The organism is Candidatus Dormiibacter sp., assembly GCF_050999135.1.
GTDB classification, from domain to species: Bacteria; Chloroflexota; Dormibacteria; order Dormibacterales; family Dormibacteraceae; genus Dormiibacter; species Dormiibacter spiritus.
The window spans coordinates 56507-102141 of record NZ_JBPCPN010000029.1 but is presented as its reverse complement, the minus strand read 5'-3'; the positions used below and the strand labels follow the sequence as shown (position 1 = coordinate 102141).

The following is a 45635-nucleotide window of genomic DNA, read 5'->3' as shown; positions in this document are numbered from 1 at the left end:
ATCTGCGATCCCGGCCGAACGGTCGAGCACGGTCATGGTCATCGTCATAACGAGGAAGTCTCCATCCCCGCCCTCGGGTCACTAATTGTCAGGGGGCGAGTGCCTCAACCCAGGTTGGCAGAGAGGGAGGACATCACGCTGTTTGCTCGCGAACCGAGCGTGCCCTCGTCTTTGACGATCTTCATATCCAACCCGCCGCGTCAAGGACGCCCATGGCGGTCGCTCGCGACTCGGCTACGCCGATCCTTGACACGGCGACCCGGACACGAGGGGCCGCCAGGACGAGGTCATGCCCTCAGTCCGTGTCCGTTCCCCGGTCCTTTGCCGCCGCTATCGAGAACAGGACCGTGTCGACCATCCGCGGATGGTCCTGAATAGGCTTCGTCGCGTACGCCGCCGACACCAGCGCGCTTGCTACGTCTGCCGCCGCCTTTCGTCGCGAAGCTCACCTCGGCACCACCAGGCACCCTAATGTGACTCAAGCGTTCCCCTGCTTCGCGGATAAGGCGCGCCATACGGCGCCGGAGGAGGAAAACCAACAAAACGGTCACTACGGGCCAAGCTCGAGAGCCCCACAAGGCTGGCCACAAGCTCCGTAGCGGTCACGGCCAAGATCGTAGGTCGCAGTTCGCCGCGTCGGGTGAGTACAGCCAAATATACAGCAACCACTACGACGACGACCGGACAAAACGGACTGCTGCCGGCTGGCGACCGGCGTAAATGACCGCGAAGAGCCGACGCACGCAATTCGGGAGGAAAGTGCGCGAAGCATCGGGCCGGGCTGGCTCCGCCGATGGACTGATGCGTGTTGGCCCGGAGGCCATGACGGCTGCGAGCCGCCGGCATAGAATCCGCAACTGTGACCCACGACAATGATGCGGTGCCCGCCGGATGGACGAGCGTGCCGGATGGGCTATGGGACGCGGCACAGGAGGCTGCTCTTCAGACGGTGGCGGATAGCCGCTCGGCCGAGTGGCTTGTCCGCTACTACAAGACATCGGGCGGATATGCCGGGTCCACATTTCTAGACGCATCTCCGGTCGTCTCACACGAATTCACTACCGCCGACCTGTTTGCCATCACACAACTCAGCGTCGCCGCACCAAAGCCGCGCGTCGCCCGACTGATCCTCGATGATGGACCGGCTCGCACCAAGCTCACCGACCTCTTGAAGGCTGTTCCCGACGACGTCGACCTGGCTGATGCTTGCAGTGACACGCTCGAGGCAATGTCCGCGCTCTACGAGCGAGTAAGGGCCACGCTGGGCCGGGATCCCTGGGTCACCGCGGGCAAGCTTTGCGCGCGAAAGCGATCGCGGCTGTTCCCGATCCGCGACCGCATGGTGTGCAGCCTTCTCGGCCTCACATCACTGCACAACTACGGGGTCGACTGGCAGATTTACCGACGGCTCATGAACGATGACGCACTTGTGAGCGAGCTCCACACCTGCCAGCAACGGGCCGTGCAGCAACCGGAAGTGAGGATGGATCCCTATCCGCTGAGATGGCTCGATGTCATCCTCTGGATGCGGGCGACCTCCGGCAGCTAGCAGCCGGACGGAGCCCATCGAAAGGCGCGGCAACACACCCGTGCATCAGCACGATGTTCTCCGCAGGTACTCGCGGCTCGATTGGTCGCGACGGGGGACCAAGCGGCGCCCGACTCGGTCAGCCAATGTCAGGTCGTCGTGCTCGACCGAGGTTCAACCATCAGCATCGAGATTTGAGGTTCCTGAAGGGCGACAGACTCCGCAGCGCCGACGCAGTCGGGGCTCAATGCGCTTAGGCACCGCCGTTCTGCACGTCGGCGAGAACCAGACGTGTGCGCCTCGGCACTCCCAAGCTGACGATGCGGGTTCGATTCCCGTCACCCGCTGCAGCGGGAACTCCCAGGGCCGGTCCAGCTGGCCGGTGCACCGGCGGCGTCCGGCGGATCGTAGCGGCGAGGGTAGGCTCGCCCCATGAGACGGGTCTTGATTGGCGCCGGATCGGTGTACATGCTGTTCGCTGTCATTGGGCGTTTCGTTGAAGCCATGGGTGCAGCGACCTGTCCGTGCGCACCGGACTGCTGGTGCAAGAAGCGAGGCCTGAGCACGTTTCGGTGGGTGGCGCCGTTCGGTCATCGGCTGTTGGTGCACACCGCGGATGACGTGCCGCCCTCGGCTGCGCCGTAGTCAGAAGACTGGCCTGGCGGGCTCCGGGTCGGCGGCGCCACTGCTGTTCCGCGTGATCGATCGGGGGTCAACGGCAAGCAGCCGACCGTTCAGTTCGCCGCGCGCTGGACAGCGCGCTTTGCATAGCCGAGCTGCATCTCCCAGCCTTCGATGCCTGCGGCGCGACCCGACCTACTCGTCCGGTTCGACGACGGCGACGATCGCTGCGGTAGCTCGCCGAAGGCGCGCGTCGGAAGTGATCAGAGTGGCGCCGAGTGACCTGGCCAGGGCGACATAGAGAGCGTCCCGGGTCGGGATCCGACCCATCAGCGCCCACGCGGGCAGCAGGAGGGGCCGCAGCGGCCAGCGCCTGGCCCCAAACGCGGCCAGCGCCCCCACTCGTTCGGCGGCACGAGTCAGCTGTCCGGCTCGCTCGAGGTGGGCCAACGCCGAGAGGACCTCGGCGTCGAGGTGGGCCGGCGCAGCGACCGCCGTGGCGGACGCGAGGGCACCGCGGTAGGGCTCGGCCGCTGGGAAGCCGCAGATCAGATCCACCACCGTGGCGGCGTCGATGACGGCGATGCTCAACGGCTGATGAGTCCGTCATCCTCGGCGCTGACCACGGCCACGAGTTCGGGCCCGGTCAGGCCGCCGGCGTGCGCCGGACCGAGGCCTCGCACGCGTCGCAGCCACTCGCCCATCGAGGGAACGTCCACGTGTTCGGTCAGCACTCCGCACAGGTAGGCCGCGCAGGCTCATATCGCTCGCGGCCGCGCGGCGAGCCAGCTCCGCGTGGACCTCGTCCGGAAGGTTTCTGATCAACAGATCCATGCGCCGATGAGATCACTGCGATAGTCCAATTGGCCGGGGCTCCCTCTTGTCGACCGCGACGACGCCACTCGCATGTAGACTGCATGCATGGTGGCGCTACAGATTCGCGATGTTCCCGACGATGTGCGACAGGCGCTGGCGGTGCGGGCGCGCGCCAAGGGGCAGTCGCTCCAGGCGTTTCTGTTGTCGCTGGTGGAAGACGAAGCGCGGCGCTCGGCGAACCTGGCTCGGTTGGATCTGTTCGCCGGGCGTGATGACGGTTCTCGACTGTCGGTAGCGCAGGCCACCGATGCGCTCGATCACGCCCGGGCCGAGCGAGCCGCCGAGTCAGGGAACCGGCCCGGGTCAGCCGACGGTGCCACTTGATCATCGTCGATGCGTCCGCGCTCACCAATGCGCTCACCGATGACGGTCCAGTCGGCCAGGGCAGTCGAGCCGAACTGGCTCGAGACCCACACTGGGCTGCGCCCGAGCATCTCATCGTCGAGACGTTCTCGGCCGTACGAGGCCTGCACCTGCGACGCACGATCATCGGACGGCGCGCTCAGGATGCCCTCGACGCTCTGGTCTCCTCGACCATCGAACTGCTGAGGACCGCTCCCTTGCTTCCCCGGATGTGGCAGCTCCGGGAGAGCGTCACCGGCTACGACGCCGCCTACGTTGCTGCCGCCGAAACCTACGATTGTCCCCTGCTCACCGCTGACGCTCGACTCACCCGCGTCGGCGGTCTTCGCTGTGAGATCCGCCTGGCCGTGCCGACCCCCTGAAACGTCCGGCCTGAGGTGCCCCGGCGGGGTGTCGGCGACCCGAAGGCAACGAGTTCTGCGTGGCGTGATCTTCGCGAACCGCCGCCGTGCTCAGTGTGCCGGGCGACGGTTGAACAGTCTCTTCGCCCAGAGGTAGGCGAGCAGCGCGATACACGCGCACCAGCCCACGGCGATCGCCGCGTTGCTGCCGATCGGAGCGCCGAGTAGCAGTCCGCGCAGCGTGTCAATGACTGGGGTGAAGGGCTGGTACGCGGCGAACCAGCGCAGCCCCGCCGGCATCGAGTCGGTCGGGACGAATCCACTGCCGAGGAACGGCAGGAGCACCAGGAACATCGGGAGATTGCTCGCGGTCTCGACGCTCTTGCTGATGAGGCCGAGAGCGACCGACAGCCAGGTGAGTGCGAGCGTGATGAGCGCGAGCACGCCGATCGCGGCGAACCATTCCATCGGTCCGGCCGTAGGCCGGAAGCCGATGCCGAGCGCGACACCGATGACGACCGCCAGGCTGAGCATGGTCTGGATCATGCTGGCGAGGACGTGGCCGGTCAGCACCGAAGCGCGGGTGATGGCCATCGTGCGGAATCGCGCGATGATGCCTGCGGTCATGTCCATCGCGACCGATATCGCCGTGCCCTGTGCTACGGCGGCTACCGTCATCAGGATGATCGCCGGAGCGACGTAGTTGACGTAATCGGCTCGGCCACCTGACACGGCGCCGAGCCCGGCGCCGAGAGTTCCCCCGAAGACGTAGACGAAGAGCAGCAGGAACACGATGGGAATCCCAACCAGCATCAGGGTCATGGACGGGTAGCGCACGATGTGTCGAAGGCTGCGCCGCAGCATCGTCGTCGAGTCGCTGACGGCGTCAGACATGCTGGTCATCGCGAGGTGTTCCTTTCCTGCTCGGCATTGTTGGCATTGCCAGTGAGCGCCAGAAAAACGTCATCAAGGTCGGGCAGGTGGACCGACAGTTCGTCGATCGCGATCGAATCGTCGTCCAGCCGGTCGAGCAGCTTGCGCAGCGACTGCACCCCGCCGTCGCTGGGAACCTGCAGGGTGAGGGCAGCGTCGTCACGGGAGGATCCGGCCAGGGTGCGCGCTGCCGAATCGAGCCCGGCTGCGTCGGCGAACCGAAGTCGGATGTGACCGCCCGGGATGCGACGCTTGAGCTCGGTAGCCGTGCCCATGGCCACCAGCCGCCCATGGTCGAGCACGGCGATCCGATCGGCGAGCTGGTCTGCCTCCTCGAGGTACTGCGTGGTCAGGAAGATCGTCACGCCGTCGCCGACGAGATCGCGGATGACCTGCCACATGGTGCGGCGGCTGCGCGGATCCAGACCGGCGGTCGGCTCGTCGAGGAAGATGATGCGCGGCCTGCCGACCAGGGTCATCGCGAGGTCGAGCCGGCGCCGTATACCGCCGGAGTAGGTCGAAGCCGGTTTCATGGCCGCCTCGACCAGGTCGAACCGCTCGATCAGGTCACAGATGCGCCGCCGTCCTTCGGCTCGGCCCAGGTGGTGCAGGTCGGCCATCAGGATCAGGTTCTCCTCGCCCGTGAGGAGGTCGTCCACCGCCGAGAACTGGCCCGTGACACCGATCGCGGCACGCACCGCGTCGGGTTCGGTAGCCAGGTCGTTGCCGGCAATGTGCATTTCGCCGGCGTCGGCCGTGATCAGGGTGGACAGGATCTGCACGATGGTGGTCTTGCCGGCGCCGTTGGGGCCGAGCAGCGAGAAGATCGTGCCTTCGGCAACTGTGAGGTCGATGCCGTCGAGTACCAGCTTGTCGCCGAACGACTTCCGCAGCCCCTTGACCGAAATCGCCGGCCGGGTGAGGGTGGTTGTTGTCATAACGCCTCCTTGTCGATGAGTCCATTCCCGGGATTCAGGGAACGGCGGATCACGATGTCGCCGTAGCCGGTGCGGGCGCTGACCTCCACCGCCTCGTCGGACGGCTCGGGGCTGTCGGCGGCCTCCATGTGGTTACGAACCCTCCCGAACTTCGTGTGCACGTCGAGGCGTGCGGCGGTACCGGCCCGGATGCCGATGTCGATCCGTCCGAAGCCGGACTTGAGCGAGGTGGAGCCACGCGCGACCTCGCCGATGCGGACGTCACCGTTGGCGGTGCTGGCGGTGACCTCGGCGTTCCCGAGGCCGACGGTGATGTCGCCATTGGCCGCGTTGACCCGGAGGTCGCCCGTGACTACGCCGACCCAGGTAGCGCCATTAGAGTTCTTGATCACAGCGGCGCCGTCGATCTCGCGCAGGCGTACCCGGCCGGCCCCGGTGCTGACTTCGGCGTCGCCCGCGACGCGGTCCACGACGATGGCGCCGCCACCGGTGTTCAGGTCGAGGGTGCCCGTGTGGTCGAGCTGGATGTCGCCGGCCCCGATCTTGACCCGGCACTCGCCGAGGCGGCCCGCGCAGCGCAATGTCGCCACCGCGGCGTCGCCCTGCAAGTGCGAGCCGGCGGGCAGGTCGATTGTCACGTCGATCGACCCGGCCTTGCCGAACAGGCCGAGAGCCCGCTGCTTCGGCGCCTTGACAAGCAGCCGGCCGGCCGTGTACTCGAGACGCGTCTGCTCTGCGGCCCGCACGTCCGGCTCATGGGACGCGTCGCTTGGCCGCACCTCCACGACTGTGTTGTCGCGGTCGCTCGCGGTGATGCGGACGTCACCGACGACAAGCTCGATCACGACGGAAATCGGCTCAGGGGTGTCGAAGGTCGGCATGGTGATTCCTCCCGATGTGATCAGCGGGGGCATCCCGCTCACGGGACGAGCAACTGGCCGTGCGGTGTCGTGTCCCACCTCAGCGCACCCAGCCCGTGTAGCGCTCACCGGAGCGGGCGGCGCGGCGTTCCAAGAGGCGGCCGGGAGCGTCGGACCCCAGCGCAGCCGCGGCCGCCCGTACCAGCCAGGCGTTGACCGAAAGCCCCGCCTGGCCGGCGGCGGCCTCGACCCGTCCCTTCAGATGTTCGTCCAGGCGGAGGTTGATCCGCGCCATCGCGCCCTCCTCGCCCTCCGCCGTGACGGGCGCGGCACCCAACGCGGCCAGGTCACTCCCCTCGAACGGGTGATCGGCGGGCGGCTGCGTCACAACGAAACTGGGCTCGCGGCCCCGCAGCCGGAGTTCCACCGAGCCGGGCGCGAGGTCGCGCGTGATCTCGTCCGCCGCGGTCGACAGCGCGTCCAGCAGGGTGAGCCGCACCGCCGACTCCAGGGGAGCTGTGAGTCGCTCGGCCAGTGCGCGAACGTCTTCCCCTCCGGCCTCGGCGGCCACGGCAAGCTCATGGCGGAGACTTTCGACGTACGGCGTGAGATCCATGACGCCATAATAGCACCACTATGGTGCCACCGCACGCCAACGTGGCCCCACGCGACGCCAGGGGTTCGTTTGCAGCAGCGCCCCTCCTTCCGGATACCATCACGCCGTGACACCGCCGGAGGTCGACTTCCCCAAGGGCGTTGCAGCACCCGCCACCCGGGCACTCACCGCTGCCGGATACACACAACTCAGAGACCTGGCGGGCGTGCCGGCCTCCCAGCTGAAACAGCTTCACGGAATGGGACCGAAAGCGTTGGCACTACTTCAGGAGGCTCTCCAAGAGCAGGGCATGTCCCTCGGCTGATGCCTTCAGGCATGCGAAAGAACTGGGCAGCGACCGTCGCGCGGATTCCCTAGTCGGTAAGTTACGGACCCTCCTGTGGGACAGCTCTTTCCGCGACTGCCCCCTCAGCCCAAAGCCCACGTAAACCCACGGCGGTCTGCCGCACTGCCAACCCTGATTGGGGCTTGGTCTTCACCAGACGGGGATGACTTTCTGCCGGCCTGAAACCAAACTGGTGTCCGTCGTGTATAGGTCTACGTGGCTCTGGAGCTGTCGATGAGCGGGTATGAGGGCGGCGGTCAGGCGCGGGCGGCCAACCAGGCTTTGGTCAGGTTGGCTCAGCACGGTGATTTGCCCGCGTTCGAAGAGGTGGTCCATCGCTTCCAGCGCCGGGTCTTCGGACTCGCCTACCAGTACCTCCAGGACCGGGACGAGGCGCAGGACTTGGCCCAGGAGATCTTTGTCCGCCTCTACCGTCAGCTTCAGCGCTATGACCCCAGCCGGCCCTTCGAGCCGTGGTTCTGGAAGCTGGCAGGCAACGTCGCTGCGAGCTACCTGAGGCGCCGTCCAGCGCCTGCCCAGGAGCTCGAGGACTCAGGGATGAGTTCAGCGGCGACGGACCAGCTCGACCTGCAGCTAGCCATCTCGGATCTCACCCCGGAGCTGCGGCTGCCACTGCTTCTCCACTACCAGGCCGACCTCCGGGTGGATGACGTCGCCGCCGCACTGGGCCTGAGCGCCGCCGCTGTCAAGTCAAGGCTCTATCGCGCTCGAGCGGTGCTCCGGGTGCTCTTGGCCGAGGACGGTCAGACATGACCTGCGCCGAGGTGCGCAGCCGACTGGAAGCGGTTGTGGATGGGGAGCTGGACGCTGCCCTGCTGGAAGTCCGGCAGCACCTGGCGATCTGCGGCGCCTGCAGGCGGCAGCACGAGGAGGCGGCTTCGCTGCCCAGCCGGATCCGGGCTTTGCCCACGCCGGCGCTGCCGGAGGACCTGCTGCCGCAGGTGCTGCGGCGGGTGGCGCCGCGGACTCGCCCGCTCGAGGATTGGGGAGTGCTGGCGAGCGAAGCGGTGCTGGGTCTGGTCGTCCTCTGGTACCTGTCAGGCCTGGATGGCCTGCTCGGGCTGGGTCAACGCACCCTGAGCGAGTTGGACGCAGCGCTCGGCTGGCAGCCGGGCCGGTCTCTCGGGAGCGGCAGCGGCGTGGACCTATTCCTGTTGCTTTTGGCCCTGGGCGTAGCGCTCCTCGCCGTCTGGCATCTGTCATTGCTCAGCCGCAACCTGCGTCGCTGGACTTAGTGGCACCCACCTTGCGCTGGTCGCTGGCGCTGGCGGTGCTGGTGGGAGCGGGCCTGGTGCTGGCCTGGGCTGATGCGACAGTGCTGAACTCGGTGTTTCCCCACCCTGGCTCTCCGCCCCGCGGTTTGCAGCCCCGGGCTGCGCTGCCCGTTTTGCCTGGCCTGCGGACCGGCGGAGGCCGCCTGGAGTTCCGGGGCCTCGGTTCCCCGGGAGGTGTCTTCAGCTTCGGCTGGTTTCTCGCCACCGGCGCCGTACTGCTGCTGCTGACGCTCGCCATGCTCGCCCTCGCCTCAAGCCGCGCCCGGCTGGCGGCTGAGCGCGTCAGCCCGCGCCTCGTCGTCCTACTCCTCGCGGCAGGGATCTCGGCCACGCTTTTGATCCTGGCCGCGACGGAGCTGCTTCGCGCCACTTTCTTGCTCCTGAATATCGTTCCCATCGTCTGGGCAGCCTTCGCCGTCGCAACGCTTTTCGGCTGTGCGGCCCTGGCCCTGGCCGCCGGTCGCTGGCTGCGCGGCCGGCTCGGCGGCGGCAACCCTTGGTTGGGGGTTGTGATGGCGATTCTGATAGGGCTCGATGCGGGCCTGGTTCCCTTTGCCGGCTGGCTGCTCCTGGTAGCGGTTGGGCTGACCGGACTGGGCTTGGCGGTTGTCACCCGGCTGGGTTCGGCGGGTGGTTGGAATTTGGAGGATCTCAATTGGTGATACAGACCCGCTCGCTCCCTCGCCGGCTCCAGGCTTGGCGGGGCCGCCGGCTGCTGGCGCTCGGGCTGGCGCTGGTCGCAGTTGCGCTGTTGGCTCTCATCGTCCATGACGTCATCGCCCCACCCGGCAGCAGCGGCGGGGGCACGCGCACGACGGTGATCCGCCGCGGCACCGTCAGCGCCGCCGTATCTGGGACCGGAACAGTGGTGCCGGTCCAGCAGCAGAATGTGGCATTCCGGGCGTCAGGCCAACTGACCGAGGTGGATGTCAAAGTGGGCGATCAGGTGCACACGGGTCAGGTGCTGGCACGCATCGACCAGACCACCTACCAGACCGCCCTGCAGCAAGCCCAGGCAAGCCTGGCTCAGGCCGAAGCGAACCTGAGCACCGCTCAGAACTCCAATGCGGTGACCCAGGCCCAGCATCAGCTCGCCGCCGCCCAGCAGGCATACAACGACGCGGTCAATCAGGTGGCGCTGCAGAACCAGCAGGACGCGAATGCAGTCACCAATGCCCAGAACCAGTTCAACAGCGACAACTGCGCCGGCCAGCCCCAGCCGGCAGGCTCCAAGTGCTACCAGGACCAGCAAGCGTTGAACCAGGCACAGAACAAGCAGGCCAGCGATCAGCTGTCCGGCCAGCATCAGATCAACCAGGCGCGCGCATCGGTGGTCTCCGCTCAGGACGCTGTCAACAGCGCCGCCAACAGCCGACCCAACACCATAGCGGCGGCCCAGGCCTCGGTTGACACCGCTCAGGCCGGCCTCCAAACGGCCCAGAACAATCTCAACAGCACGACTCTCACCTCACCCATCGACGGCGTCATCAGCGCCCTCAACGGGCAGGTCGGCGAGAGCGTCAGCGCGAGCGGCGGAGCCACCGCGCAGGCGCCGGGCAGCACCGCACCCCAACCGGCGGGCAGCGGCTCCAGTTCCAGTTCCTCAAGCACGGCTGGAGCGGCAGGCACAACCGGTGGCTCCGCCTCCAGCGGCTCGGCCTTCGCAGTCATCAACAACAGCAGCTCAATGCAGGTGGTGGCGCCGCTGGCGGAAGCGGATGCCGCCAAGGTCAAGCCCGACCAGACGGTCAGTCTGAGCTTCGACGCGCTGCCCGGGGTGACGCTGCCAGGCCATGTCCTGGCGGTGGCGCCCGGCTCCTCCACCATCCAGAATGTCACCAACTACTACGTGACGCTCACGCTCGACACTGCCAATCCCAGCCTGAGGTCAGGGATGACTGCCAACGCGGCAGTGGTGGTGAGCCAGGCCACCAACGTGCTTGCGGTACCCAACAGCGCCATCAGCCGCTCCGGTGGCACCAACTACGTGACGCTCCTCCAGAAGGACGGCAAGACCCAGGTGCGGGTGGCAGTGGAAACCGGTGTGGTTGGAGACACCTCGACGGAAGTGACCGCCGGCGTCGCCGAGGGGGACCGCGTGGTACTGCCATCGACGCGACTCCCCGCCGGCGGCGGGACTACTACCGGCCGGGGTGCTGGTGGCGGCGTCAGGTTGGGCGGATGATCGAGATCGAAGGCGTCACCAAGTTCTACAGCACTGGCGATGTGCAGGTCAGGGCCCTGCAGGGCATCGACCTCCGCATTGAGCGCGGCGAGTTTGTCGCCATCATGGGCTCTTCGGGCTCCGGCAAGAGCACCCTCATGCACATCCTGGGCTGCCTGGACAAGCCGACCAGCGGCATCTACGTGCTGGACGGCATCGACGTTCTCGGCCTTGACGACGACGAGCTGGCCGCCATTCGCAACCGCAAGATCGGCTTCGTCTTCCAGGCGTTCAATCTGATCCCTCGGACCAGCGCCGTGAAGAACGTCGAGCTGCCCTTGGTCTACGCCGGCGTGGGCAGCGGCCGGCGGGAGCGGGCGCTGGCAGCCCTGGAGGCGGTGGGTCTCGGCGACCGCGCCAAGCATCTGCCCAACGAGCTCTCTGGCGGCCAGCAGCAGCGGGCGGCCATCGCCCGAGCGCTCGTCACCGAGCCGGCCATCATCCTGGCCGACGAGCCGACCGGAAATCTCGACTCCGCCGCCAGCCTCGAGGTGATGAAGGTGCTGGTGGAGCTGAACGAACTGGGTCGTACCGTGGTGGTGATCACCCACGAGGAGGACGTCGCCCGCTTTGCCCAGCGCGTCGTGCGGCTCAGGGACGGGCTGATCGTGACCGACCTCCGCCAATCCAGCTTCAAAACGGAGCTGGTACCCCAGTGAACGTAGGCGAAGGTTTGACCCTGGCGTTCGCCGGGCTCTCGGCCAACCGCCTTCGCTCCACGCTGACGATGCTCGGCATCCTCATCGGCGTCGCGGCGGTCATCCTGCTCGTAGCCTTCGGCAACGGCACCTCCGTGGCCGTTCAAAAGCAGGTGGAATCACTCGGCTCGAACGTGATCTACGTCTTCCCCTCCTCCAGCCGCACGAGCGGCGTAGCCCAGGGCTTCGGTACGGCGCAGACGCTGACGCAGGACGACGTGACGGCGCTCAACGATCACGGGCAGGCGCCCGACATCGTGACAGCCATTCCCCTCACCACGGCGAACGGCACGATGACCTATCAGAATCAGAACTGGTCGGCGCCGGCGAGCGGCTCGACCCAGGACTGGGCGCAGGTGCGCAACTACGACCTCTCAGCAGGCGCCTTCTTCAGCGCCAGTGATGTGCGCAGCAGCGCTCGGGTGGTGGTGCTGGGCCAGACGGTGGTGGACAACCTCTTCGGCGGCGACAGCAGCGCCGCAGTCGACAAGTCGATCAAGATTCAGCGCCAGTCGTTCCGCGTGGTCGGCGTTCTGGCCGCCAAGGGCTCGGGCGGTCTGGGCAACCAGGACAACGTCGCAGTGGTGCCCATCAGCACCGCCTGGAACTACCTGACCGGCGGTCGGGGCAGGAACATCAATCAGATCCTGATCCAGGCTTCGAGCAGCGACGCCACCGCGGCCGCCCAGAGCGAAGCGACGCAGATTCTGCTCAACCGGCATCGCATCTCAGATCCCACTCAAGCTGACTTTCAGATGCAGTCGCAACAGGACCTGCTGAACAGCTTCGGCCAGATCACCGGACTCCTGACAGTGCTGCTCGGCTCGATTGCGGCAATCTCACTGGTGGTGGGCGGGATCGGGATCATGAACATCATGCTGGTTACGGTCACCGAGCGGACACGAGAGATAGGCATCCGCAAGGCTGTCGGCGCGCGCCGGCGGGACGTGCTCATCCAGTTCCTGATCGAGTCGATGTTCCTCTCCGGCGTCGGCGGTCTGCTCGGCATCGTACTGGGCGCCGGACTGGCGGTCGCGGTCGCGGCCTTCGCCGCCTCCAGCGGCTCCACCCAAGTCCCGCCACCGGTCGTGTCGACGCCGTCGGTCATCCTGGCCTTCGGTGTCTCGGTCGCGATAGGCCTCTTCTTCGGTATGTATCCCGCCAACCGCGCCGCGGCGCTCAATCCCATCGACGCTCTGAGGTATGAATGAACCGAATCATCATCGCCCTGCTGGTCCTGGTCGGAGTGCTGGTCGGCTTCTACGCCGGCGGTCGCTACGGCCAGGTTCACCCTCCCGCCTCCAGTGCCGTCGCGGCCCAGGCCGCCGCTGCCACGACCGGCGGTGGCGGAACTGCTAGCACTGCTGGCACTGCTGGCAGCGGCGGCGGGGCGCGGCCAATCTCGGGCCCGATCGTCGCCGTGGACAGCACCTCCATCACCGTCCACGACCGCACCACCAACAAGGATGTGAAGATCACGCTCGGCTCCGCCCGCATCACCAAGACCACTCCCGGCGATCAGACCGATCTAAAGAAGGACACCACCGTCAGCGTGGTGGGCCAGGCGGGACCTGACGGCGTGGTCGCGGCTCAGGTGGTGAGCGTGGGCGGCGGGGGCGGTTTTGGCGGAGGACGCGGCCCCAGCCCCTCGCCCTAGAACGGGCCCGGGAGCGGGCCTGCATCCCGCTCGAGGTGACAATGGCGGCGATGGACCGCCTCCTGCTGCACGGCATGGTCTTCTTCGGGCGCCACGGAAACCGGCCGGCCGAGCGGGAGCTGGGCCAGCGGTTCAGCGTCGATCTGGAGCTGGAGGTTGACACCGCCCGGGCCGGGGGGAGCGACGATCTGGCCGACACCGTGAACTACTCCCACGCGTACGCGGATGTGAAAGAGGTGGTGGAGGGCGAGCCGGCCAACCTGTTGGAGACCGTCGCCGCCCGGATCGCCGAGCGGGCTCTCGCGCGCGGCGGCGTGCAGGCGGCGGTGGTGCGCGTCAGCAAGACACCGCCAGCAGAGGGACAGTTCGACAGCTTTGCAGTGGAGATCCGGCGGAGCAGGTGAGCGGCTTGATCGGCTACTTCGACTGCCCCTCAGGCATTTCGGGCGACATGGCGCTGGGCGCGCTGATTGACGCCGGGGCAGAGCCTGAGCTGCTGCAGCGCACGGTGATCGCGCTCGGCCTCCGCCAGGAGGCTCGCGTCAGCACCCGGCACGAAGAGCGAGGCCACCTGGGCGGCACCCGAGTGCTGGTCGAGTGTGGCGAAGGCCCGAGCCGCAAGCTGCCCGAGCTGAAGAGCGTGGTGACGGCGGCGCAGCTGCCAGGGGCGGTTCGCGAGCAGGCGCTGAGCGCTCTGGACCTGATCGGCGCCGCCGAGTCGAAGATCCACGGTCGAGCACCCCACCAGCTGCACCTGCACGAGCTGGGCGGGGCTGACACACTGATCGACCTGGTCGGCAGCTTCTGGCTGCTGGACTCGCTGAAGCTGGGCGCTGTCTACGCCTCCCCGCTGCCGGCGCCGCGCGGGGGCCGAACGGCGCCTGGCACCCTGCGCATCCTGGCGGGCTCCGGTGCAGTGCTGGAGCCGGATGAGCGCTCCTGGGAGCTGGTGACGCCGACAGGGGCTGCGATCCTGGCGACCGCCGCCACGTTCGAGCGCCCAGCGCTTGCCTTGAGCCGGGTCGGCTACGGCATCGGCAGCCGGGATGAGCCTGCCAACGCCACCGCTCTGTGGCTCGGCCAGCCGGTGCCGGAGGCGGCGCAGGTCATAGTCATCGAGACGAACCTGGACGATCAGGCCGGCAACCTGACAGCTGCGCTGCTGGAGGACCTGATGGCAGCCGGGGCTCTGGACGTGACCATCACTTCCGCGCTGCTGAAGAAGGGCCGGCCGGGACATGTGCTGGCGGCGCTGGCGGCGCCGGCGGACGCCGACCGGTTGGCCCGTCTGATCCTGGAGCGCAGTTCCAGCCTGGGCGTCCGACTCAGCTCAGCCCGTCGGGTGCTGGCGGGACGCCGCTTCCTCGAGGTGGAGACCCCGCAGGGCAAGGTCACGGTGAAGGTGAAGGAGCTGGAGGGGCGGCCGGTCGAAGCTGTGCCCGAGTACGAGGACTGTCGCCGGCTGGGCGGCGACGCGGCGGGCACCGCCCGCCTGCTGCGGGTGGCGGCTGAGCTGGCGCGCCGGGAGCTCGGCTTGTGAAGGTCATGGACGGCAAGCAGTCGGCCGCGCGGGTGCTGGACGACGTGACTCGTGGGGTTGCCGAGCTGCTTTCAGCGGGCGGCCGGCGGCCGCATCTGGCGGTGGTCCTCGTGGGAGACAATCCGGCCTCGGAATCCTACGTCAGCGGCAAGCGACGGGACGGCGAAAGGGTGGGCATCACCTCCTCCGACCACCGCCTGCCGGACAGCGCCTCGACCAAAGACGTCATGCAGCTGGTTCAGCAGCTGAACCGAGATCAGAATGTCAGCGGCATCCTGGTCCAGCAGCCCTTTCCCAAGCAGGTGGCGGTGACACCCGTGGTGGAGGGCGTTGATCCGGACAAAGATGTCGATGGTTTTCATCCGATCAACTTGGGCAGGCTGGCGCTTGGCGAGCCAGGGCTGGTGGCCTGCACGGCGGCAGGCGTCATGCGGCTGCTCGACGACGCCGGCATCCCTTTGGAGGGCGCGCGCGCAGTTGTGCTGGGTAGGAGCAACATAGTCGGCAAGCCGGTAGCGCTGCTGCTGCTGGCCAGGAACGCCACTGTCACCATCTGCCACTCGCGAACGCGCGATCTGGCCGGCGTCTGCCGCGAGGCTGACGTGCTGGTCGTCGCCGTGGGCAGAGCTGGCTTTGTGACCAAGGGCTTCGTCAAGCCGGGGGCGGCGGTAGTGGACGTAGGGGTCAATCGCGTCGACGGCAGGATCCGGGGCGATGTCGACGAAGCCGTGGCGGCAGTCGCCGGACATCTCTCACCGGTTCCGGGCGGGGTGGGTCGAATGACCCGGGCAATGCTCATGTGGAACACGCTGGAGGCTGAGCGGCGGCGACAGGCCTGAGCTACCGGGAGGCGCTCGCCTATCTCAGCGAGTCCGGGCGGTTCGCTGTCAAGCTGGGACTGGAGCGCACACGGGCGTTGCTGGAGGCGCTGGACAACCCTGAGCGCGGCAAGCGCGGCGCTCTCATCGCCGGCACCAACGGCAAGGGGTCGACGGCCGCCTTCCTGGCCTCGATCCTGCGCAAAAGAGGACTGCGCACGGCGCTCACCATCAGCCCCCACCTCCGCTCCTACACGGAGCGCATCCAGATCGACGGCAGACTGATCTCCGAGGCGGACTTCGCCCGGGCGCTCTCGGCGCTGAAGCCGGTGCTCGACCGGGTGACGCAGGAGGCGGGCGCGCCTACCGAGTTCGAAATCCTGATCGCCCTGGCGCTGAGCTGGTTCCGGGACCGGAGCGACCGGCTGGTGGTGGAGGTGGGCCTGGGCGGCCGGCTGGACTCGACCAACATGCTAGACCTAGGCGTGGCAGTGATCACCAACGTCAGCGAGGATCACCGCCAGTACCTGGGCGACACCGTAAAGCAGATCGCAGGCGAGAAGGCCGGGATCATCAAGCCCGGCAACATTGTGATCACTGGCGCCAGCGCAGAGGCGCTGCCGGTCATCGAGCGGCGCTGCCGTGAGGTCGGTTCCCGTTCCCTCTGGCGGCTCGGTCAAGAGCTGGAGGTCAGCCTTCGCCGCCAGGGCTGGGAGGGGTTGGAGTTCGATCTGAATGGACCTGGTTTCCACTACGAAGACCTGCGTACGCGTCTTCTCGGCACCCACCAGGCGGAGAACGCCGCGCTGGCGGTGGCGGCAGCGCACGCACTGGGTGACGCCAGCCCGGACAGCGTGCGGACAGGCCTGGCCGAGGTGGAGTGGCCGGGGCGCCTGCAGCTCCTCGACGGGCGCACCCTGCTGGATGGCGCTCACAACCAGGAGGGGATGCGCCGCCTGGCCCGGGAAGTGCGCAAGCTGATCGGAGACGCTCGGCTCGTCGTCGTCTTCGCGGCCATGAAGGACAAGGACGTGGGCGCGGTGCTGGACGAGCTCTCCCACCTGCAGCCCTCCCTGGTGGTGTTCACACGCGCCGCCAGCGCGGGGGAGCGGGCGCTCGCCCCGGCGGACCTGGCCGCCATGTGGCCGCATCGCTCAAGCGTTGTGGAGGACGCGGCAGCCGCCCTGCGCCAAGCCCAGGCAGAATCGGCGTCGGACGCTTGGGTGCTGGGTTGCGGTTCGCTCTACCTGGTCGGAGAGCTGCTCAGCTGAGGGGTGGGGTCGACTGCCGACACGTCCAACCCTGGTGGTTGAGGGTCGGTTTCGAGGGGGTCCGCCTCTCGCCAAATGTGGATTCGAGCCGGCCTGAGCAAGGAAGTAGGAACGCCGGGGATAGCGCTCTGACGGCGCGGTTTCATGCAGCACTGGGCTGACGGAGCCATCTCTCTGGGGCTGAATCCGCGGGAGAACACAACGTTTTATCGTGGAGGGGACAATATGACCAGCTCGGCGCAGCCGCTCTATCGAACCGGCAAGATCTGCTACATCGAGATACCCGCGGCCGACATCTCCCGCTCTGCCGACTTCTACCACCGGGCCTTCGGCTGGGCGATTCGGCACGACGACGGCGGCCGAGTCGCCTTCGATGACACCGTCGGAGGAGTCAGCGGAATGTGGGTGCTGGGCCGACCGGCGGCGACCGAGCCCGGCCTGGTGGTCTCTGTCATGGTCGCGAGCGCCGGCGCCGCTGTGGCCGCGATCAAAGCCGCTGGCGGCGAGATCGTGCAGCCGGTGGACGAGAACGCGCAGGAGAAAGTGGCCTGGTTCCGCGACCCCGCGGGGAACGTGTTGGGCATCTATCAGCAGCCCGGATTAGCCGAGGCCGAGCGACCGCGCGCCGACTGACGTCAATCCTGAAAGGCCGGGCCTAAAGGCGATACGAGGACAGGAATCCCCACACAGTCTCGGCGGCCGGTCGTCCATCGAGGCTCTGCGGCCAGCCATGCCCAGCCAGGGTGGCGTAGGTGACGATCCGAGCGCCGCCTCGGCAGGCGCTCCAGCTTCGCACCTGGACGCCGTCTGCGCCGGCCGTCGCGGGGGGCGCAGAGCGGCAGCCATCCAGCTGGGCCCAACCCTCCAGCCAGTCGGGCACGGCTGGTAGGGGGAAGTCGTAGGCCGGCGGTCCTGGATGGCCGCCATAGGGCACGAGGAGATCGTTGACGCTGTGAAGGTCGATGATCGGCACCGGCCGGGAGGGGCGGCACGGCCCGTCGTCCTGACCGAACATCGGTCCCACCACCGGAGCCACTGCGGCGAACCGGCTCGCGTCACGGCAGGCGAGGTAGTTGACCATGTTGCCGCCGTTGGAGGCGCCGCTCGCGTAGACGCGGCCGGCGTCGACGCAGTATTCCCTCTCGATCGTGTCGAGGAGCCTGTCCACAAAGGGGATCTCGGCAATCTTGACCAGGACCGGACCGTAGGCGTTCCAGGCGAGGTTGCCGTTGGGGGCGCGGAGGCCCTGCGGGAATACGTCGATGAAGCCCTTGCTGTCCGATATCTGGCGGAGGGGCGAGCCCTGCTCATAGTCGGCGGCCGTAGCGGCGGGGCCGGCGCCATGGAATTCCACGATCAGCGGAGCCGGCACTTCGGGGCGGTAGCCGGCCGGAATATGGACGATGGCCGTCCGTTCAGCAGCCCCGTTGGCGAGAGTCGGAGCGATCGGGATGCTGTACGACCGGTCGGCGCCAGCCGGCGTGGGGGCCACCTTCCCGCAGCCTGGAGACCTGAGCGCCGCGGTGGTCGAAGGCTGCGCTCGAGGTGCTGCCGAACCCGGCGCGGCCTGCTGACCTGTGCAACCGGCCAGAAGTACCGCTAGCACACTGACGACTTGCCACGGCCCTGTCAGCCGCCCCACACCGTCAGGGTAACCGCGGGTATATCTCGAACGCCCGGTCCCTGAGCGGTCGCTCAGCGTCGGTGGTCACGGGGCGCATTAGGCAAGCTCTCGGCCCGCGCGGCGGCGGCCTCTCCTCGACTGCGCCATCCTTGTCACGTGCCCCGCGCCAAGGAGGCCGAGACCCAAGCCAAGTCCGGCCGCAGCAGCCGCCGCTTCAAGATCACCCCACTGGGCGACGCTGCCCTCTACGTGGAGCTGGGCCAGCGCGTCGACACTGCGCTCAACAGCCGGGCGATCAAGCTGGCCCAACTCCTCCAGGCTCGCCGCGACGTCAGAGAGGCCATAGCCGGGTACGCCAGCGTTGTGGTGCACTACGACCCCGAGCAGATCACCGCCAGGGGCCTCACCGCCGCAGTCCAGAAGCTCTCCGGCACCCGCGCCGACAGCGTGCCGCCGGGCCGGCTGCACCGCATACCCGTCTTCTATGACGGCCCCGACCTGGCGGAGACTGCCCAGACGCTGGAGCTGCCGGTGAAGGAGCTGATCAGGCTGCACTCGGAAACCACCTACCGCTGCTTCATGGTCGGCTTCGTGCCCGGCTGGGCGTTCTTGGGTCCGCTCCCTGAGCGCCTGCGACTGCCCCGGCGAAAGGTGCCGCGCAAGCAGGTACCGCCCGGCTCCGTCGCCATCGCCACCGCCCAGACAGGCATCTACCCGCTGCCCTCGCCGGGCGGCTGGCACCTGATCGGCCGCACTGACGTCAAGGTCTTCCTGCCCAACTCGGATCCGCCCTGCCTGCTGCGCACCGGCGACCGCATAAGGTTCTTCCCGGCGTGAACGAGACAGGCGACCAGGCGCCGCAGTTCAAGGTCGAGCAGCCGGGAGTGTTCAGCGCGATCCAGGACCTGGGCCGGCCGGGCCGGCGCATCGCCGGAGTTCCGCCAGGCGGCGCCATGGATCGCTTTGCGCTGGCGGCGGCGAATCTGCTGGTGGGCAACCCCGCAGGTGCTGCGGCGCTGGAATGCGCCCTCACAGGTCCGACGCTAGAGATCCTCGACCGCTGCGTCCTGGCTGTCACGGGAGCTGACTTCGAGCCCACCCTGAACGGACGCGCGGTCCCCGGCTGGACAGGCCTCTTCTGCGCTCCCGGTGACCGGCTGAGCTTCGGCGGCCGGCGCTGGGGTGCCCGCGCCTATGTGGCGGTGGCCGGCGGGCTGGCGGCCGACCGCTGGCTGGGCTCCGCGGCAACCTACGTCCTCATCGGCAGGGGTGGCCTGCAGGGCCGGCCGCTGAAGCGAGAGGACGTCCTCCACCGCGCAGGCTCTGCGCCGCGTCCGCTGGTAGCCGGCCGGGAGCTGCCTCAGCCCTACCGGCCTCCGTATTCGACCGAGCCGGAGCTGATGACAGTGGCCGGCCCGCAGCTGGGCCGCATCAAAGCGGCTGGCAAGCGTTTGCTCTTCGGGCAGCCCTGGACTGTAAGTTCCGACGCCGACCGCATGGGCTACCGCCTCCAAGGACCCCAGCTGCCCACCACCGGCGCCGATGTCGTCTCGTTCGGGTTGACCTCCGGCTGCATCCAGCTGCCGCAGTCAGGTCAGCCCATCCTACTCATGGCCGACGGCCAGACCGCAGGCGGCTATCCGGTGGTGGGCGGAGTTGCCCGCTGCGATCTGACCCTGGCCGCCCAGTTGCTGCCAGGTGAGTCTCTGCGCTTTCGCGAGACGCGCGTCGAGACCGCCCAAGCCGAGTACCGCAGCCGCTGGGCGGCACTGGACCGAATCCGCTGATGCACGGTCCGCTGGAGGGCATCCGAGTGGTCGAGGTAGGCAACTACATGGCCGCTCCCTTCTGCACCATGCAGCTGGCCGACTTGGGCGCCGAGGTGATCAAGGTGGAGAACCCGGCGGGCGGCGATGAGGTTCGCCAGGCAGGGCCTTTTCTGGGAGACCAGAGCTCGCCCTTCCTGCGCCTGAACCGCAACAAGCGCTCGCTGGCCCTGGATCTGAAGCCCGCGGCCGGCAAGGCAGTGTTCAGGCGTTTGGTCGAGAGCGCCGACGTGGTGGTCGAGAACCTTCGCCCGGGGACAATGGCTCGGTTGGAGCTGGACCATGCCCGCCTGGCCGAGATCAACCGAGGACTGATTTACGTGGCGGTGTCGGGCTGGGGTCAGGACGGTCCGCTGGCGCCGCTGGCCGGGCTGGACATCATGGCCCAGGCCCGTTCTGGACTGATGAGCATCACAGGCGAGGTTGGTGGCGATCCGCTCAAGGTGGGTGTGCCTATCTGTGATCTGGTCTGTGCTCTGTACGGTGCGCTGGCCGCCGTCTCCGCTCTGCGAGCGCGAGATCAGACCGGTCAGGGCCAGTTCATCGACGTCTCCCTCTTGGAAGCCGGCGTCTCCCTCACCATCTGGGAGGCGGGCCAGTATTTTGCGACAGGGGAGGTTCCTGGCCCAAACGGCTCCGCGCACCAGAACAACGCTCCCTACCAGGCGGTTCGGGCGGCCGACGGCTGGGTGACGATCGGCGCCACCACCCCGCGGAACTGGCCGGCCTTCTGCCACGCCCTGGGTCTCGAGCCGCTGCTCGACAACGAGCGCTACGCCACCAACGCCGGTCGGTTCGAGGATCGCTCAGAGCTGATCGCGCAGATCGAGGCGGTCACCACGACCGCGCCGGTGGCGCACTGGCTGGAGGTGCTGGAGGCCGCAGGAGTGCCCTGCGCGCCCATCCAGGACATCGCCCAGGTCTACGCAGACCCCCATCTCAATGCTCGGGGCTACTTCTGGGAAGGCATCCACCCCACCCTTGGCACTGTCCGCCAGCTCGGCTCGCCGATGCGGCTGGCGACGACGCCCCCTTGCCGCGACAGCTCGGCACCGCTGCTGGGAGAACACACGCTGGCAGTTCTGGAATTGCTCGGATACAGCGAAGAAGAGCTGCGCCACCTGCGCGAGCAGCAAGTGATCAGCTCGCCGGAGCGGTAGGCCCGGTCGGGTACGTTTCGAGCAGCTTATGGAAGGGGCGAAGCGGATGTTGGCTGGGGTGCTCGCCACGTTCCCCGCCCGCGTGCTCGACAAGTACATCAACCACGACGACGGACCCAACTGGGCCACCATCATTGCTTGGAACGCCCTGAGCGCCATCTTTCCAGTCGTATTGGCGCTGGCCGCCGTGGCCGGCTTCATCCTGGGCCAGCTGCACGTCAGCGCGAACGCTATCGATCAGCTCGCAGTCCAGATTATCCCCGGCGATCTCCAATCGCGCCAACAGGCCGAGGCTGCGCTGGCGGCGCTTCAAGAACGGAGCGGACTGATAGCCGTTGCGGCCCTGCTCGGCTTTCTCTACACGGCCTCGAACCTGTTCGGCGCCATGGAGGCGGCCTTCGACCAGGCGTTCAAGTGCCGGCGCCGTGACCCCGTGCCGCAGAAGCTCATGTCCTTGGTCATGATGCTTGTCTTCACAGTCGTCGCGGTAGTAGCGGTTGGCACGTCCGCCTTGCTGCCCCTCATCTACTCGCTGCCTCAGGTGCCGTTCGCCCTCAACCAGGGTGTGGCGGCCTACGTCATTCAGGTGGTGCTCGGAGTGGTCTCCGGCTTCGTGCTGTTCCTGATCATTTACCGGGTGGTGCCGAACCGACCGCTCAGCTGGAGCATCATCTGGCCCGGCGCCGTCGTCGCCGGCGTCGGCTTCGAGCTGCTGACGCTGCTCTTCCCGCTCTACGCCAAGCTCAATCCAGGGCTCAACCAGTACGGGAAGAACTTTGCGCTGCTCTTCGTGCTGCTGGCCTTTTTCTTTTTCCTGGGCACGATAGTGATGATCGGGTGTGAGGTGAACGCCGTGCTGGCGGCGGATCGCGCGTCGCATCCGTTGCGGAACGGAGACCCGGCAGTCAGCGCGGGAGCTGACGTTCTGACGCCGCAGCCGTCCCGTCTCAGGCGGGCTGTATACGGGTTGGTCGCCGTGGGAATTGGGATGTACGGCGCGCTGAAAGCGCGCTGATGTCGACCGGCTGCGTCCTCTTCACCGCCGATCTGCGCCGGCACGACAACCCCGCCCTGTCCGCGGCCTGTCGCTGCTTCGACGCAGTCCTGCCGCTGTTCGTCCACGACCGCGGGCTGGCCCGGTTTGCCAGCCCCAACCGCAGCCAGTTGCTCCGGGAATCGCTGAGGGACCTGGACTCAGCGCTCGGCGGTGCCCTCCTGCTGCGGCGCGGCGACATCGTGGACGAGACGCTGCGCGCCGCCCGCGAGGCGGATGCGAAGACGGTCTGGCTCAGCGCCGGCGTGACTGCCTATGCCCGGCGGCGCGAAGGCGCGCTGGCGACCGCCTGTCGAGATGCAGGAATCGAGTTCAGGCTCTTCCCCGGCGTTACCGTGGTTCCGCCGGGCGAGCTGACGACCGGCGAAGGAGGCCCTTTCACTGTCTTTACCCCCTACTACCGGCGCTGGCGGGCGCAGCGCTGGCGTGAGGTTGGGTCTGCGCCGCGGCCTCACACCTTCGTGAGCGGGCTGGCCTCCTCAGAGCCAGAAGCCACAGCTGACAGCTCGCCTGACCTGCTCAGGGGAGGAGAGTCGGCCGCGCGGGAGCGGCTGGAACGGTGGCTCGCCGGCCCCATCGACAGCTACGGCGAACTCCACGATCAGTTGGGCGCGCAGACCTCTCGCCTCAGCGCCGACCTTCACTTCGGCTGTCTCTCGCCGCTCGAGGTGGCGGTCCGCGCGCTCGAGCGGGGCGCGGAGACCTATGCCCGGCAGCTCTGCTGGCGCGACTTCGCTTATCAACTCACGGCGGCCTTTCCCAACCTCGGCCGGGAGGACTTCCGGCCCCGCGGCGGGTGGCGCCACGACGACCTTCTGCTGTCCGCCTGGCAGCAGGGCCGCACGGGCTATCCGGTCATCGACGCAGCCATGCGCCAGCTTCGCGAGGAGGGCTGGCTGAACAACCGAGCGCGACTTCTGGTCGCCTCCTTCCTGACCAAGGATCTCGGCATCGACTGGCGAGACGGCGCCGCCCACTTCATGGACCTGCTGGTCGACGCCGACGTCGCCAACAATTCGCTCAACTGGCAGTGGGTGGCCGGGACCGGCACGGACAGCCGCCCCTACCGCATCTTCAACCCGACGCTTCAGGCCCGGCGCTTCGACCCGCGCGGCGTCTACGTCAGACGGTACGTCCCTGAGCTCGCCGCCCTCGACGATCGGGACATCCATGAGCCCTGGCTGCGGAATCCGCTGATCAACCCGCCGCTCGATTACCCGCCCCGCATCGTCGATCACGCCGAAGCGGCCCGCGACTTCCGCCACCGAATCCGCTGATGGCAGCCGCGCCACCAAAGCTGCCCCGGGGGGCCGACTCAACTCGCCCGGCCGACGACAGTCAAGCGACGCCCAAGTCGTTCGATCCCCAGCTGCTCGGTCTGCCGGCTGGGCGCTAGCCGCCGTGATAGGTCAGAAAGAGGTCAGTGGCAAAGCCGGCAAGGAAGCCCACGAGCAGTCCCGGCGCCAGCCAGGACTGCGTGGTGAGCCGGCGGCAGATGATGAACATCTCGTTGATCACGTAGATCAGAGCGCCGGCAGCCAGGGCCAGAAACAGCACGAACGCGTAGTCGGAGACGACGTGATAACCGACGACGGTGCCGAGGAAGGTAGGACCGCCGCCAATCAGCCCGGCCAGGCCGAGGAAGCCCCAGCTGGGCCGCTGCTCCTCGCCCGCCATGGGCGCCGCCACGCCAAATCCCTCAGTGATGTTGTGAAGGCCGAAGCCAACCATCAGCACGCCAGTGAAGGCGAGGGCGCCGCTGGCGGCTGATTGGCCGATGGCCAGGCCCTCGCTGAAGTTGTGCAGACCCAGACCGCACGCGATCATCAGAGCCAGGCTCCGCGCCGTCGGAGCGACGGGGAGGGCAGCCGCCACAGCCGCGCCAGGGCCGTCCAGCCGGAAGCGACGGATGCGGCTCAGGACCGCCCGGTTGAAGTAGACCAGTCCGAGCAGGCCGGTGGCCACGCCAACTGCATAGATGGCGACCAACCCCAACAGGGTTGTGGCATTGCCCCTGTGGGCGGCGCTCAGGGCTGAATGTATGGGTTCGACAGCCTTGCCCAGGATGTCCACCAGCAGGAAGATCAGCACGCCGGTGGCAACAGCGTTCAGGAAGCCCTGGCTCTGGCGGCTGAGCGCCCGGAGGCGGGCCACTGGCAGGCCCAGGAAAATGGTGAGTCCGGCCAGCGCGCCGAGGATCGTAACAGTCGTTGCGTTCATTGCCCAGCTTGCCTCAGACGCCCTGGGGGCGTCTGTTAGCTAATACTAACCGCGGCTTGGTTGGGAGCGCAGACCTCCACCCTCCTCGCTCATCGAAGTGGCGGCCGCCGCTCGGTAACCGAGGCTGACGCGGAAGGCCAGGTAGGCCGCGCCGGTGAAGAGCAGGCCCGTCAGCGCCGCATGGAGAAGTTCACCGAAAAGCTCCCAATGGTTCAGGACTAGAAAGGCACCGGCCGCCCCCTGCGCGAGGGTCGCCAGGACAGTGAGTCGAGCGCCGGTCTCCAGGTCGCGACGGTCTGGCCGATAGCGGCGGTAGAGCAACCAGAGACCCAAGGCAAGCACCAGGGCACCGGCTGCCAGAAAACGGTGAAGGTAATTCACGCCCACAGCGCTCCCTTGGGCAACGTAGCCGCTGCCACAGAAAGGCCAGCCAGGACAAGCGGCTGCCGCGCCTGCGTGGCGGATATAGGCGCCGCTGTAAACGAGGAAATATATGTAAACGGCGTACGCCCAGGTGAGCGTCGCCACCAGAGCCGGCACGGGCTGGCGCACCACCAACGAGTCTGGCCGGAGAGTACAGAGAGCGACGAGGGTGGTGGAGGCGAGGGCGATCAGCGAGATGCCGAAGTGCAGCGCTAGTACCTCCGGCTGCTCTGGCCACATGACGGCGGCAGCTCCGAGCAGCGCTTGGGCCACGAGGCCGAAAAGCATTATGGGCACGAGGATGAGGACTACGCGTCGATGGCGCAGCAGCAGCAGCGCCAAGACAGCCAGCGCGACTATGAGGAAGCCCTCGACGCCGGTCACCAACCGATGGCTGAACTCGATAGCCGTGGCGGCGGCGAATTCGGGGATGAAGCGGCCATTGCAGAGCGGCCAATCCCGGCCACAGCCGGCGGCGGAGCCGGTGTCCGTCACCCGCGCCCCCATGATCAGCACGACCAGCATTCCGACAGATGCCGCGACGCCCAGCCAGCCGGTGAAGCTGCGAAGCGCTCTGCCGGAATTCACGATTTGAGATTACCGCCGCTCGAGCGTCCTGGCGGCCGCGGCGGCCGGGCGGAACCCAACGGAATTTCCCACTCTCCGCCGCCGGTAGTATCAGGCGTTACTTTCATGGCACACAAGCGCCCGCTGATCGGGCTAACTGTCGGAGCCGTGCTGCAGCACACCGGAATGCCCTACTTCGGCCTCAACAAGCAGTACGCCACCGCGCTGGTCGAGGCCGGCGCCACGCCTGTACTGCTCCCGGCCGGCAGTTCCTCCGAGCCGGACGACCTGCTCGAGAACCTCGACGGCATGGTCTTCCCGGGCGGGCTGGACGTGCATCCGTCCCTTTACGGCGAGGAACCGAGCTCGCTCCTGGGCCGCGTTGACGACGACCTCGACGCACTCGACATCCCTCTGGTACGGGCGGCCGTCCGGCGCAAGCTGCCGGTGCTGGGGCTCTGTCGCGGCCACCAGGTAGTGAACGTCGCTCTGGGGGGCAGCCTTTACCAGGACATTCGGGCGGACGGGGCGAGCCCCGACAACCACTGGGCGCCTCTGGAGCAGGGGCGGGACCACCTCGCCCACAGCATCGACATCGTCCCCGGTACGCTCCTCAGCCAACTGACCGGGGCCGACCGGGTGGAGGTGAACAGCTTTCACCACCAGGCGGTGAAGGACATCGCGCCCCGCCTTAAAGTGAACGCGTACAGCCGTGGTGATCACGTCATCGAAGGGCTGGAGTCGGCCGACGGCATGGTGCTTACTGTGCAGGCTCATCCCGAAGCTCTGGTCCACAGCCAGAGCTGGGCGCACTGCCTCTTCCAGGCCTTCGTGACTGCCGCGGGGTCGGGCAGCGCAATCCGGCCCGCGGTCTCAGCTGCACTAGCCTCCTAACCGGCGCGTCGACCCGTCGGCGCCGACTGCTGGGCGGCTGGCGACGCCCAGTGGGGTGATGGTCGTTCCTGACAGGCGCACTGCCATGACCTACCCTTCCGCCATGGCGCCTGCTTCCGGCCTGGGCCGATCCGCGTTTCCAGCGGCACGGCGCAATCCGCTGATTCGCTTTCGCCGGCCGGCTGCTGTACTGCTGGCGGTGCTCGTGACCGGCACCCTCGGGTACGGGTTGATCGAGCGCTGGAATCCCCTTGACGCGTTTTTCATGACGCTCATCACCATCAGCACAGTCGGCTATGGCGAAGTCCATCCCCTCGACCCGGCGGGCAAGATTTTCACGTCGGCTCTGATCCTGGGCGGCGTGGGTACGATGCTCTGGGTTCTCGGCATCTTCACCGACATCCTGGGCACCGGTGAGCTCGGTGAGTACAGGAGGGAGCGAGCGTTGGCGGGCATGCGGCGGCAGCTGCGCGACCACTTCATCATCTGCGGCTACGGCCGCATGGGCACGCGCATTGTGCAGGAGCTGGAACGCGAGGCGGTTTCCTTCGTGGTCATCGACAACAACCCGGAAGCGCTGAGCCGGCTGAGACGTGAGGACAAGTTCCACCTGGAGGGCGACGCCGCCCACGAGGAGACCCTGCGAGAGGCCGGCATCGAGAGGGCGCGGGCTCTGCTCTGCGCTGTCGACTCCGATGAGCGGGCCGTCTACATAGTGCTGGCCGCGCGCTCGCTGCGCGAAGACCTGTACATCCTCTCCCGCGCGGGGCAGCCGGAGTCCATCAGACGGCTTGAGCTGGCGGGTGCGAGCCGAGTCATCTCGCCCTATCGCATGGCCGGCCACCAGATGGCTGCTCTGGCCGTGCGGCCGGCGCTCGTCGACGTGATGGACACCCTCCACCACGGCGACGCCGACATCGGGTTGGAGGAGATAGTGGTGCCGGCGGGCTCGCAGCTCATAGGGCATTCGCTGGCGACCGCCCAACTGAACGCGGAGGGCGGCTCGCAAGTGCTGGCTGTCCGGCGCCGCGGCGGTCAGATGCACGTGGGCCCGGATCCCCACCTTGTGGTGGAGGAGGGCGATCTCATCGTGGCGCTCGGCTCAGACGAGCAGCTCCGCGCCACCGCGGCGCGGCTCAGCCCCCGCTGAAGGCGGCGTGATGCTCACTTCCAGCCGGGCGGCCGAAGCGGCGCCGCGGCCCCGCCTCACGGCCCAGCGGATAGCGTTCGCCTCGCTCCTCATCGACTGCTGTCTGGTCATCGCCAAGCTGATCGCCGGCCTGCTCACAGGCAGTCTGGGCCTGCTCGGCGAAGCCGCTCACTCCGCGCTGGATCTCCTGGCTTCTCTCTTCGCGCTGCTCGCAGTGCGGACCTCCCGCCGGCCGGCCGATCACGAGCACCCCTTCGGACACGGCAGGGCCGAAAACCTGGCGGCTTTTGGGGAGGGGCTGATCCTCCTGCTCACTGCGGCGGTGATCGCGTTCGAGGCGGTCAGGCGTTTGGTGGGGGCACCCGTCCACGTCGACCCGGCGTTGTACGCGATAGGTCTGGTGGGGGCGACGATGCTGCTGGAGATCGGCCGCGCCACCACCCTGCGCTGGGCCAGCCGGCGCTGGCACAGCCCGGCCCTGGCGGCAGGAGCGCAGAACCGCTTCGCCGACATCTTCTCGTCGGCGGGCGTCCTGGCGGGGCTGGTCGGCGTCCGCATGGGGTTCGGCTGGGCCGACGCCGGGGCCGGCCTGCTGGTGGCGGCCGTTATCGGCCGCTCGGCAGGACTGCTGGCCTGGCGTTCAGCTGACATCCTGATGGACAGGGCTCCGAAAGGAGTGGAGGAGTCGGTCCGGGAAGCCATCGAGGCGGTCGAGGGGGTCCGCGCCGTGCGGGGTGTGCGCGTCAGGCGCTCGGGCGGCCGCCTGCAGGGAGACGCCCGAGTGACCGCCCGACCCACCCTCTCCATCGAAGCGGCTCAAGGGCTTAGCGAACGCGTCAAGGCGGCCGCTCGCGAGGCCGAGCCGGAACTGGATCTGGACCTGGTCCTGGAGTCGCAGTGGAAGGAGGGCAACCTGGTCGAGCGGGTGCATGCGGTGGCTGCGCGCCAGGGCGCCGTCAACGATCTCCACAACGTGACTGTCGAGCGCGAGGCGAATGGCTCGATCCACCTCAGCATGCACGCGAAACTGCCTGGCGCAATGACACTGGAGAAGGCCACTGCCACCAGTTCGGCTTTGGAGCAGAACCTGAAACAGGCGCTGCCGGAGGTGGCGCGCGTCGATGTGCACCTGGAGCCGCTCGAGCCTGACTGGGTGAGTGGCTCGGACGTCACCGCCAGCCGCGAGGACCTGGTGCAACGCATCCGCGCCGTCACGCTGGCGCAACCCCAGGTGCTGGACTGCCTCGACGTTGAGCTCAGCTTCCGGGGACAGCGGCTGGTGGCGCATGTGGTCGCTCGCCTGCCGGCCTCACTGGCGCTGGAGGAGGCGCACCGCATCGAGACCGAGCTCGAGCTGGCGCTGCGCCGGGAGCTTCCCGAGCTGTCGGAAGTCGTGGCCCGCGTCAGTCCCTGAGCGCTGTTACCTTGACGCACCGAAGTCGCTGTGCTCCCCCGTGGCTTGCGAGCTAACCGGGGCGCCGCGACCGGCGCACGAGTACGAACGCGGCTGCCGCCCCGGCGGCCAGCAGGATGAGGATCGCACCAGCCCACCAGTTGGAGGTCGGGAGCAATCGGGCGGCTGCCGGGGAGGGCGATACCCGCGTAACCCCGGACGTTGGGGTGGTTGGCGAGGTCGGCGGCGGGACGGCGCTGGGGGTCGGGGTGGGGGCGGCCTGCGCCGGCTGCAGGTTGCTGTTGCCCTCGGCGAAGCCGATCTGCGCTACCTGCTCCTGATGCGGACCCTGATAGCGAAGCACGTAGAGGCCCTGGTTGATGTCAGCCACATAGATCAAGCCGTCCCGCACTATCGGGTAGCTCCAGGTCATGGTCAACGTGGCGCCCAGCTGCGAGTCGCGCCCCCCCGGCTCGACTGCCTGAGGCCGCGACTCGGCCAGGCGCACCGGCTGCGCGGGGTTCGAGACGTCGAACACCTGTAGGCCGCTCGAGTACCAGGTGACGAAAGCCAGGTCTCCAACCACCGTGGGGTTGTGGCTCGTGTAGGTACCGACTGGGCTGCTCGGACACGTGGCCGACTCGTTCTCGGGCGCCTTGAGCACGCTCACCTGCCGTGGCTGGGCCGGGTTCGACACGTCCACCAGGCGGGCCGGTCCACAGGGGGCAGTCGGCAGGTAGCGCTCGTCAGTCACTATCACCAAGTCGCGCCCCGGCAGTTGGACCGCACTGTGGACGTTGCCCCCGGGCAAGGGCGCGAGAGCTGACGACGCCGGCGTCAAGAGGCTCAGCTGGGGATTTGGCTGACCGCTGACGAACTGCGTGCTGTCAGCGATCAGCAGGCCACCCCGCCAGAGTGAGAGATAGGCCCGTCGACCGTCGCCGCTGAGCGCTATGGAATGAAGGCTGCCGAGGGGCGGGCTCCAGGTGCCTGCAAGCTTGGGCGAGGCGGGATCCGTGGCGTCGACGACCTGGAGGTCGGCGCCGCCTCCGCTGAACATGGTGGTGAAAAGCAGAAGCCGGTCACCGTCAGACTGCTGCCAGAGATAGAACTCGTGTGGCGAGCGTACCGCGAAGTCGTATCCGCCGACCAGCACCGGCTGGGCGCAGTCGCCCTGCCAGCTGTAGAGGTCGAGGCGGTTCAGGCCGCCACTGCCAAGCGCGTAGCTGAGCACCACCAGCAGCTTGCGGCTGAGGACAGTGCGCAGCTCCCGCGGCGTGGTGAGACGGCGCGCGGGCAGCGACCCCACAGTGCGCAGGTGGGCGGGATCGGTGACGTCCACTATCTCGATCGCACCCTGGCCGCGGCTGCCGATGTAGGCGCAGTGGCCGGCCAGGGCAAGTGCCGAGTTCAGGCCCCGGGCGCCCAGATCGTCGTGCCCCACCTCTTGGAGGCTGGCCGGGGAGTCGGCCGCCGCTGGAATCACAAGCAGCAGGCCGCTCAAGGCCAGCACTGCGGCCAGCGCAACCGCAGCGACGTGGACGAGGCGATCGGTGCTGCGGCTCCCGTTCGACTTCCCTTCCCGGCCGGCGTCGCCGGTCTTGCCGAAGTCGGTTCGGCGCATGCCCTTGAGACTAAGCGGCACCGCGGCGGCAGGTTTTCAGGATCGTGTCCAGGAGGTGGCCGGTGACGACCATGGTCGAAGTGGCTGTCAAGAACCGCTCGGCGGTCCGCCTGGTAACCGGGTCGTCGATAGGAGTCATTGAACGGCGCGGAGCGATGGACGCGGCTGCGGCCTGGTGGCGCAGGTCCTCGGCGGCGCCGGCAACGAAGCCGCCGGCGACGGCAGGACGCAGGGCCGGCCAGAGGCTGTCGAGCAGGCCAGGCAGCGCGAAATGACGCAGCAGCGAGGGGACGAGGACCGGTTCCTCAGCAGGGAGTAGCGCCTGGCTCATCTTCAGCAACATCGCCCGGTCAGCCGCCGGCAGGGCCTCCAGCTCCAGCAGCGGCAGCAGCTCGTCGCGCGGCCCTGTAACCACGGCAGCTGCGGTTCCTGGGGTGGCGTCAGGGGCGAGGTCTCCGCTCAGCGGGTACAGAAGCGCAGTGAGGCCGAGCAGGTTCAGCCGGTTGGCCCGGTCATAGGCCTCCAGCGTCGCCCCGGCGCGGTCGAAGAAGCGCTCGTTGAGCCCGAGGCGGGTGAGCTCGCCCGCCGGCGGCATAGGTGGAGTGTGAGCGCCCTCCCAATGAAGGTCGGCTGCCGCGCGCGACGTCGCCGGATGCGTAAAGAAGGGACCGAGCCGCCGCCAGGCTGAAGCCAGCCGGCCGGGCTCGACGGCCAGGTTCCGATAGATCAGGCCGACGAATGGAATCCCCAGCGTCCTGCGGATCTCCTCATAAAGGCGGGAGACCTCACCCACCGCCTCGGCCTCAGCGACTTCTGGCAGAAACCGAGGTTGCCCCACGCCGCCAGCGTAGCTCTCCGGCTGTCGACAGGCGCCAAACCACCGGCAGTTTTGCCGTACGTCAGCCACACCGGCTGAGACCTGTCCACTCGTATCGTGCGTTCGATGCCGAAGACCCTGGCCCAGAAGATCTGGGACAGCCACGTGGTGGCCAGCTCCCCCGGAGAGCCAGACCTTCTCTTCGTCGACATGCATCTGGTCCATGAGGTCACCTCGCCGCAGCCGTTCGCCGGTCTCCAACTCGCGGGCCGACCCGTCCACCGCCCTGACCTGACCATCGCCACCACCGACCACAACACCCCGACCGGACCTGAGCCGATCGACGACCTCTCGCGCCTCCAGTTGGAGGCGCTTGAGCGCAATTGCGCGCGCGCGAACATCCGGCTCCACAAACTGGGCAGCCGGCACCAGGGCATAGTCCACGTCATGGGCCCCGAGCTCGGGCTCACCCAGCCCGGGCTGACCATTGTCTGCGGTGACTCCCACACTGCTACGCACGGCGCCTTCGGCGCTCTGGCCTTTGGCATCGGCACCTCCGAGGTCGAGCATGTGCTGGCGACTCAGTGCCTGCCCCAGCGCCGCTTCCCCGACATAGCGGTTGACATCGAGGGCGAGCTGCCTCCCGGCGTCACCGCGAAGGACATGGTGCTGGGTCTGATAGCCCAGGAGGGCGTGGCCGGCGGCCAGGGCAACCTGGTCGAATATCGCGGCGAGGCGGTCAGGAAGCTCTCGATGGAGAGCCGGATGACGATCTGCAACATGACCATCGAGTGGGGCGCGCGGGTGGGCATGATCGCACCGGACGACACCACCTTCGCCTACCTGCAGCCGCGCCAGTACGCACCCAAAGGCACACTCTGGGAGCAGGCCTTGGACTACTGGCGGACGCTCGCCAGCGATGAAGACGCAGCCTTCGCCCGCCAGATCCAGGTCGATGCGTCCCGACTTGAGCCGTACGTCACCTGGGGCGTGAACCCTGCGCAGGCAGCGCCGATCACGGGCCGCGTGCCCGAGCCCCGCGACGAGACAGCTGAGCGGGCGCTTCGCTACATGGATCTCAAGGCTGGGATGCAGCTCCAGGACATTGCCATCGACAGGGTCTTCATCGGCTCCTGCACAAACTCGCGGTTGGAGGACCTGCGCGTTGCCGCCGAGGTGATCCGCGGCCGCCACGTCCACCCCCGAGTTCGCGCCATGGTCGTGCCTGGCTCCACAGCTGTCAAGCTGAGGGCCGAGACAGAGGGCTTGGACCGCGTCTTCAAGGACGCCGGCTTCGAATGGCGCGAAGCCGGCTGCTCCCTCTGCCTGGGCATGAACCCCGACATTCTGGCCCCCGGCGAGCGCTGCGCCTCAACCAGCAACCGCAACTTCGAGGGCCGGCAGGGAGCCGGCGGGCGCACCCACCTGCTCAGCCCACCGATGGCGGCGGCGGCCGCCATCGCTGGGCACCTGGCGGACGTCAGGGATGCTGTCGGATGAAGGCGTTCAAACGGGTCAGCGGCCGGATCGCGCCGCTGGACCGGGCTGACGTCGACACCGACCAGATCATCGCCAAGCAGTTCTTGAAGAGCATCGAGCGAACCGGCTACGGCCAGTACCTGTTCTACGAGTGGCGCAAGTCTGGCGACTTCGTTCTCGACCGACCTGAGCACCGTGGTGCCCGGATCCTCGTCACAGGCCCCAACTTCGGCTGCGGCTCATCGCGCGAGCACGCGCCCTGGACCCTCCAGGAGGCGGGCTTCGACGTGATCATCGCGCCCTCCTTCGCCGACATCTTCAGGAACAACTGCGGCAACGTTGGTCTGCTCAACCTCACGCTGCCCGAGAACCAGGTCAGGCAGCTCCTAAATCTGGCCACAGCTTCCCCCGAGACCGAGGCTGTCGTCGACCTCGAGGCGCAGACCATCAGTGCCGGCGACATTCAGCTGCGCTTCGAAGTGGAACCCTTCCTCAAGGAGCGGCTGCTGAACGGCTGGGACGAGATAGGCCTCACCCTGCGCAAGCTTGACAGGATCGAGGAGTACGAGAAGGGCCGCCCAGCCTGGATGCCGGCTGTCGTCTAGTTCGGGGGCTGCTTGACATGTGACCATATCGTCACATAAGATTTAGCCATGGAAAAGGTATTCGAGATCTATATCAAGACGACCCCCGACCGGCTTTGGCAGGCGATCACCGACGCTGAGATGAGGAGCAAGTACAACTTCGGAGTCAGGATCAACTCCGACTTCAGCCCCGGCTCCCGGTACGAGCAGAGCCACCCGGCCACCGACCAGCGCCTGGGCGAGGGACAGAACCTCGAGGTCGATCCGCCGCGCCGGCTCGTCCAGAGCATGACCGCCCTCTGGAGCGAAGATGTGAAGAGCGAGGGCACCTCCAGGGTTACCTGGGAGATCGAACCGGTCGGCGACTCGTGCCGCCTGACAGTCACCCACGACAACCTTCGCGAGGGCGCCAACGCTGAGCTGTACGGCGGTTGGCCGATGATTCTGTCAGGTCTGAAGACACTGCTCGAAACGGGTGAGCTGCTGACGACGCCGGGATCGCTGATGTACAGCAGCCAGGCTGCCCCAGGCGGCGGCTCGCCTTCAGAACGATGAGCTGAAAGGCAAGCTTTTCGCGGCGCCACACCGCCAACCGTCTCGCCAGTGGCTCTCTGGGTGCAAAAACGGCTGCTCAGATGAGGTGGACGACTGTTCCAAAGGAGCCGCCGCATGGACTTCAAGCTCGAAAACGTACTGATGCCGGTCTCGGACGTCGACCGGGCCAAGGCCTTCTACAGTGAGAAGGCTGGTTTCCATCTGGACGTCGACCACCGGGCGGGTGACGACTTCCGGGTCGTGCAGCTGACGCCGCCCGGCTCGGCCTGCTCGCTGACCCTCGGGAAGGGCATCACTGATGCGGCACCGGGGTCGGTCCGGGGCACCCACCTGGTCGTCTCCGACATCGAGGCGGCGCGGGCCGAGCTCGTCCGAGGCGGGGTTGAGGTCAGTGAGATCAGGCACATGGAGTCCGGTACCTGGGTCCCCGGCGCCGATCCGGAACATCGCGACTACAACTCGTTCGCCGACTTCAGCGACCCCGACGGCAACACGTGGCTCCTGCAGGAGCGTCCGGGAAGCGAGCCGCGAACATGAGCCCGCACGTCGTCGCCGCATAACCTGCGCAGGTGGCGCTGACGCGGTCTGGCATCCACCACCACATCTCGAAGGGAGAAGGGCCGGCGGTGGTCTTCCTTCACGGGGTGACCATGGACCTACGGATGTGGAACGCCCAGGTGGCCGAGTTCGGGGAGGCGTGGCGCTGCATCACCGTGGACCTTCGCGGCCACGGACGCTCGGCGCGGCTGGAGTCCGGCTACGACAGCGACGCCGACCTCCTGGAAGTGCTGGACGAGACGGCGGTGGGACGCTGCGTGCTGGTCGGGCTCTCGCTGGGTGGCTATGAGGCGCTGTCCTTCGCCGCTCAACATCCCGATCGCTGCGCGGCGCTCATGCTCGTGGACGCCTGGATCCCCGGGCCCGAGCTCGGCGGCTGGGCACCCCCGTTCCGGGTCGCCCGTGAGTCAGGCCGCCCGGCGGCACTCGAGGCGTGGCTCCACGACCCGCTGTTTCAAGGCGCCCGCCGGCAGCCTGCCACCTGGGCGGCGCTGCAGACAATGGTTGGCGAGAACGACCTTCGGATCTGGACCGAGCGCATAGCGAAGCGCCCTGCGCCCCACCCTCGCGAGCTGGCGCCTGGAATCACCGTTCCGACTCAGGTTCTTACTGGCGAGCATGATCTCCCCGGCTTTCGAGCGGTGGCCGAGTGGCTGGCGGCGACGATCCCGGGAGCCGCGGGACGTCCGCCGATTGTCGTGCCAGGCGCCGGTCACCTGCCGCCGATGGAGACGCCTGCCGCTTTCAACCGGGAGCTGGCCGCTTTCGTGGAGGCTTGAGGGAGCTGCTCCCGCCAGCTCACCGGGAGGCGCAGCCGCGACTCGGGGACGATCGGCGAGCGGTGGTTCTGGTCCTCCTCGACGGGCTGGGCGACCGGCCGCAGTCCGATCTCGGCGGGCTGACCCCGCTGGAGGCGGCCCGCCTACCGGTCCTCGATCAGCTCGCCAGGAGCGGCGCCTGCGGGCTCCACGTCCCCTTCGGACCCGGCCGCGCGGCGGCGAGCGAGGTGGCCCACTGGGCGATCTTCGGCTACGAAGGGATCCCGTTCTGTGGCAGAGCGGTCCTGGAGGCGCTGGGTCACGGCCTCCCAGTGGACGATTCCGACCCGCGGCTCTACGCCGCGCTCCGCACCTCCCAGACGAGGGACGGCGTCGTCTGGATCACTGGTCGAGCCGAACCGGACGATGAGGCCGACGCGCGGAGGTTGCTGGCGGCGCTGCCGCAGGCGTCCGGAGATCAAATCTTCGAGCTTGAATGGGTGCGGCTCGGAGAGGGAATCCTGCGCCTGCCGGGCGCGGGCGCCGAAGCGGCCGCAGTCTCGGATTCCGATCCCTTCTTCGAAGACCGCCAGCCCTGGCTTCTGCCGCGCGCCCTGGCCGGGGCGGGGCCGCCGGCCGCAGCCGCCGCGGCCCGGCTTGCGGAGTACCTGAGGGCCGCCCGCCTGGTCCTGGTCGGCCATGAGACAAATGCTGGGCGCATCCGAAACGGCCTGCCGGCCCTCGACACGCTTACCACCAAGTGGGCAGGCGCGCGCCGGCCGCTGCCCAGCTTCCAAGACCGCGTCGGCGTGAGCGGTGCCATGGTTACTTCGAGCGCCCTCTACCGCGGCTTCGCGCGCCTGCTGACGATGGAATCCATCGACATTGCAACCGACCCCGACCCGGGCCGCGACCTGGCGGCGCGGCTGGCCGCGGCGGCCGCCCTCCTCCAAGCTGGCGCCACCTTCGTCCACGTCCACATTAAGGTCGTCGACGAGGCCGCCCACAGCCGGCGGCCGGACGCCAAACGCAGGGTGCTGGAGGCGCTCGACCCGGCACTGGCTGCGCTTTTGGAACCGCCCTTCAGCGGCGCCGTCGTGGCTGTGACAGGAGACCACGCCACTCCCTCTTCGGGCGGCGTCATCCACACCGGAGATCCGACTCCGCTGCTGGTGGTCGGGGGCGCTGTCCGCCCCGACGCAGTGACAGACTTCAGTGAAGCCGGCTGCGCCTCCGGCAGCATTGGCACCATCCGCGCGGCGGACCTCCTGCCGCTCCTGCTCGGCCACGCCAACCGGGCCCGATTCTTGGGCGCCCGAGCGACCGCCGAGGACACCCTCGGCTTTCCCGACCACCCGGAGCCGTTGCTACCGGCCTAGCCAATTCACGCTTGGTCGCCCGGGCTGGATGAGCTCGGCGACGGCCGCCGGCACCAAACCGCGCCAATCCTCCCCCGCGGCGAGGCGGCGCCGGACCTCCGTCCCCGAGACCTCTTTGGCCCCGACCGGCAGCTGGACCACCAAGTAGCCGGCGGCCCGCAGCCGCTCCGCCTTCGCCTCCTCCCAGGCCGAGAAGACACGAATGAAGTGGGTGACACCCGGTGGGACGTAGTGCCGCCAGACCGACGGGGAGTGGATTGGGAAGGGGACTATCGCCACCCGGGCCAGGTCCATTCCGGCGGCGCCCAATGCGGCCCGCACCATCAGCAACCGCTCCCAGTAGCTGAAGGGGTTGGCCTCCGGCAGGTGGCGGTGAGGGCTCGTCGACTCGGGCGGCACTTCGCCAGGCTCGTGGTTGGTGATCCCGACCACAAGCTCACTGCAGCGGGCGGCCGCCTGCAGAACGTACTCGAGGTGGCCTGAGTGAAACGGCTGAAAGCGACCGTGGACCATACCGGTGTCCACCCTGGCCGCCGCCGGAGCCACGCGCCGGCTCAGAGCAGGCGGCCGGCGGCCGCTGACCGTGCGGACATGCCGGCCCCGCTCAGCCGGCCTTTCCTCGATTGACTCAAATCTCCAGCGCTCTGAGTGTCCTGGCGATCGTCAAGCCCTGGATCTCAGTGGTCCCAGCCGGAATCCGCAAGTTGCGGGCGACCCGGAAGATCTTCTCCAGGTGCGCCGACTTGGTGAGGCCGCGCGCGCCATGAACCTGGATCGCCGTGTCGGCAATCTTGAAGAGCGCCTCGTCATTGGCAAGCTTCATCACGCTGGTGGCTCGGATGGCTGCCGGCGGCAGTGCCAGCGAGGAGTACTCGAGCCCCTCGATCTGCTCCAAGCAGTGAATGGACGTCGACCGCATCCTGTAGAGGTCGACGTACATCTGGCTGAGCATCGCGCCCACCGCCGGGAGGTCGCGCAGCGGCCCACCGAAGGCCCTTCGCCGTGATGAGTAGCGCAAGGACGCCTCCAGGCAGAATTGGCCCAGGCCCGAGCACATCCCACCCCGGCGCATCCGGGCCCAGTTGATCCACAGCATCGCCAGCGCCAAACCCTGACCCACCTCGCCGATCCGGTGCGAGTCGGGCACCCGGCAGTGGTCCAGGTGAAGCTCAGCTGTGTTGCCGTCCTCGATCATGGTGGTTGCCATCCGGCCAATGCGGTATCCCTGCGTCTCGGCGTCGACGAGAAAAACTGCCAGACCCTCCCGACCCGAGCCGAGACTGGTCTGGGCCACCACCAGGGCGAACTGAGCGAAAGGCGCTCCAGTGATGAAGGCCTTATCGCCGGTCAGGACCCACCCATCACCATCGCGCTTTGCGGTGGTCTCGAGCGCTGTGAGGTCGGAGCCAACATTGGGTTCGGTGGCGGCGAAGCAGGCTGAGACCTCGCCCCGCATCAGCCGGCCCAGGTAACGCTCGCGGAGCCCCGGCGGCAGGTGGTACAGGAGCGGCGAGGGTCCCTCGGTCCAGGGGAGGACCTCCTTCGTCAGCCGCAGCCCATCGCGGTAGACCTCCTCCTGCAGGTACATCAGGTCGCTCGGGCGCATGCCGCCTCCGCCCAACTCCGCCGGAACCTGGAGAGCGTGGTAGCCGGCGGCTCCCGCCGCCCGCCGGATCTCCTCCTTGGCCGCCTGGATCTCGGGGATCAGCTTGCCGCTGGCGTCGAGCTGGTCCCGCTCGTCCACCAGCCTCGAGGCGTGGCGTTCCTCGATCGGCCGGATCTCCCTCTCCACGAACTCCCGCAGTCGGACGACCTGTGGACGGATGTGCTCGGGCACCGGGAGGTCCAGACCGAGGGCGCCGGGTGACCCCTCAGGCATTGGGAGGCCTGCCCTGGAAGGCGAGGCCCTCGACGTCCTGCACAGTCCTGACGCCGTCGGGGGCGAGCAGCTGAGGCGGTATGGGGAAAGCTTGGAAGCTCTTGCCGGCGTGGACCACCGCGCCCTCCAACCGGTGGCCAACCACTCTTTCAACCCGGGCGGATGTAGCCAGCAGTGCGTCCAGATCGATGCCTGTGTCGATGTCCAGGCCGTGGAGCATGTGCACGAGGTCCTCGGTGCAGAGGTTGCCACTCGCGCCGGGCGCGAAAGGACAGCCGCCGAGCCCCCCGATCGACGCGTCAAACGTGGTCGCGCCAACCTCAAGAGCGGCCATCACGTTGGCAAGCGCCATGCCCCGGGTGTTGTGCAGATGGACGATCAGGGGCAGGCTGGGGAAGCGCTCCCGGACAGCTGCCGTCAGGCGCCGCACCTGCTTGGGATAGCCCATCCCTATCGAGTCGGCCACGTAGAGCTCGCTCACGCCCAGCTCGACAAACTGGTCGGCCAGCCAGAGGACCCGTGTTTGCGGCACCTCTCCTGTGTAGGGACAGGCGGTGGCGGCGGCGAGCGCGCCGATCATCGGCACCCCGGCGCCTCTGGCGACCTGCGAGATCTCCTGGGCCTGCTCGAGCGACTGGCGCATTGTCATGTTGACGTTGGCCCGGTTGAAGACGTCGCTGGCAGCGATCACAACCAGGAGTCTCTCAGCGCCGGCCGCCACTGCCCGGCGCGCGCCCTGAGAGTTGGCGACCAGCACCTCATAGCTGACGCCCGGGCGGCGCGCCGCTCGGGCGAACACCTCCTCGGCGTCCGCCAGCTGGGGCACAGCCCTGGGGCTGACGAAGGAGGTGACTTCGATCCGGCGAATGCCTGCCGCTGTCAGCTCGTCGACAATCTGGACCTTGTCCTCGGTGGCGATGAAGCCGCGCTCCATCTGGAAGCCATCCCGGGTTCCAACCTCGCGGACTGTGACCGCCGACGGTAAGTTCACCGGCCGACCAGGGCGCCGGCCGCGCCCCGCCGCCGCTCCCAGACCTCAGGGTTGACAAGGTTGGCCGGGCGAACGCCGTCGAGCGTGGCGAGCACCTGCGCGGCCGCGGAGAGTGCCAGCTGACGCGCCGACTCAACTGTCAGGCCGGCTGTGTGGGCGGTGAGGATTACGTTCTCGAGCTCGAACAGCGGATTGTCGGCGGCCGGCGGCTCCGACTCGTAGACGTCGATCCCGGCGCCGCCGAGGGTACCTGATCGAAGCGCCGCCGCCAGAGCGGTCTCGTCCACCACCGGTCCCCGCGCTGTGTTGATGAGCAGCGCTCCCCGGCGCATCAGGGCGAGTCTCCGCTGGTCGAAGAGATGCCTGGTCTGCGGGGTGAGCGCGCAGTGGATGGTGACTACGTCCGCCTGGGGCAGCAACTCCTCGACTGACCGCGCCTGCCGGGCCCAGGGCGCCAAAGTGGTCTCAGCCAGAAGGGTGTCGTAGACGACCACCTCCATCCCAAAGCCATCATGCAGCTTTCGGGCGACTTCGCGGCCGATCCGGCCGAACCCGACCACGCCCAGGGTGCGGCCCTTCAACTCGATGGCCTCGAAGCCACCGCGGAAGTCCCAGGGCTGGCCACTGCGCACCGCCGCGTCACTCCAGGTCAGCTTCTTGGCCAGGGCCAGAACGAGCGCCACCGCGTGCTCGGCCACCGAGTTCTCGGCCGATCCTGGGTTGTTGACCACCACCACCCCCGCCTCGGTGGCCGCCGGGATGTCGATGTTGTCGGTGCCGTAGCCAGACGTGCTGATCACGCGCAGCCGAGGTGCGGCAGCGATAGTGTCCGCCCCCACCCGGGAGGGGGTCCTGACGATGATCGCCTCAGCATCCGCCAGCTGGGGGAGAAGGGCGGCTACGGTATCTTCGCCCACGACCTCCACCTGGGCTCCAGCCCGCAGCAGCGCCTCCCCGTCCGGGTGGTACATGGGGTGGATCAGCAGGATCTTGGCCATCGATTGAGCTCTAGGAGGCCGGCTCGGCTTCGGGCATCTCCTCGGCGCGGATGTCGGAGAAGAGGCGATCGTACTTCAGGTTCTCGTGCACTTCGACTGGTGAGCCGCCGGCCTCGACAGCTGCTTTGACCCGGCGCTCCATCTCGCGGAAGAACCGCGCCATCCTCAGCGCCTCCTCCAGACGGTTCTCCGGGATGACCACAACGCCGTTCAGGTCCGCCATGACGATGTCGCCGGGATTGACGTCGACGCCGCCGATCCTGACCGGGATCTGGTAGCCCACGAAGCCTGTCCGGTCCCTGACCGAGGTGGTTACGGTCCCCCGGCCGTAGATCGGAAAGTTGTCCTCCTGCATGCCGTCGACGTCGCGGGACGCGCCGTCAGTGATGCAGCCGACGATGCCCTGCTTCATGGCGCAATAGGCAGCGATGCTGCCGAAGGTGTTGATGTCGGTGCGACCGTCGTTGTCGAACACGATCACATCGCCCGGCTTACCGACGGCTATGCCTTCCAGCGTGCCGATGACAGTGGAGTACTTCGCCTGCGGGTGGAGCTTCATGGTCAGGGCCGGGCCGACCACTGGCAGCGCGCCTGGCCAGAGCGGGGCCAGCCCATGAACCTGCCCCTGAAGGTCCATTGAGTCGAGAGCATCCGAGACGTCGCAAGTGTTGATGTCCTTGAACCGGTCCTGCAGTTGGTCGCTCACTGGCCGCGTTACCTCTCAATCCGGATTTGCCGCTTGACACGCCCCCTGCCCATGACTACACTCGCCTAATGTATACAGGTATCCCGAATCTTGCCAGATTCGTGTGATCCGGTGCTGAGGGGGTGAAGATCAAGCGGTGGTCAGCGGCGCAGTCGGCGGCCGAAGTGCTCCGCAATCAGATCACCAGCGGTGAGCTCCCGCCCCAGGCCCGCCTCATCGAGGCCGATCTGGCGGTCGGTCTCTCGGTCAGCCGAACCCCGCTGCGGGAGGCGTTGAAGCAGCTCGAGGCGGAGGGGTTCGCCGAGCGCCTGCCCGGCGGCGGCTTGGTGGTCACCGACATCCAGCCTGAAGACGTCCGCGATCTCTTCTGGCTGCGCGCCGTCCTCGAGAAAGCCGTCGTCGAGGAGGTCACCCACACCATCACAGTTGAGCAGCTCGACAACCTGGAGCGAATGATCGACCAGATGGACCTTCTCCGCGAGCATCCTGATAGGTTCTTGGCGCTCGGCCGCGACTTCCATGAGGCGCTTGCCAGCCTCCTCCACAACCAGCGCTGCCAGGCAGTTCTGCGTCAGGCGAGGAACCACGTAGATCGTTACTGGGCGGTGACCACCGCCCGCCGGCCTGAGCGGGTGCGCTTTGCCTGCGCCCAGCACCGCGAGGTCGTTGCCCTGATGCGCCAGCGAGCCGCCGAGGCCGCCGGCGCCAAGATGCACGAACACGTCATGGCCGAGGCCGAGGTCTGCCTCGAGACTCTGGCAGCACTCGAGGCAGAGGCCAACCGGTCGAGGGCTGCAGCCGGATGAGCGCCCAGGTACTCGCCGGCCGCCGCGTCATCGACATTGCCACGCTCGCTGCCGGACCCTGGATCGCCCAGCGATTGGGCGACTTCGGAGCGGACGTGATCAAGGTCGAGCAGCCCGGGATCGGTGACCACCAGCGCCGCTGGGGCTCGCGCAAGAACGGAGAGCCCATCTTCTGGAAGTCCATCGCCCGCAACAAACGGTCGGTCGCCCTCGACCTTCGCCGCTCAGGTGGGGTGCGGGCGCTGAAGCGGCTCCTTTTGGGCGCTGACGTCCTGGTCGAAAACTTCCGGCCGGGAACCCTGGAGCGTTGGGGGCTGGGCCCGGACGTCCTGCTGGCTCTGAATCCCGGGTTGGTCATCGCTCGAGTGACCGGCTTTGGCCAGGATGGGCCCTACAGCCAGAGGCCCGGCTTCGGCAGCCTGGCGGAGGGCATGTCAGGCTTCTCGCACATGACTGGCGCCGCCGACCGGCCGCCGACGCTGCCGAGCATGCCCCTGGCGGACGGCGTGGCAGGCCTCACGGGGGCCTTCGCAGTGATGCTGGCGCTCTACCACCGTGACGTGAACGGAGGCGGCGGCCAGGTCATCGACATCTCCCTCACCGAATCACTGCTCCCCTTGATGGAGCCAACCCTGCTCGAATGGGACCAGCTCGGCTCCAACCTGCGCCGTACCGGCAACACTCTGGCCCAGGTCGCACCGCGCACCGCGTACGAGTGTGCCGACGGTCAGTGGGTGGTGCTCTCGGCGAGCGCTCAATCAATCTACGAGCGGCTGGCGCGGGTGATCGGCCGGCCCGAGCTGATAGCTGATCCTCGCTTTGTCGACAACCAGGCCCGGGTCGTCAACGTGGAGGCTCTGGACCAGATCATCGGTGAGTGGATGGCGCGCTTCCCCCGCGAGGAGGTGCTCCGCCGGATGGACGAAGCTCAGGTCGCGGTGGGGCCGATCTACGATCTTCCCGGCGTCTACGCCGATCCGCACTTCCAGGCCAGGGGCAGCTTCAGCACAGTCCACGACCCTGATCTGGGCCCCATGCGCTTGGTGGCTGTCACTCCCCGCCTGAGCGCGACCCCGGGCCGGATCCGCCACACAGGGCCCTCGCTCGGCCAGCACAGCTCCGAGGTGTTCGCCGAATTGGGGATCGACGCCGCCGACGCCTCCGATCTGCCTGCGGAGGCGCGGGCATGACCATGGGACTCCGCCGCCTGGTCCGGACCATGCTCTTCACGCCTGCCAACCACGCCCGTCACGTAGAGAAGGCGCTCTCCGGGTCGGCGGACGCGGTGATCCTTGACCTGGAGGACGCTGTCGCCATCGACCTGAAGCCGGCGGCCCGCGCGCTGCTGCCGGGCCTCCTCTTCGGCCGGCGGCAGAAGACGCCTCAGGTCTTCGTCCGCGTCAACGCGCTCACCACTCCCTTCGCCTTCCCCGACCTGATGGCGGCGATCCGCGATGGGCTGAGCGGGATAGTGCTGCCCAAGGTCGAATCCCGCGAGCAGGTGGCGACCGCCGACTGGCTGATGGCGCAGCTGGAAGCTGAACAGGGGTTGACGGCCAATTCGGTCGAGCTGCTCCCCATCATCGAGACGGCCGCCGGGCTCACCCGGCTGCAGGAGATCGGCACCGCCTCGCCGCGGGTGAGAAGGCTGACGTTCGGCGCCGGTGACTTCACGCTCGACACGAACATGGAGTGGTCGCCCGCTAACGAGGGAGTGCTGTGGGGCCGGATCCAGACTGTGATCGGCTCGCGCGCGGCAAGGCTCGCCCCGCCCTTGGACACCGTGTACCCGACGCTGCCAGATGGGGCAGGCTTCGAGGCGGAATGCCGCCAGGCTCGCCGGCTCGGCTTCGAAGGGAAGCTCTGCCTGCACCCGGACCAGGTCGAGATCGCCAACCAGGTGTTCACGCCGAGTGGCGCCGAGGTCGATGACGCCCGGCGGGTGCTGGAGGCATTCGACCGTGCGGTTGCAAGCGGCTCAGCGTCAATCCAACTCGACGGCCGATTTATCGATTACCCTATCGCGGAGCGAGCAAGGCGTTTGATCGAGACGCGAGACAGCTCATTGGTGGAGGAGGCGGCCCTATGAGTGTCCTGGCCCAGTCGGTCGGATTTGGACTGATCACGGCCTCGGTCCTGGCGCTGGCAGCCGTCGGGCTGTCGCTTCAGTTCGGGGTGACCAACTACATCAACTTCGCCTATGGCGAGTTTCTCACCATCGGCGCCTATCTGGCCTGGACGCTGAGCCACGGCTTGCACCTCAACGTCTACCTGGCCCTGGTCGTGGCGACTCTGATCATGGGCGTCTTAGCGCTGCTGCTGAACCGGTTCCTGCTGAGGCCGTTCACCAAGAAGGGCGTGCCGCTCCTCTTCCTGCTGGTGGTGACATTCGGACTCTCGCTCTTCCTGAGCAACTTGACGCTCGCGATCTGGGGCCCCGACTTCCAGAGTCTCGATCTTCCACGCGAGGTGCCCCATGCGTTCGGTCCCTTCCTCTTCACCACCAGCCAGCTGACGATCATCGGCATCGCAGCCGTCGCGATGGGGGCGCTGCACATCCTGCTGACCCGGACGGAGATCGGAAAGGCGATGCGCGCGATGTCAGACAGCGTGGATCTGGCGCAGATCAGCGGCATCGACACCGACCGCATCACCAGCTTCACCTGGCTGCTGAGCGGCTGCCTGGCAGGCCTGGCCGGCATCGTCCTGGCGATCAACATCACCAGCTTCCAGCCCAACTTCGGCGGCGAGTTCCTGTTCGTGATCTTCGCCGCAGTGATCCTGGGCGGCGTCGGCTCGCCCTACGGCGCCATGCTCGGTGCGCTGGTGATCGGGCTGGCAACCGAGATGTCGGCAGTACTCATCAACTCCGCCTACAAGAACGACGTTGCCTTCGCCCTGCTGATTCTCACCCTGCTGCTCAGGCCCCAGGGCATCATCCGGATGGCTGGGAAGGCGGCCTAGATGTCCCCGATCGTCTACTACCTGACAACCCTTGTGGTCTTCTTCTTCATCTTCGCCATCTCCACCTGGGGTCTGAACCTGCAGTTCGGAACCGCCGGGATCCTGAACTTCACCTACATCACCTTCTTTGCCATCGGCGGCTACTTCACCGGCGTCTCCATGTTGGGCAGGCCTGACGCGCTCTCCAACATGCGCTACATCCTGGGTCTGAATCTGCCCTTTCCCATCGCGCTGCTGGTCGGCGCGACGGCGGCGGGCGTCCTGGGCCTGCTGGTCGGTCTGGTCGCCCTTCGCCGGCTGCGTTCGGACTACCTTGCCATCG

50 protein-coding genes and 2 pseudogenes (1 of these 52 cut by a window edge) are annotated in these 45635 nt (G+C 67.8%); 35 read left to right on the top strand and 17 right to left on the bottom strand.

Going from position 1 to position 45635, the window contains the following annotated elements:
- Nucleotides 1-859: 859 nt before the first annotated feature.
- Nucleotides 860-1549: a DUF6308 family protein gene (locus tag ACR2MZ_RS08050; protein WP_434004546.1), complete on the top strand. Its 690-nt coding sequence runs from the start codon at nucleotides 860-862 to the stop codon at nucleotides 1547-1549.
- 795 nt (nucleotides 1550-2344) lie between these two features.
- Here the strand turns inward: ACR2MZ_RS08050 and ACR2MZ_RS08045 are convergent.
- From ACR2MZ_RS08045 to ACR2MZ_RS08035, 3 genes and pseudogenes are all read right to left on the bottom strand, one after another.
- Nucleotides 2345-2740 carry a type II toxin-antitoxin system VapC family toxin gene (locus tag ACR2MZ_RS08045; protein WP_434004545.1) on the bottom strand — a complete coding sequence of 132 codons (396 nt, stop codon included), beginning with the start codon at nucleotides 2738-2740 and terminating at the stop codon, nucleotides 2345-2347.
- On the bottom strand, nucleotides 2737-2883 hold the full coding sequence (locus ACR2MZ_RS08040; protein WP_434004549.1) for a hypothetical protein: 147 nt from the start codon (nucleotides 2881-2883) through the stop codon (nucleotides 2737-2739). The genes ACR2MZ_RS08045 and ACR2MZ_RS08040 overlap by 4 nt, the downstream gene beginning before the upstream one ends.
- Nucleotides 2884-2911: 28 nt before the next feature.
- Nucleotides 2912-2983 (bottom strand): annotated as a pseudogene (locus tag ACR2MZ_RS08035) (FitA-like ribbon-helix-helix domain-containing protein); the annotation flags it as partial.
- 87 nt (nucleotides 2984-3070) lie between these two features.
- Here ACR2MZ_RS08035 and ACR2MZ_RS08030 point away from each other — a divergent pair.
- The gene (locus tag ACR2MZ_RS08030; RefSeq protein ID WP_434004544.1) at nucleotides 3071-3349 is read left to right on the top strand and encodes a FitA-like ribbon-helix-helix domain-containing protein; all 279 of its coding nucleotides are present in this window, start codon (nucleotides 3071-3073) and stop codon (nucleotides 3347-3349) included.
- Nucleotides 3346-3750: a type II toxin-antitoxin system VapC family toxin gene (locus ACR2MZ_RS08025; protein WP_434004543.1), complete on the top strand. Its 405-nt coding sequence runs from the start codon at nucleotides 3346-3348 to the stop codon at nucleotides 3748-3750. The genes ACR2MZ_RS08030 and ACR2MZ_RS08025 overlap by 4 nt, the downstream gene beginning before the upstream one ends.
- A 90-nt stretch (nucleotides 3751-3840) precedes the next feature.
- Here the strand turns inward: ACR2MZ_RS08025 and ACR2MZ_RS08020 are convergent, their stop codons facing one another.
- The 4 genes from ACR2MZ_RS08020 to ACR2MZ_RS08005 all read right to left on the bottom strand — a co-directional run bounded on the left by ACR2MZ_RS08020 (nucleotide 3841) and on the right by ACR2MZ_RS08005 (nucleotide 7076).
- Entirely contained in the window at nucleotides 3841-4632 is a 792-nt protein-coding gene (locus tag ACR2MZ_RS08020) for an ABC transporter permease (protein ID WP_434004542.1), read from the bottom strand.
- Nucleotides 4629-5600, bottom strand: coding sequence for an ATP-binding cassette domain-containing protein (locus tag ACR2MZ_RS08015; RefSeq protein ID WP_434004541.1), 972 nt, complete (start codon nucleotides 5598-5600; stop codon nucleotides 4629-4631). Before ACR2MZ_RS08015 ends, ACR2MZ_RS08020 begins: the two co-directional genes overlap by 4 nt.
- Nucleotides 5597-6481, bottom strand: a complete 885-nt coding sequence (locus tag ACR2MZ_RS08010; RefSeq protein WP_434004540.1) for a DUF4097 family beta strand repeat-containing protein — start codon at nucleotides 6479-6481, stop codon at nucleotides 5597-5599. The genes ACR2MZ_RS08015 and ACR2MZ_RS08010 overlap by 4 nt, the downstream gene beginning before the upstream one ends.
- Nucleotides 6482-6560: 79 nt before the next feature.
- Nucleotides 6561-7076 carry a hypothetical protein gene (locus tag ACR2MZ_RS08005; protein WP_434004539.1) on the bottom strand — a complete coding sequence of 172 codons (516 nt, stop codon included), beginning with the start codon at nucleotides 7074-7076 and terminating at the stop codon, nucleotides 6561-6563.
- Nucleotides 7077-7182: 106 nt separating this feature from the next.
- On the opposite strand from ACR2MZ_RS08005, the gene ACR2MZ_RS08000 reads away from it, so the two are divergent.
- From ACR2MZ_RS08000 to ACR2MZ_RS07940, 13 genes are all read left to right on the top strand, one after another.
- Nucleotides 7183-7380, top strand: coding sequence for a helix-hairpin-helix domain-containing protein (locus ACR2MZ_RS08000; RefSeq protein WP_434004538.1), 198 nt, complete (start codon nucleotides 7183-7185; stop codon nucleotides 7378-7380).
- A gap of 255 nt (nucleotides 7381-7635) precedes the next feature.
- Complete coding sequence (locus ACR2MZ_RS07995) at nucleotides 7636-8175, top strand: RNA polymerase sigma factor (protein WP_434004537.1); 540 nt, start codon at nucleotides 7636-7638, stop codon at nucleotides 8173-8175.
- Nucleotides 8172-8657, top strand: coding sequence for an anti-sigma factor family protein (locus tag ACR2MZ_RS07990; protein ID WP_434004536.1), 486 nt, complete (start codon nucleotides 8172-8174; stop codon nucleotides 8655-8657). Before ACR2MZ_RS07995 ends, ACR2MZ_RS07990 begins: the two co-directional genes overlap by 4 nt.
- The gene (locus tag ACR2MZ_RS07985; RefSeq protein ID WP_434004535.1) at nucleotides 8657-9358 is read left to right on the top strand and encodes a hypothetical protein; all 702 of its coding nucleotides are present in this window, start codon (nucleotides 8657-8659) and stop codon (nucleotides 9356-9358) included. The genes ACR2MZ_RS07990 and ACR2MZ_RS07985 overlap by 1 nt, the downstream gene beginning before the upstream one ends.
- Nucleotides 9355-10881, top strand: a complete 1527-nt coding sequence (locus ACR2MZ_RS07980) for an efflux RND transporter periplasmic adaptor subunit (protein ID WP_434004534.1) — start codon at nucleotides 9355-9357, stop codon at nucleotides 10879-10881. The genes ACR2MZ_RS07985 and ACR2MZ_RS07980 overlap by 4 nt, the downstream gene beginning before the upstream one ends.
- Nucleotides 10878-11579 carry an ABC transporter ATP-binding protein gene (locus ACR2MZ_RS07975; protein ID WP_434004533.1) on the top strand — a complete coding sequence of 234 codons (702 nt, stop codon included), beginning with the start codon at nucleotides 10878-10880 and terminating at the stop codon, nucleotides 11577-11579. Before ACR2MZ_RS07980 ends, ACR2MZ_RS07975 begins: the two co-directional genes overlap by 4 nt.
- Entirely contained in the window at nucleotides 11576-12829 is a 1254-nt protein-coding gene (locus tag ACR2MZ_RS07970; protein WP_434004532.1) for an ABC transporter permease, read from the top strand. The genes ACR2MZ_RS07975 and ACR2MZ_RS07970 overlap by 4 nt, the downstream gene beginning before the upstream one ends.
- Entirely contained in the window at nucleotides 12826-13275 is a 450-nt protein-coding gene (locus ACR2MZ_RS07965; RefSeq protein ID WP_434004531.1) for a hypothetical protein, read from the top strand. The genes ACR2MZ_RS07970 and ACR2MZ_RS07965 overlap by 4 nt, the downstream gene beginning before the upstream one ends.
- Before the next feature lie 50 nt (nucleotides 13276-13325).
- Nucleotides 13326-13679 (top strand): dihydroneopterin aldolase, encoded by a 354-nt coding sequence (gene folB / locus ACR2MZ_RS07960; RefSeq protein WP_434004530.1) that lies wholly within the window; start codon nucleotides 13326-13328, stop codon nucleotides 13677-13679.
- Nucleotides 13676-14815 (top strand): nickel pincer cofactor biosynthesis protein LarC2, encoded by a 1140-nt coding sequence (gene larC2 / locus ACR2MZ_RS07955; protein ID WP_434004529.1) that lies wholly within the window; start codon nucleotides 13676-13678, stop codon nucleotides 14813-14815. Before folB ends, larC2 begins: the two co-directional genes overlap by 4 nt.
- A gap of 5 nt (nucleotides 14816-14820) precedes the next feature.
- Complete coding sequence (locus tag ACR2MZ_RS07950) at nucleotides 14821-15654, top strand: bifunctional 5,10-methylenetetrahydrofolate dehydrogenase/5,10-methenyltetrahydrofolate cyclohydrolase (protein ID WP_434004548.1); 834 nt, start codon at nucleotides 14821-14823, stop codon at nucleotides 15652-15654.
- A complete protein-coding gene (locus ACR2MZ_RS07945) occupies nucleotides 15651-16904 on the top strand; it encodes a bifunctional folylpolyglutamate synthase/dihydrofolate synthase (RefSeq protein ID WP_434004547.1) in 1254 nt (417 codons plus the stop codon). The genes ACR2MZ_RS07950 and ACR2MZ_RS07945 overlap by 4 nt, the downstream gene beginning before the upstream one ends.
- 225 nt (nucleotides 16905-17129) lie before the next feature.
- Nucleotides 17130-17537, top strand: coding sequence for a VOC family protein (locus ACR2MZ_RS07940; RefSeq protein ID WP_434004528.1), 408 nt, complete (start codon nucleotides 17130-17132; stop codon nucleotides 17535-17537).
- Between the two features lie 22 nt (nucleotides 17538-17559).
- Here the strand turns inward: ACR2MZ_RS07940 and ACR2MZ_RS07935 are convergent, their stop codons facing one another.
- Nucleotides 17560-18396: a CE1 family esterase gene (locus ACR2MZ_RS07935; protein ID WP_434004527.1), complete on the bottom strand. Its 837-nt coding sequence runs from the start codon at nucleotides 18394-18396 to the stop codon at nucleotides 17560-17562.
- 288 nt (nucleotides 18397-18684) lie between these two features.
- On the opposite strand from ACR2MZ_RS07935, the gene pxpB reads away from it, so the two are divergent.
- The 5 genes from pxpB to ACR2MZ_RS07910 are packed head-to-tail and all read left to right on the top strand — an operon-like array spanning nucleotide 18685 to nucleotide 23845.
- Entirely contained in the window at nucleotides 18685-19365 is a 681-nt protein-coding gene (gene pxpB / locus ACR2MZ_RS07930) for a 5-oxoprolinase subunit PxpB (RefSeq protein WP_434004526.1), read from the top strand.
- Nucleotides 19362-20315, top strand: a complete 954-nt coding sequence (locus tag ACR2MZ_RS07925) for a 5-oxoprolinase subunit C family protein (RefSeq protein WP_434004525.1) — start codon at nucleotides 19362-19364, stop codon at nucleotides 20313-20315. Before pxpB ends, ACR2MZ_RS07925 begins: the two co-directional genes overlap by 4 nt.
- On the top strand, nucleotides 20315-21514 hold the full coding sequence (locus ACR2MZ_RS07920; RefSeq protein ID WP_434004524.1) for a CaiB/BaiF CoA transferase family protein: 1200 nt from the start codon (nucleotides 20315-20317) through the stop codon (nucleotides 21512-21514). The genes ACR2MZ_RS07925 and ACR2MZ_RS07920 overlap by 1 nt, the downstream gene beginning before the upstream one ends.
- Before the next feature lie 28 nt (nucleotides 21515-21542).
- A complete protein-coding gene (locus tag ACR2MZ_RS07915; protein ID WP_434004523.1) occupies nucleotides 21543-22529 on the top strand; it encodes a YihY/virulence factor BrkB family protein in 987 nt (328 codons plus the stop codon).
- Nucleotides 22529-23845, top strand: coding sequence for a cryptochrome/photolyase family protein (locus ACR2MZ_RS07910; protein WP_434004522.1), 1317 nt, complete (start codon nucleotides 22529-22531; stop codon nucleotides 23843-23845). The genes ACR2MZ_RS07915 and ACR2MZ_RS07910 overlap by 1 nt, the downstream gene beginning before the upstream one ends.
- A gap of 115 nt (nucleotides 23846-23960) precedes the next feature.
- On the opposite strand, the gene ACR2MZ_RS07905 is transcribed toward ACR2MZ_RS07910, so the two are convergent.
- Nucleotides 23961-24788, bottom strand: a complete 828-nt coding sequence (locus ACR2MZ_RS07905; RefSeq protein WP_434004521.1) for a ZIP family metal transporter — start codon at nucleotides 24786-24788, stop codon at nucleotides 23961-23963.
- A gap of 45 nt (nucleotides 24789-24833) precedes the next feature.
- Nucleotides 24834-25799, bottom strand: a complete 966-nt coding sequence (locus ACR2MZ_RS07900; RefSeq protein ID WP_434004520.1) for a COX15/CtaA family protein — start codon at nucleotides 25797-25799, stop codon at nucleotides 24834-24836.
- Nucleotides 25800-25904: 105 nt separating this feature from the next.
- On the opposite strand from ACR2MZ_RS07900, the gene ACR2MZ_RS07895 reads away from it, so the two are divergent.
- From ACR2MZ_RS07895 to ACR2MZ_RS07885, 3 genes are all read left to right on the top strand, one after another.
- Entirely contained in the window at nucleotides 25905-26672 is a 768-nt protein-coding gene (locus ACR2MZ_RS07895; RefSeq protein WP_434004519.1) for a gamma-glutamyl-gamma-aminobutyrate hydrolase family protein, read from the top strand.
- An 85-nt stretch (nucleotides 26673-26757) separates the two neighbouring features.
- Nucleotides 26758-27822, top strand: coding sequence for a potassium channel family protein (locus ACR2MZ_RS07890; RefSeq protein WP_434004518.1), 1065 nt, complete (start codon nucleotides 26758-26760; stop codon nucleotides 27820-27822).
- Nucleotides 27823-27832: 10 nt separating this feature from the next.
- Nucleotides 27833-29236 carry a cation diffusion facilitator family transporter gene (locus ACR2MZ_RS07885; protein WP_434004517.1) on the top strand — a complete coding sequence of 468 codons (1404 nt, stop codon included), beginning with the start codon at nucleotides 27833-27835 and terminating at the stop codon, nucleotides 29234-29236.
- A gap of 52 nt (nucleotides 29237-29288) precedes the next feature.
- Here the strand turns inward: ACR2MZ_RS07885 and ACR2MZ_RS07880 are convergent, their stop codons facing one another.
- Both ACR2MZ_RS07880 and ACR2MZ_RS07875 read right to left on the bottom strand, forming a co-directional pair.
- Nucleotides 29289-30860 carry an LVIVD repeat-containing protein gene (locus ACR2MZ_RS07880; protein ID WP_434004516.1) on the bottom strand — a complete coding sequence of 524 codons (1572 nt, stop codon included), beginning with the start codon at nucleotides 30858-30860 and terminating at the stop codon, nucleotides 29289-29291.
- Nucleotides 30850-31677 (bottom strand): hypothetical protein, encoded by an 828-nt coding sequence (locus ACR2MZ_RS07875; RefSeq protein WP_434004515.1) that lies wholly within the window; start codon nucleotides 31675-31677, stop codon nucleotides 30850-30852. The genes ACR2MZ_RS07880 and ACR2MZ_RS07875 overlap by 11 nt, the downstream gene beginning before the upstream one ends.
- Before the next feature lie 105 nt (nucleotides 31678-31782).
- Between ACR2MZ_RS07875 and leuC the strand changes: the two genes are divergently transcribed.
- The 6 genes and pseudogenes from leuC to ACR2MZ_RS07845 all read left to right on the top strand — a co-directional run bounded on the left by leuC (nucleotide 31783) and on the right by ACR2MZ_RS07845 (nucleotide 36969).
- On the top strand, nucleotides 31783-33156 hold the full coding sequence (gene leuC / locus ACR2MZ_RS07870; RefSeq protein WP_434004514.1) for a 3-isopropylmalate dehydratase large subunit: 1374 nt from the start codon (nucleotides 31783-31785) through the stop codon (nucleotides 33154-33156).
- A complete protein-coding gene (leuD, locus tag ACR2MZ_RS07865; RefSeq protein ID WP_434004513.1) occupies nucleotides 33153-33740 on the top strand; it encodes a 3-isopropylmalate dehydratase small subunit in 588 nt (195 codons plus the stop codon). Before leuC ends, leuD begins: the two co-directional genes overlap by 4 nt.
- 48 nt (nucleotides 33741-33788) lie before the next feature.
- Nucleotides 33789-34274, top strand: a pseudogene (locus tag ACR2MZ_RS07860) (SRPBCC family protein); the annotation flags it as partial.
- A 114-nt stretch (nucleotides 34275-34388) separates the two neighbouring features.
- On the top strand, nucleotides 34389-34811 hold the full coding sequence (locus ACR2MZ_RS07855) for a glyoxalase superfamily protein (RefSeq protein WP_434004512.1): 423 nt from the start codon (nucleotides 34389-34391) through the stop codon (nucleotides 34809-34811).
- A gap of 32 nt (nucleotides 34812-34843) precedes the next feature.
- Complete coding sequence (locus ACR2MZ_RS07850; protein ID WP_434004511.1) at nucleotides 34844-35611, top strand: alpha/beta fold hydrolase; 768 nt, start codon at nucleotides 34844-34846, stop codon at nucleotides 35609-35611.
- The gene (locus ACR2MZ_RS07845) at nucleotides 35608-36969 is read left to right on the top strand and encodes an alkaline phosphatase family protein (RefSeq protein WP_434004510.1); all 1362 of its coding nucleotides are present in this window, start codon (nucleotides 35608-35610) and stop codon (nucleotides 36967-36969) included. Before ACR2MZ_RS07850 ends, ACR2MZ_RS07845 begins: the two co-directional genes overlap by 4 nt.
- Here ACR2MZ_RS07845 and ACR2MZ_RS07840 read toward each other — a convergent pair.
- The 5 genes from ACR2MZ_RS07840 to ACR2MZ_RS07820 all read right to left on the bottom strand — a co-directional run bounded on the left by ACR2MZ_RS07840 (nucleotide 36958) and on the right by ACR2MZ_RS07820 (nucleotide 41543).
- Nucleotides 36958-37515, bottom strand: a complete 558-nt coding sequence (locus tag ACR2MZ_RS07840) for an adenylyltransferase/cytidyltransferase family protein (RefSeq protein WP_434004509.1) — start codon at nucleotides 37513-37515, stop codon at nucleotides 36958-36960. The two genes, ACR2MZ_RS07845 and ACR2MZ_RS07840, sit on opposite strands and share 12 nt — an antisense overlap.
- 82 nt (nucleotides 37516-37597) lie before the next feature.
- Complete coding sequence (locus ACR2MZ_RS07835; protein WP_434004508.1) at nucleotides 37598-38848, bottom strand: acyl-CoA dehydrogenase family protein; 1251 nt, start codon at nucleotides 38846-38848, stop codon at nucleotides 37598-37600.
- The gene (locus ACR2MZ_RS07830) at nucleotides 38841-39839 is read right to left on the bottom strand and encodes a hydroxymethylglutaryl-CoA lyase (RefSeq protein WP_434004507.1); all 999 of its coding nucleotides are present in this window, start codon (nucleotides 39837-39839) and stop codon (nucleotides 38841-38843) included. The genes ACR2MZ_RS07835 and ACR2MZ_RS07830 overlap by 8 nt, the downstream gene beginning before the upstream one ends.
- Nucleotides 39836-40837 carry a hydroxyacid dehydrogenase gene (locus tag ACR2MZ_RS07825; protein WP_434004506.1) on the bottom strand — a complete coding sequence of 334 codons (1002 nt, stop codon included), beginning with the start codon at nucleotides 40835-40837 and terminating at the stop codon, nucleotides 39836-39838. The genes ACR2MZ_RS07830 and ACR2MZ_RS07825 overlap by 4 nt, the downstream gene beginning before the upstream one ends.
- Nucleotides 40838-40847: 10 nt before the next feature.
- Entirely contained in the window at nucleotides 40848-41543 is a 696-nt protein-coding gene (locus tag ACR2MZ_RS07820; protein WP_434004505.1) for an RraA family protein, read from the bottom strand.
- A 122-nt stretch (nucleotides 41544-41665) separates the two neighbouring features.
- Between ACR2MZ_RS07820 and ACR2MZ_RS07815 the strand changes: the two genes are divergently transcribed.
- The 5 genes in view from ACR2MZ_RS07815 to ACR2MZ_RS07795 are tightly spaced (each overlapping or abutting the next) and all read left to right on the top strand, a layout consistent with a single transcriptional unit that may run on beyond the window.
- Nucleotides 41666-42349 (top strand): GntR family transcriptional regulator, encoded by a 684-nt coding sequence (locus ACR2MZ_RS07815; RefSeq protein WP_434004504.1) that lies wholly within the window; start codon nucleotides 41666-41668, stop codon nucleotides 42347-42349.
- Nucleotides 42346-43539, top strand: a complete 1194-nt coding sequence (locus ACR2MZ_RS07810) for a CaiB/BaiF CoA transferase family protein (protein ID WP_434004503.1) — start codon at nucleotides 42346-42348, stop codon at nucleotides 43537-43539. Before ACR2MZ_RS07815 ends, ACR2MZ_RS07810 begins: the two co-directional genes overlap by 4 nt.
- The gene (locus tag ACR2MZ_RS07805) at nucleotides 43536-44438 is read left to right on the top strand and encodes an HpcH/HpaI aldolase/citrate lyase family protein (protein WP_434004502.1); all 903 of its coding nucleotides are present in this window, start codon (nucleotides 43536-43538) and stop codon (nucleotides 44436-44438) included. Before ACR2MZ_RS07810 ends, ACR2MZ_RS07805 begins: the two co-directional genes overlap by 4 nt.
- On the top strand, nucleotides 44435-45313 hold the full coding sequence (locus ACR2MZ_RS07800) for a branched-chain amino acid ABC transporter permease (RefSeq protein WP_434004501.1): 879 nt from the start codon (nucleotides 44435-44437) through the stop codon (nucleotides 45311-45313). Before ACR2MZ_RS07805 ends, ACR2MZ_RS07800 begins: the two co-directional genes overlap by 4 nt.
- Nucleotides 45314-45635, top strand: partial view of a branched-chain amino acid ABC transporter permease gene (locus ACR2MZ_RS07795; RefSeq protein ID WP_434004500.1) — the 5' end (the start) only. The gene runs 674 nt beyond the window's last position; 322 of the gene's 996 nt are visible here — the first part of the coding sequence; the start codon lies at nucleotides 45314-45316; the stop codon falls past the right edge of the window.

What these genes read in the sequence shown, in the direction of transcription:
- ACR2MZ_RS07885 (WP_434004517.1), top strand. Translation starts at nt 27,833, where the DNA reads ATGCTCACTTCCAGCCGGGCGGCCGAAGCGGCGCCGCGGCCCCGCCTC.
- ACR2MZ_RS07800 (WP_434004501.1), top strand. Translation starts at nt 44,435, where the DNA reads ATGAGTGTCCTGGCCCAGTCGGTCGGATTTGGACTGATCACGGCCTCG.
- ACR2MZ_RS07965 (WP_434004531.1), top strand. Translation starts at nt 12,826, where the DNA reads ATGAACCGAATCATCATCGCCCTGCTGGTCCTGGTCGGAGTGCTGGTC.
- leuD (WP_434004513.1), top strand. Translation starts at nt 33,153, where the DNA reads ATGAAGGCGTTCAAACGGGTCAGCGGCCGGATCGCGCCGCTGGACCGG.
- ACR2MZ_RS07895 (WP_434004519.1), top strand. Translation starts at nt 25,905, where the DNA reads ATGGCACACAAGCGCCCGCTGATCGGGCTAACTGTCGGAGCCGTGCTG.
- ACR2MZ_RS07890 (WP_434004518.1), top strand. Translation starts at nt 26,758, where the DNA reads ATGACCTACCCTTCCGCCATGGCGCCTGCTTCCGGCCTGGGCCGATCC.
- ACR2MZ_RS08005 (WP_434004539.1), bottom strand. Translation starts at nt 7,076, where the DNA reads ATGGATCTCACGCCGTACGTCGAAAGTCTCCGCCATGAGCTTGCCGTG.
- ACR2MZ_RS08030 (WP_434004544.1), top strand. Translation starts at nt 3,071, where the DNA reads ATGGTGGCGCTACAGATTCGCGATGTTCCCGACGATGTGCGACAGGCG.
- ACR2MZ_RS08010 (WP_434004540.1), bottom strand. Translation starts at nt 6,481, where the DNA reads ATGCCGACCTTCGACACCCCTGAGCCGATTTCCGTCGTGATCGAGCTT.
- ACR2MZ_RS07910 (WP_434004522.1), top strand. Translation starts at nt 22,529, where the DNA reads ATGTCGACCGGCTGCGTCCTCTTCACCGCCGATCTGCGCCGGCACGAC.
- ACR2MZ_RS07805 (WP_434004502.1), top strand. Translation starts at nt 43,536, where the DNA reads ATGACCATGGGACTCCGCCGCCTGGTCCGGACCATGCTCTTCACGCCT.
- ACR2MZ_RS07920 (WP_434004524.1), top strand. Translation starts at nt 20,315, where the DNA reads ATGCACGGTCCGCTGGAGGGCATCCGAGTGGTCGAGGTAGGCAACTAC.
- ACR2MZ_RS07940 (WP_434004528.1), top strand. Translation starts at nt 17,130, where the DNA reads ATGACCAGCTCGGCGCAGCCGCTCTATCGAACCGGCAAGATCTGCTAC.
- ACR2MZ_RS07915 (WP_434004523.1), top strand. Translation starts at nt 21,543, where the DNA reads ATGGAAGGGGCGAAGCGGATGTTGGCTGGGGTGCTCGCCACGTTCCCC.
- ACR2MZ_RS07905 (WP_434004521.1), bottom strand. Translation starts at nt 24,788, where the DNA reads ATGAACGCAACGACTGTTACGATCCTCGGCGCGCTGGCCGGACTCACC.
- ACR2MZ_RS08020 (WP_434004542.1), bottom strand. Translation starts at nt 4,632, where the DNA reads ATGACCAGCATGTCTGACGCCGTCAGCGACTCGACGACGATGCTGCGG.
- folB (WP_434004530.1), top strand. Translation starts at nt 13,326, where the DNA reads ATGGACCGCCTCCTGCTGCACGGCATGGTCTTCTTCGGGCGCCACGGA.
- ACR2MZ_RS07835 (WP_434004508.1), bottom strand. Translation starts at nt 38,848, where the DNA reads ATGCCTGAGGGGTCACCCGGCGCCCTCGGTCTGGACCTCCCGGTGCCC.
- ACR2MZ_RS07950 (WP_434004548.1), top strand. Translation starts at nt 14,821, where the DNA reads ATGGACGGCAAGCAGTCGGCCGCGCGGGTGCTGGACGACGTGACTCGT.
- leuC (WP_434004514.1), top strand. Translation starts at nt 31,783, where the DNA reads ATGCCGAAGACCCTGGCCCAGAAGATCTGGGACAGCCACGTGGTGGCC.
- ACR2MZ_RS07810 (WP_434004503.1), top strand. Translation starts at nt 42,346, where the DNA reads ATGAGCGCCCAGGTACTCGCCGGCCGCCGCGTCATCGACATTGCCACG.
- ACR2MZ_RS07995 (WP_434004537.1), top strand. Translation starts at nt 7,636, where the DNA reads ATGAGCGGGTATGAGGGCGGCGGTCAGGCGCGGGCGGCCAACCAGGCT.
- ACR2MZ_RS08015 (WP_434004541.1), bottom strand. Translation starts at nt 5,600, where the DNA reads ATGACAACAACCACCCTCACCCGGCCGGCGATTTCGGTCAAGGGGCTG.
- ACR2MZ_RS07975 (WP_434004533.1), top strand. Translation starts at nt 10,878, where the DNA reads ATGATCGAGATCGAAGGCGTCACCAAGTTCTACAGCACTGGCGATGTG.
- ACR2MZ_RS07990 (WP_434004536.1), top strand. Translation starts at nt 8,172, where the DNA reads ATGACCTGCGCCGAGGTGCGCAGCCGACTGGAAGCGGTTGTGGATGGG.
- ACR2MZ_RS07825 (WP_434004506.1), bottom strand. Translation starts at nt 40,837, where the DNA reads ATGGCCAAGATCCTGCTGATCCACCCCATGTACCACCCGGACGGGGAG.
- ACR2MZ_RS07855 (WP_434004512.1), top strand. Translation starts at nt 34,389, where the DNA reads ATGGACTTCAAGCTCGAAAACGTACTGATGCCGGTCTCGGACGTCGAC.